Annotated in this window: 52 protein-coding genes (1 of these 52 running past the window's edge); 27 read left to right on the top strand and 25 right to left on the bottom strand. The window is 54.5% G+C overall.

Annotation, left to right across the window (positions count from 1 at the left end; all coding sequences use genetic code 11):
• From B2T33_RS12485 to B2T33_RS12465, 5 genes are all read right to left on the bottom strand, one after another.
• A protein-coding gene (locus B2T33_RS12485) for an SLC13 family permease (protein ID WP_008890832.1) crosses the window boundary here: on the bottom strand, positions 1-1,034 show its 5' portion. 838 nt of this gene lie to the left of the window's left edge; the window shows 1,034 of its 1,872 coding nt (coding positions 1-1,034); it begins with the start codon at positions 1,032-1,034; the stop codon falls past the left edge of the window.
• A gap of 266 nt (positions 1,035-1,300) precedes the next feature.
• On the bottom strand, positions 1,301-2,125 hold the full coding sequence (locus tag B2T33_RS12480; RefSeq protein WP_197145050.1) for a PhzF family phenazine biosynthesis protein: 825 nt from the start codon (positions 2,123-2,125) through the stop codon (positions 1,301-1,303).
• Between the two features lie 78 nt (positions 2,126-2,203).
• Positions 2,204-3,634 carry a pyridoxal phosphate-dependent decarboxylase family protein gene (locus tag B2T33_RS12475; protein ID WP_286792166.1) on the bottom strand — a complete coding sequence of 477 codons (1,431 nt, stop codon included), beginning with the start codon at positions 3,632-3,634 and terminating at the stop codon, positions 2,204-2,206.
• Positions 3,631-4,593: a threonine dehydratase gene (locus B2T33_RS12470; RefSeq protein ID WP_197145052.1), complete on the bottom strand. Its 963-nt coding sequence runs from the start codon at positions 4,591-4,593 to the stop codon at positions 3,631-3,633. The genes B2T33_RS12475 and B2T33_RS12470 overlap by 4 nt, the downstream gene beginning before the upstream one ends.
• 130 nt (positions 4,594-4,723) lie before the next feature.
• The gene (locus B2T33_RS12465) at positions 4,724-4,987 is read right to left on the bottom strand and encodes a DUF1127 domain-containing protein (RefSeq protein WP_197145053.1); all 264 of its coding nucleotides are present in this window, start codon (positions 4,985-4,987) and stop codon (positions 4,724-4,726) included.
• Positions 4,988-5,066: 79 nt separating this feature from the next.
• On the opposite strand from B2T33_RS12465, the gene B2T33_RS12460 reads away from it, so the two are divergent.
• The 3 genes from B2T33_RS12460 (at position 5,067) to B2T33_RS12450 (ending at position 9,888) form a co-directional block, all read left to right on the top strand.
• Positions 5,067-6,533, top strand: coding sequence for a PLP-dependent aminotransferase family protein (locus tag B2T33_RS12460; RefSeq protein ID WP_197145054.1), 1,467 nt, complete (start codon positions 5,067-5,069; stop codon positions 6,531-6,533).
• Between the two features lie 182 nt (positions 6,534-6,715).
• Complete coding sequence (locus B2T33_RS12455; RefSeq protein WP_286792162.1) at positions 6,716-9,100, top strand: ATP-binding protein; 2,385 nt, start codon at positions 6,716-6,718, stop codon at positions 9,098-9,100.
• Positions 9,101-9,171: 71 nt separating this feature from the next.
• A complete protein-coding gene (locus tag B2T33_RS12450; RefSeq protein ID WP_286792160.1) occupies positions 9,172-9,888 on the top strand; it encodes an SPOR domain-containing protein in 717 nt (238 codons plus the stop codon).
• An 8-nt stretch (positions 9,889-9,896) separates the two neighbouring features.
• On the opposite strand, the gene B2T33_RS12445 is transcribed toward B2T33_RS12450, so the two are convergent.
• Entirely contained in the window at positions 9,897-10,205 is a 309-nt protein-coding gene (locus B2T33_RS12445; protein WP_008890840.1) for a DUF5818 domain-containing protein, read from the bottom strand.
• Between the two features lie 146 nt (positions 10,206-10,351).
• Here B2T33_RS12445 and B2T33_RS12440 point away from each other — a divergent pair, with 146 nt between their 5' ends.
• Positions 10,352-11,056, top strand: coding sequence for a GGDEF domain-containing protein (locus tag B2T33_RS12440; RefSeq protein ID WP_008890841.1), 705 nt, complete (start codon positions 10,352-10,354; stop codon positions 11,054-11,056).
• A 38-nt stretch (positions 11,057-11,094) separates the two neighbouring features.
• Here B2T33_RS12440 and B2T33_RS12435 read toward each other — a convergent pair whose 3' ends face one another.
• Entirely contained in the window at positions 11,095-12,426 is a 1,332-nt protein-coding gene (locus B2T33_RS12435) for a flavin monoamine oxidase family protein (RefSeq protein WP_286792156.1), read from the bottom strand.
• Between the two features lie 386 nt (positions 12,427-12,812).
• Between B2T33_RS12435 and B2T33_RS12430 the strand changes: the two genes are divergently transcribed.
• From B2T33_RS12430 to B2T33_RS12420, 3 genes are read left to right on the top strand one after another with little or no spacing between them, the layout of a single operon-like run.
• A complete protein-coding gene (locus tag B2T33_RS12430; protein ID WP_286792154.1) occupies positions 12,813-14,681 on the top strand; it encodes an EAL domain-containing protein in 1,869 nt (622 codons plus the stop codon).
• Positions 14,678-16,414 (top strand): sensor domain-containing diguanylate cyclase, encoded by a 1,737-nt coding sequence (locus B2T33_RS12425; protein ID WP_120224871.1) that lies wholly within the window; start codon positions 14,678-14,680, stop codon positions 16,412-16,414. Before B2T33_RS12430 ends, B2T33_RS12425 begins: the two co-directional genes overlap by 4 nt.
• Positions 16,415-16,426: 12 nt before the next feature.
• Positions 16,427-17,821: a DUF2336 domain-containing protein gene (locus tag B2T33_RS12420; protein WP_063089931.1), complete on the top strand. Its 1,395-nt coding sequence runs from the start codon at positions 16,427-16,429 to the stop codon at positions 17,819-17,821.
• A gap of 34 nt (positions 17,822-17,855) precedes the next feature.
• Here the strand turns inward: B2T33_RS12420 and B2T33_RS12415 are convergent, their stop codons facing one another.
• Together B2T33_RS12415 and B2T33_RS12410 are read right to left on the bottom strand one after the other, a co-directional pair.
• Positions 17,856-18,347, bottom strand: a complete 492-nt coding sequence (locus tag B2T33_RS12415; protein WP_286792151.1) for a GNAT family N-acetyltransferase — start codon at positions 18,345-18,347, stop codon at positions 17,856-17,858.
• Positions 18,348-18,388: 41 nt separating this feature from the next.
• On the bottom strand, positions 18,389-18,640 hold the full coding sequence (locus B2T33_RS12410) for a sulfurtransferase TusA family protein (protein WP_063089936.1): 252 nt from the start codon (positions 18,638-18,640) through the stop codon (positions 18,389-18,391).
• A gap of 120 nt (positions 18,641-18,760) precedes the next feature.
• Here B2T33_RS12410 and B2T33_RS12405 point away from each other — a divergent pair, with 120 nt between their 5' ends.
• The 3 genes from B2T33_RS12405 (at position 18,761) to B2T33_RS12395 (ending at position 21,184) form a co-directional block, all read left to right on the top strand.
• Positions 18,761-19,684, top strand: a complete 924-nt coding sequence (locus B2T33_RS12405; protein WP_008890848.1) for a sulfite exporter TauE/SafE family protein — start codon at positions 18,761-18,763, stop codon at positions 19,682-19,684.
• Entirely contained in the window at positions 19,684-20,451 is a 768-nt protein-coding gene (locus B2T33_RS12400; protein ID WP_197145060.1) for a TIGR02186 family protein, read from the top strand. Before B2T33_RS12405 ends, B2T33_RS12400 begins: the two co-directional genes overlap by 1 nt.
• Before the next feature lie 229 nt (positions 20,452-20,680).
• Positions 20,681-21,184 carry a universal stress protein gene (locus B2T33_RS12395; protein WP_008890850.1) on the top strand — a complete coding sequence of 168 codons (504 nt, stop codon included), beginning with the start codon at positions 20,681-20,683 and terminating at the stop codon, positions 21,182-21,184.
• A gap of 21 nt (positions 21,185-21,205) precedes the next feature.
• Here the strand turns inward: B2T33_RS12395 and B2T33_RS12390 are convergent, their stop codons facing one another.
• The 4 genes from B2T33_RS12390 to B2T33_RS12375 all read right to left on the bottom strand — a co-directional run bounded on the left by B2T33_RS12390 (position 21,206) and on the right by B2T33_RS12375 (position 28,333).
• A complete protein-coding gene (locus B2T33_RS12390; RefSeq protein WP_286792145.1) occupies positions 21,206-23,200 on the bottom strand; it encodes a glycosyltransferase in 1,995 nt (664 codons plus the stop codon).
• Positions 23,201-23,208: 8 nt separating this feature from the next.
• Entirely contained in the window at positions 23,209-24,432 is a 1,224-nt protein-coding gene (locus B2T33_RS12385) for an HlyD family secretion protein (RefSeq protein ID WP_197145062.1), read from the bottom strand.
• A 97-nt stretch (positions 24,433-24,529) separates the two neighbouring features.
• The gene (locus B2T33_RS12380; protein WP_286792236.1) at positions 24,530-26,935 is read right to left on the bottom strand and encodes a tetratricopeptide repeat protein; all 2,406 of its coding nucleotides are present in this window, start codon (positions 26,933-26,935) and stop codon (positions 24,530-24,532) included.
• A 291-nt stretch (positions 26,936-27,226) separates the two neighbouring features.
• The gene (locus B2T33_RS12375; RefSeq protein ID WP_286792235.1) at positions 27,227-28,333 is read right to left on the bottom strand and encodes a saccharopine dehydrogenase family protein; all 1,107 of its coding nucleotides are present in this window, start codon (positions 28,331-28,333) and stop codon (positions 27,227-27,229) included.
• A 142-nt stretch (positions 28,334-28,475) separates the two neighbouring features.
• Here B2T33_RS12375 and B2T33_RS12370 point away from each other — a divergent pair, with 142 nt between their 5' ends.
• Both B2T33_RS12370 and B2T33_RS12365 read left to right on the top strand, forming a co-directional pair.
• Complete coding sequence (locus B2T33_RS12370; protein ID WP_120224880.1) at positions 28,476-28,913, top strand: Lrp/AsnC family transcriptional regulator; 438 nt, start codon at positions 28,476-28,478, stop codon at positions 28,911-28,913.
• A gap of 46 nt (positions 28,914-28,959) precedes the next feature.
• Positions 28,960-30,804, top strand: a complete 1,845-nt coding sequence (locus B2T33_RS12365) for an adenylate/guanylate cyclase domain-containing protein (RefSeq protein WP_286792141.1) — start codon at positions 28,960-28,962, stop codon at positions 30,802-30,804.
• A gap of 113 nt (positions 30,805-30,917) precedes the next feature.
• On the opposite strand, the gene ykgO is transcribed toward B2T33_RS12365, so the two are convergent.
• Positions 30,918-31,043 (bottom strand): type B 50S ribosomal protein L36, encoded by a 126-nt coding sequence (gene ykgO / locus B2T33_RS12360; protein ID WP_007090004.1) that lies wholly within the window; start codon positions 31,041-31,043, stop codon positions 30,918-30,920.
• Between the two features lie 161 nt (positions 31,044-31,204).
• Complete coding sequence (locus tag B2T33_RS12355) at positions 31,205-32,263, bottom strand: methyltransferase domain-containing protein (RefSeq protein ID WP_286792133.1); 1,059 nt, start codon at positions 32,261-32,263, stop codon at positions 31,205-31,207.
• 182 nt (positions 32,264-32,445) lie between these two features.
• Between B2T33_RS12355 and B2T33_RS12350 the strand changes: the two genes are divergently transcribed.
• The gene (locus B2T33_RS12350) at positions 32,446-33,801 is read left to right on the top strand and encodes a DnaJ domain-containing protein (protein WP_286792131.1); all 1,356 of its coding nucleotides are present in this window, start codon (positions 32,446-32,448) and stop codon (positions 33,799-33,801) included.
• 48 nt (positions 33,802-33,849) lie between these two features.
• Here the strand turns inward: B2T33_RS12350 and B2T33_RS12345 are convergent, their stop codons facing one another.
• The 3 genes from B2T33_RS12345 to B2T33_RS12335 all read right to left on the bottom strand — a co-directional run bounded on the left by B2T33_RS12345 (position 33,850) and on the right by B2T33_RS12335 (position 37,740).
• Positions 33,850-35,310, bottom strand: a complete 1,461-nt coding sequence (locus tag B2T33_RS12345; RefSeq protein ID WP_286792129.1) for an aminoacyl-histidine dipeptidase — start codon at positions 35,308-35,310, stop codon at positions 33,850-33,852.
• A gap of 188 nt (positions 35,311-35,498) precedes the next feature.
• Positions 35,499-36,008: a GNAT family N-acetyltransferase gene (locus tag B2T33_RS12340; RefSeq protein WP_286792127.1), complete on the bottom strand. Its 510-nt coding sequence runs from the start codon at positions 36,006-36,008 to the stop codon at positions 35,499-35,501.
• Between the two features lie 100 nt (positions 36,009-36,108).
• Positions 36,109-37,740, bottom strand: a complete 1,632-nt coding sequence (locus B2T33_RS12335; protein WP_210517260.1) for a sensor domain-containing diguanylate cyclase — start codon at positions 37,738-37,740, stop codon at positions 36,109-36,111.
• Between the two features lie 287 nt (positions 37,741-38,027).
• Here B2T33_RS12335 and B2T33_RS12330 point away from each other — a divergent pair, with 287 nt between their 5' ends.
• Complete coding sequence (locus B2T33_RS12330; protein WP_120224887.1) at positions 38,028-38,639, top strand: NUDIX domain-containing protein; 612 nt, start codon at positions 38,028-38,030, stop codon at positions 38,637-38,639.
• A 140-nt stretch (positions 38,640-38,779) separates the two neighbouring features.
• Complete coding sequence (locus B2T33_RS12325) at positions 38,780-39,778, top strand: cysteine synthase A (protein ID WP_286792123.1); 999 nt, start codon at positions 38,780-38,782, stop codon at positions 39,776-39,778.
• A 60-nt stretch (positions 39,779-39,838) separates the two neighbouring features.
• Here B2T33_RS12325 and B2T33_RS12320 read toward each other — a convergent pair whose 3' ends face one another.
• The gene (locus tag B2T33_RS12320) at positions 39,839-41,197 is read right to left on the bottom strand and encodes an MFS transporter (RefSeq protein ID WP_286792121.1); all 1,359 of its coding nucleotides are present in this window, start codon (positions 41,195-41,197) and stop codon (positions 39,839-39,841) included.
• 111 nt (positions 41,198-41,308) lie between these two features.
• On the opposite strand from B2T33_RS12320, the gene B2T33_RS12315 reads away from it, so the two are divergent.
• Complete coding sequence (locus tag B2T33_RS12315) at positions 41,309-42,214, top strand: LysR family transcriptional regulator (RefSeq protein WP_286792120.1); 906 nt, start codon at positions 41,309-41,311, stop codon at positions 42,212-42,214.
• 20 nt (positions 42,215-42,234) lie between these two features.
• Here B2T33_RS12315 and B2T33_RS12310 read toward each other — a convergent pair whose 3' ends face one another.
• Positions 42,235-42,822 (bottom strand): AAA family ATPase, encoded by a 588-nt coding sequence (locus B2T33_RS12310; RefSeq protein WP_252723917.1) that lies wholly within the window; start codon positions 42,820-42,822, stop codon positions 42,235-42,237.
• A gap of 82 nt (positions 42,823-42,904) precedes the next feature.
• Here B2T33_RS12310 and B2T33_RS12305 point away from each other — a divergent pair, with 82 nt between their 5' ends.
• From B2T33_RS12305 to B2T33_RS12295, 3 genes are all read left to right on the top strand, one after another.
• Positions 42,905-43,924, top strand: coding sequence for an LLM class flavin-dependent oxidoreductase (locus B2T33_RS12305; protein WP_197145073.1), 1,020 nt, complete (start codon positions 42,905-42,907; stop codon positions 43,922-43,924).
• A gap of 181 nt (positions 43,925-44,105) precedes the next feature.
• Positions 44,106-45,680, top strand: coding sequence for an L-lactate permease (locus B2T33_RS12300; RefSeq protein WP_197145074.1), 1,575 nt, complete (start codon positions 44,106-44,108; stop codon positions 45,678-45,680).
• Position 45,681: 1 nt separating this feature from the next.
• A complete protein-coding gene (locus B2T33_RS12295) occupies positions 45,682-45,840 on the top strand; it encodes a hypothetical protein (RefSeq protein WP_156518947.1) in 159 nt (52 codons plus the stop codon).
• Between the two features lie 54 nt (positions 45,841-45,894).
• On the opposite strand, the gene B2T33_RS12290 is transcribed toward B2T33_RS12295, so the two are convergent.
• Positions 45,895-46,527, bottom strand: a complete 633-nt coding sequence (locus tag B2T33_RS12290) for a LysE family translocator (RefSeq protein WP_197145075.1) — start codon at positions 46,525-46,527, stop codon at positions 45,895-45,897.
• 372 nt (positions 46,528-46,899) lie between these two features.
• Between B2T33_RS12290 and B2T33_RS12285 the strand changes: the two genes are divergently transcribed.
• Together B2T33_RS12285 and B2T33_RS12280 are read left to right on the top strand one after the other, a co-directional pair.
• A complete protein-coding gene (locus B2T33_RS12285) occupies positions 46,900-48,576 on the top strand; it encodes an inverse autotransporter beta domain-containing protein (RefSeq protein ID WP_197145076.1) in 1,677 nt (558 codons plus the stop codon).
• Positions 48,577-48,649: 73 nt separating this feature from the next.
• Positions 48,650-49,813, top strand: a complete 1,164-nt coding sequence (locus tag B2T33_RS12280; protein ID WP_197145077.1) for a PA0069 family radical SAM protein — start codon at positions 48,650-48,652, stop codon at positions 49,811-49,813.
• 48 nt (positions 49,814-49,861) lie between these two features.
• On the opposite strand, the gene B2T33_RS12275 is transcribed toward B2T33_RS12280, so the two are convergent.
• From B2T33_RS12275 to B2T33_RS12265, 3 genes are all read right to left on the bottom strand, one after another.
• Positions 49,862-50,140: a tyrosyl-tRNA synthetase gene (locus tag B2T33_RS12275; protein ID WP_197145078.1), complete on the bottom strand. Its 279-nt coding sequence runs from the start codon at positions 50,138-50,140 to the stop codon at positions 49,862-49,864.
• Between the two features lie 299 nt (positions 50,141-50,439).
• Complete coding sequence (locus B2T33_RS12270) at positions 50,440-50,967, bottom strand: hypothetical protein (protein ID WP_040823776.1); 528 nt, start codon at positions 50,965-50,967, stop codon at positions 50,440-50,442.
• An 87-nt stretch (positions 50,968-51,054) separates the two neighbouring features.
• The gene (locus tag B2T33_RS12265) at positions 51,055-51,714 is read right to left on the bottom strand and encodes a hypothetical protein (RefSeq protein ID WP_197145079.1); all 660 of its coding nucleotides are present in this window, start codon (positions 51,712-51,714) and stop codon (positions 51,055-51,057) included.
• A 271-nt stretch (positions 51,715-51,985) separates the two neighbouring features.
• Here B2T33_RS12265 and B2T33_RS12260 point away from each other — a divergent pair, with 271 nt between their 5' ends.
• From B2T33_RS12260 to rpmF, 5 genes are all read left to right on the top strand, one after another.
• Positions 51,986-52,696, top strand: a complete 711-nt coding sequence (locus B2T33_RS12260) for an alanyl-tRNA editing protein (protein ID WP_197145080.1) — start codon at positions 51,986-51,988, stop codon at positions 52,694-52,696.
• Positions 52,697-52,864: 168 nt separating this feature from the next.
• A complete protein-coding gene (gene sseA / locus B2T33_RS12255) occupies positions 52,865-53,722 on the top strand; it encodes a 3-mercaptopyruvate sulfurtransferase (protein ID WP_197145081.1) in 858 nt (285 codons plus the stop codon).
• A gap of 44 nt (positions 53,723-53,766) precedes the next feature.
• On the top strand, positions 53,767-54,285 hold the full coding sequence (locus B2T33_RS12250; protein ID WP_197145082.1) for a GNAT family N-acetyltransferase: 519 nt from the start codon (positions 53,767-53,769) through the stop codon (positions 54,283-54,285).
• Positions 54,282-54,968, top strand: coding sequence for a GNAT family N-acetyltransferase (locus tag B2T33_RS12245; protein ID WP_197145083.1), 687 nt, complete (start codon positions 54,282-54,284; stop codon positions 54,966-54,968). Before B2T33_RS12250 ends, B2T33_RS12245 begins: the two co-directional genes overlap by 4 nt.
• 41 nt (positions 54,969-55,009) lie before the next feature.
• On the top strand, positions 55,010-55,189 hold the full coding sequence (gene rpmF / locus B2T33_RS12240) for a 50S ribosomal protein L32 (RefSeq protein WP_007090029.1): 180 nt from the start codon (positions 55,010-55,012) through the stop codon (positions 55,187-55,189).
• A gap of 129 nt (positions 55,190-55,318) precedes the next feature.
• Here the strand turns inward: rpmF and B2T33_RS12235 are convergent, their stop codons facing one another.
• Complete coding sequence (locus B2T33_RS12235; protein ID WP_286792117.1) at positions 55,319-56,275, bottom strand: threonine ammonia-lyase; 957 nt, start codon at positions 56,273-56,275, stop codon at positions 55,319-55,321.
• Positions 56,276-56,443: 168 nt separating this feature from the next.
• Here B2T33_RS12235 and metC point away from each other — a divergent pair, with 168 nt between their 5' ends.
• Entirely contained in the window at positions 56,444-57,628 is a 1,185-nt protein-coding gene (gene metC / locus B2T33_RS12230; RefSeq protein ID WP_197145085.1) for a cystathionine beta-lyase, read from the top strand.
• Positions 57,629-57,671: the final 43 nt, after the last annotated feature.

Raw genomic sequence — 57,671 nt, 5'->3', positions numbered from 1 at the left:
ATGACTTCGGCCAGCAACTGCGTGGATTTCTGCGGGGTTTCGTCACCGTCTGCACCAACGGCGGCGGCGTCTGAATGCAACAATCCCGGATCCTTTTGCAGGGCTTCGGTCAGTGCCTTGCGGGTGGCGGCAACCACCAGAACGTCGCCCGCCTGGATTTCCATATCATCTTCAAACGGCGGCAGTTCAGCATGTTCGCGCCGAACAATCATCTGAACGGTGATATTTGGCAGGTTCTTGAAGAACCCGGCCACCGGCTTTGTGCCGATCATGTTGGCCGCTGGCCCAACAGTGATCTGTGCAATGAACTGCTTGCCGCTGCTATCGGGATTCGCAAGCTTGCTGCGCATGGATGCCAACGCCGGAAGCAGGCGCGGCGCAATCAACAGGACATAGACGAAGCCGGTCAGGGCAAGCACGCTGCCAATCGTTGTGAACTCAAAGAATTCAAGCCCCGGCATGCCGAGTTCGATCAGGGAACTTGATACCAGAAGGTTGGTAGATGAACCGATCAGGGTCGTCATGCCGCCAAGGATCGCCGCATAGGAAAGCGGGATCATCAATGCCGATGGGGAACGTTCAATACGCTCGGCAAGTGCCTGAATAATCGGGATAAAGATAACAACAACCGGCGTATTATTCAGGAAGGCCGACAATACCATCACAACGAACAACCCGACGAAAATCGCAATCGAGGCATTCTTACCGCCATGTTCGGTAATCAGACCGGCGATGTAACTGACACCCCCGGTCAGAACCATTCCCTGCCCGACAACCAGCAAGGACAACACCGTCAGCAAGGCCGGGTTGGCAAAGCCCGACATGACCGTGGCAGGCCCCATCAGGTTTTCACCATCCGCATCAAGCAGCGGGAAAAAATCAAAGAAAAGCAAAAGCGTTGCGATAAGCGCAATACTGGTCAGTTCGAGCGAGATGCGCTCCAACCCATACAGAACAAGCGATCCGGCAACGAGTGCTAGGACCACCCACATCTGCATCGGCGTTGCAGAACTGGCAACAACACTTTCGAGCACGATAAACTTTCCCCTGTAAAGCCTGCATTCTTGCGGTTATCGCGCACCTTTGCACCGGCGAGATCTGTCCACAATCGTTTCATTTTGCCTTTTACTTAGACGAAAGCCCTATAGCGCGGTCAATAAAAAAACAAAGCAAATCAGTTCGAATGCGGATTAGTCGGTAGAATACCCCAGACAGAATACAGGCCCCTTGAACAAGGAAAGGCGGGCAAATACCAGATTGCCCGCCCTTTTGAATTCATTGCCCGACACCGCCAGGCCAATCATGCCGGAACCGTGATTTCCCCTTTGAGGTACTGAACAGCTTCGCCCTTGAGATGCACACGGTCACCGTCGATTTTGCAGGCAACCACACCACCGCGCGCGGACGCCTGATATCCGACAACATCGACCTGCCCCAGTTTTTCTGCCCAATAAGGCCCAACGACACAGTGCATATAACCGGTGACCGGATCTTCATTGATGCCTAGTGCTGGCAGGAAATAACGTGAAATCATATCAAGTCCGGTTTTATCGCTGGGTGCCGTAACAATCACACCGCGCCCCGCCAATTTGCCCAACGCCGACATATCCGGGCGCATATTTCGCACAATGGCAGCGTCATCATAGACAATCACAATGTCGGTATCACGGCTTACCACGCCAAATGTCTCGGCGGGCTTAACTCCGCCAAGCGCCTCAACCACCTCCTCAGAGACAGTTTCACGCTTGATCGGTTGTTTCGGGAAGTTCAGGACAATCGCATCACCTTCGCGCCGGGCGGTCAAAACGCCGCTTTGGCTTTGCAACTTGATCAGATCGCCCTCAAAACCAAGCCGATTGAAAATCACAAATGCACTTGCAAGCGTCGCGTGGCCACACAGCGGCACCTCGACGGTCGGCGTAAACCAACGAATATGAAAATCGGCCTCGTCACCGGCATTTGGTACGAAAAAGGCCGTTTCCGAGAGATTGTTTTCCATCGCGATTTTTTGCAGCACGTCATCAGGCAACCAGTCCGATAACGGCACAACCGCCGCCGGATTGCCGGCAAACAAAACATCGGTGAAGGCATCTATCTGATAGATCGGCAGGGTTTGGGTCGTCATCGTCTTATCCTGAACTCGGCATATGTTTGATGTACAAGTCGATACATCGCATGGGTTATCGATGATTTGGGTTCGCCTTTACAAGGCCGTTTGAATGGCCTGCTTGACGACCACAAGATCTTCGTCGCGGGTCCGCCAGTTGCTGAATGCCGCGCGGAATCCGAAACGACCGCCATAAACCGTCGGTGTCAGGAAAACCTTGCCGGTTTCTTTGATACGCTGGAGCAATGCCCGATTCTCGTCATCAGTTCCACGCGATGCGAACATTGTCACATTGAGTTTGGGTTCACGCAGTAGTTCGAGCTTCTCATGAATGCGAATCCACGCGGCCAAGTTTGCCGCCTGATCGCAGTTTGCCCGGATGATGGATGCAATTCCGTCGCGACCATAAGCCGTCATCGCCATCCAAAGCGGCAACGCGCGGAAGCGTCTGGAATTTTCGACCCCGCGATTGATATAGCTATTCCCGTCCGCCTTGGTATCGAGATACGGCGCGAAGGCGCGACAGCATGTCTCCAGCACCGAAATATGACGGGTCAGGAAAATCCCGCAATCATACGGGACATTGAGCCACTTATGCCCGTCTGATGTGATGGAGTCCGCGCGCGCTATTCCCCTAGTAAGGTGGGCACGACGATCATCCAGGGCAGCGAAAAAGCCAAACGCGGCATCGATATGAAGCCATGCGCCGAATTCACGACACAAATCGGCAATCGCATCAAGGTTATCGAAATCGGTCGCGTTCACCGTCCCGGCCGACGCAATAACGATCTTGGCGCGCGCGTCACTGGCCACAAGCTTGGCCTTGAGGTCGGCAATATCGGTTTCTTCCGATCCCGGCGTGGTTGCGACCTTGGTAAAGCTGTTACGACCAATGCCGGCAACCGACAAATCCTTGATCATGCTGGCGTGCGGACTCGCGGCAAAAATCTCAAGATCTGGCAGAACGCTTGCACCATCGGCATCGACATTCACACCAATCTGTTCACCACACCACTGGCGGGCCGCAACCAGCCCCAAAAGGTTTGATACCGTTGCACCGGTCGTCAAAACACCATCAAACGTATCTGACGGCACACCACCCAGTTCACACAACCAGTTGATGACCTGTTCTTCAACCGCGGCATTGACCGATCCTTCCGGTCCGGTGGCATTCTGATCAATTGCACTGACAAGCCAATCGCCGACAAGGGCGGCTGGCGTCGTGCCGCCGGTAACAAATCCAAGATAACGAGGACCAATTGATGCGGCGAGCAGCGGCAGAATTTCTTCCTTCGCTGCCCGCAACGCATCAAGCGCACCGCGTCCCTGCCCCGGCATGGGGCGCGAGGGGTCAAAGGCAGAGAAATCGCGGCAGGTTACATCCATGTTATCCGCACCCTGAATAAAGCTGTGCGCGACATCACCTGTTTCCACAAGAATGCGGCCAAGTTTTTCAAGGTCATCAAACATGAGATGACGTTCATCAACAGTGGGGCTGTCATCTGAACGATTTGAAATGCTGTTCATTTGTTTTCTCCTGAAAGGATGCGCGCAAAGTCGGCGCGATCAATGTTCGCCCCGGTCAACACAACGGCGACCTTCTTGCCGATATTGCTTTCGCGCTGTGCAATTGCAGCCGCCAGCGGCACGGCACCTGCCCCCTCGGCAATGGTGTGGCACGAACTGAAATAAAGGCGCATGGCATCCGCGATCTGTTCATCATCGACAGCAACAATGTCCGCAGCACCGCTTTTAATGATCTCAAACGCGCTGGGGTCCGGGCTACGACAGGCAACCCCGTCGGCGAATGTATTGGCCGTTGGTGTCTGGATGATTTCACCGGCCATGAATGACTGACGTATGGCATCCGCACCCGTTGCAACCACACCAATAATTTCGGTCTTAAGGCCCAGCGCATCACGCACCGTGATCATCGAACAAATCCCGGATCCCATGCCAACCGGCACATAGATACGATCCAGACCGGAAATAGCGTCAAAAAGCTCCAACCCATAGGACGCGACACCACGCACAAGTTCCCGATGGAACGGCGGGACCATTACAAGGTCTTCCTTGGTGGCAAGTGCCTTGGCGTATTCCGCTGCCTCCTGGAAGTCATGACCATGTTCAATCACCTCTGCCCCCCAGGCCCGCATGGCGGCGTTCTTTTCAACGGAATTGCCATGCGGGACAATAATGGTCGCAGGCATACCAAAACGGCTGGCCGCATGGGCAAGGCTTTGACCATGGTTGCCCCGTGTCGCCGAGATAATCCCGCGGTTCACATCAACCGACTTTCCGAGATAACGACAAAAGGTCAGTCCACCCCGGATTTTGAACGCACCAAGTCGGGTATGATTTTCGTGTTTCACATACAGGGACAATCCGGTCGCGCGATCAAGCAGCGGCCACTGAATTGTCGGCGTCGGCGCAACATATTGATGCACAAAATCCGCGGCCTCGCGCAACTCACCTGTATTAAACATTGTATTGTATCCCTGATAGATCAAAATCGTGACAATTTGCGTTTACAGCCGCTTCCCGCCGAACGGAGGCACAATGGGAGCAAAGTGCCTCCGTCAAACGCGGCGGTGGCGAGCCGCGCCGGGGGAAACCTTACAGGAACGGCTTTGACAGTTCCTGTTCGATATCTGATCGGGTCAGCCCGACATCCTTAAGCATATGATCATCAAGCCTTTGCAAAGCGTGACGATCGCGCGAATGCGCCTGCAGACGGGCAAGATATTCAGCCGCAGAGATCATCACACCAATGATCGCGGCACGCCAGGTCACAGGCTGCTTGGCCTGTTTAGAGGTGCTTACTGTGCGCTCAGTGACATTGATGCCAGGAATCTGGATTGTATCGTTACAATTTACCATTTCCATCTCCTTTCGGTGAATTGTCTCGATATTGTTTTGTCATTGACATTATTATTGTGTCAATTTAAACATTGTCACCATGACAATATGGTTCCCGAAACTTGATGAGGCTGGCGGTCCTGTTTATCGACAGATCGCGCAAGCCATCCGCAAAGCAGTCAAAGACGGCTCTCTGAAACCCGGAGACCGACTGCCCACCCACCGCGACCTCGCCTATCAACTTGGCGTCACGGTTGGCACAATTACCCGCTCCTACCGCGAGGCGGAAAGATTGGGGCTGGTGGCCGGTGAAGTTGGCCGTGGAACCTATGTGCTCGACAATATCCAGTCGGAACTTGATATGGCGGCCACCGCCCCGATTCCGATGGCATTTACCAACAACCTCACCCAGCTCGCACGATCTACCGGTACTGCGCCATCGACGAATTCCCAGTCAAACGAGACCGAAGATACCGGACCGATCAATTTCAGGATGAACTGCCCTCTCCCGCCAAGGGAAGGGCGCATTCGCGAGACCCTGATTGAGGTTGCGACCACCATGTCGACGGACGATATGGTGTCGTACAAATCGGAATATGGCGTTGCCCATCAGCGTGAAGCATTGGCTTTTTCCGCCGGAAGACTGGGGCTGGATGACAATCCGGAACGCGTTTTACCAACGGCTGGTGTTCAACATGGCATGACAGTCTCGCTGCTGGCGACAGTGCGCCCCGGCGATCTTGTCCTGTGCGAGGAACTCACCTATCCCAACCTGCGCAGCCTTGCCAATTTGTTGCAGTTCCGTCTGCGCGGTGTGGCCATGGACGACGACGGCATCATGCCTGACGCACTGGAAAACATGTGCCGCACACAAAGCCCGCGTGCGATTTATCTGATGCCGACGCTGCACAACCCGCTATGCAGCACCATGAGCCAGAAACGCCGCATCGAAATTGCGGAAATCCTGCGTAAATATGATCTGACATTGATCGAAGACGGCATTTACCACTTCCTTGATCCGGATGCCCCACCCCCGCTGTCTTGCTTTGCACCGGAACGCAGCATTTATCTTGATGGCGTATCAAAAAGCATCGGTGGTGGTTTGCGTGTCGGTTATATCCATGCACCGGGCGAAATGATCGGCAAACTTGCCAGTGCAATCCGGTCCACCTGCTGGATGGTTTCAACCATCAACCTTGAACTTGTCACACGCATGATCATGGATGGCAGCCTTGCCCAGTTCGAGGCATGGCACCGCGAAGAAGCGGCCAAACGTCTGGCGATCGTGCTTGGCACGCTCAAGGGTTATGATATCCGTTTCCACCCGACCAACTATCACATCTGGCTGGAACTTCCCGAACATATCGACACCAGTGAACTGGTGATGGATGCGGCCAACAATGGCGTTCTTCTGACCGCAGCACAGCAATTCGCTGTTGGCCACGTGCCAAGGGGTATGCGCCTGTGCTTCGGCGCAGAACGATCCCCCGAAAGATTGCGCCGCGGCGTGCAAATCGTCGACCGCCTGCTTCAGAGCAGTGATTTTGGCAATTCCGTCGTCATGTAACGCAAGGTTTTTCTTGTACATGATGACCGTGGAATTTTGAGGCGAAGTCACGGTTCTTACTGGCATTTCAATTATTTCCGCACGCAACGCTTGACCGCGTGATTGCGTTGCTTCCAAGATATGCTGCGGGGGCAAGAAGCCCCTGCTTGATACCTTGATCTTGGGCAGCAGAAAGTCAGCAGATGCCAGTTTCCCGCCTTGACGCAGATGATTGCGGTTTCCCGCATTTCCGTATTCGCAGCCCACACAAAGACCAACAGCCGAAAATATTCGATTTTTCATCGCATTACCGCGCGGCAGAGGCTCTTAAATTCGGACTTTCGATGTCCGAACCCGGTTTCAACATTTTTGTTCTTGGTCTTGATCGCGCTGGCCGCATGACGGCGACACTTGATTACCTCAACAAGGCCATGGAAGAACGCGAAGCCCCCGATGACTGGGTCTATCTGAACAATTTTTCGCGCACCAATCGGCCGCGCCCCTATGCCCTTCCGGCCGGTCAGGGCCAAAAACTTTTGGCGGCGATGGAAACACTGATCACGCATCTGCGCGAAGCTTTCGCCTCGGCCTTCAACGCCCCGGCCCACCTGACTGAAACCCAGACCCAGACTGAAGAAGCACGCGCGCAGCTTCGCGAAAAGTTCGATGCGCTGCGTGAATATGCTCGTGAACGCGGTCTGGATGTTCAGGAAAACGAAAAGGGCGTGATGATTGTCGCGCTGAATGAGGAAGGCGAACCGGTTTCCCTTGATGAAATTCCCAAGGATCGCCGCAATGAGGCCGAAGACGCGTTTGAGGAAGTCGCCGAAGAAGCCCGCAAAACGCTGCTTTCCACCCGCGACCTCGAAGAACAGATCGCCGACACCCTTGATAGTCTGCGTCGCGGGGCGGCAAAGGTTGTTCTGAAACCGCGCATCAAGAAACTGCGCGACAAATTCACAAGCCCCGGCCTCAAGGCATGGTTCGACGCGCTTGAAAAAGACATTCTCGACAATATCGACGCGTTCGAGGAAGCCAGCGACCAACCCGCCATCGAAAGCGGTGATGGCAAGATCCCCGAAACCGTCGATGATCGCTATGCCGTCAACCTGCTGATCGATCATTCGCGTGATAACCACCCCGATGTCGTGCTTGAACCGAGTCCAAGCTACGACAACCTGTTTGGGCAAATTCAGTACCGCCCGATGGGTGGCGGCATGCATCCGCATTTCAGCCTGATCAAGCCGGGCGCCCTTCATCGCGCCAATGGCGGCGTTCTTGTTTTGCGTGCGGAAAGCCTTCTGGAACACGAAGAATGCTGGGGCTTTTTGAAAGCAGCCCTGCGTGACCGTGAAATTCGTATCGAGGAAACCCACAAGGGCGGCCCACCGACCGCAGGTGCACCGGAACCGCGCCCGATCCCACTTGACCTCAAGGTGGTTATCGTCGGCGCGCCGAAGTTTTATTATACCTTCTTCTCGCTGGATGTGGATTTCAGAAACCATTTCCGCGTGAAGGCCGATATTGATGCCGACATGCCAGCGGCTGGTCGCAACATTTCGATCTATACCGGGCTTCTGCGGGCATCCGCCCTGTCACGCTCCGGCATCCCGGTCGATAATGGTGCAATCCGTCAATTGCTTGGTCAGGCGGCGCGTTGGGCAGGTGAACGCGACAAGCTGACAGCCCAGATTGAACGGGTCGAAGATGTCGCGATTGAGGCCGGCGCGCTCAGCAAGGCAGAAGGCCGCGAAACCATTCGTGCCGCAGATGTCCGACGCGCGATCGAGGAACGCCGCCATCGCAATTCACGCCTTGAAGACCGATCCCATGAACGGGTCCAAAGGCGCGAAATCCTGATCGACAGTTTTGGCAGCGTGGTTGGTCAGGTCAACGCACTGACGGTTCTCGATTATGGAGATCATGCCTTTGGCCTGCCAGCACGCGTATCGGCACGGTCCTATGTCGGTAGCCTCGGCGTTCTAAACATCGAACGCATGGTCGATATGTCCGGCCCATTGCAGCAAAAGTCTGTGATGATCATCGAAGGCTTCCTGAAATCGCGCTTTGCGCAGGATTTTCCGCTCTCATTCGCCTGTAACGTTACGTTCGAACAGAACTATGGCGGGATCGAAGGCGATTCTGCCTCGATGGCGGAACTTTGCGCCATCATTTCCGCTGTTTCAAACATCCCAATGCGCCAGAATGTCGGCATTACGGGGTCGATGAACCAGTTTGGTCAGGCGCAGCCGGTCGGCGGTATTTCCCACAAGATCGAAGGGTTCTATCGCATTTGCGCTGATCAGGGCTTTACCGGTGATCAGGGCGTGATTATTCCCTCGGCCAATGCGGAAAACGTAGTTCTGCGCGAAGAAGTCGTTCAGGCCATTCGCCAGGGCAAATTCAACATCTGGACCGTGGAACACATCAATGATGCGATTGAGCTTCTGACCGGGATGGCAACAGGTGACCGGACAGATGGTCAATATGCGCCAGACACAGTCTATGGCAAAGCCATGGAACGCCTGCGCAACAATGATCATATTTTGCGCGAACGCCATGCATATGGCCCGCGCACGGAGATGTAGGAATGGCGAAACCACCCCACGCATATCCAACCCCTGCGACACAGTTTTCGCAGGCGATTGGCTTTGCCGGAATGTGGGGTGGTTTTTCTTTGTCGGGCACCTTTGCTGCGGCACTGATGGTCGCCATGATCTTTAATATCGGTGCAGTGGCACAATCGCTTGCGCCTGAAACAGGACCAACCGGGATCGATATCATCCCGACGGATTTGCCTGCCCGCGCATCAAGTGTGCGATCAGGCAATCAGCCTCTCAGCCTCCTGCCCGGAACAATTCCAACTGAAACCCGGCTTGAGGAAGAAATCGAAATCCCCTCTTTGGCAGATCAGTATCAACGGACGATCAACGGAAAACCATTAGTCCGCTCGGTCCAACCCGTCCGTCAAAGGACACCAAAGCCCACGGAAACTCGGATTACGCCGGCGGCTTCAACAACTTCGCCTGCGAACCAGACCACACAGCCCGCCGTGACCGTGCAACGCACGACGACGACGGCATCTGATCTTGTTGAAACAGCAACGCCTGTACCGGCAGTCAGCGGTGGTGGTTTCCGAATTCAGCTTGGCGCCTTTCGCGATACATTTACTGCTGAAACATATTGGGCGAGCTTTAGCATCCGCTATCCGGAACTGGCTAAATCGCACGACAAAAAAATCGTATCCGCCGATCTCGGCAGTCAGGGCATCTACCACCGGCTGCAGCTTGCCGGGTTTGAAGACTCGGAGTCTGCACAAAAACAATGCCGCCAGCTCAAGGCTGACGGCACCGATTGTTTTGCAACTGCGCGCTAGACAAAGGCTCAGTCAGCAGGGGCAAGCAGGACAATCTTGTCAACGATCAGGGTTGTTGCCTCGGTACAGGTTGTCATGAGTGCCAGATGGCCGGTGATGCGCACCTTGTCGCCCGGGCGCAGCCTGCTTGCCTTGTTGGCGAGTGCATAAAGCGTCCCGTCTTCGGCACGGAACGTAACGCATTCCTGCCCCTGATCGGTGATTTCACCACCAACCGTAAAGTTTTCTTTTTGCAGGAACGAACATCCTGCCAACGCCAGAGCCACGCCCGCAACAGCGATTTTTCGCGCCAATCCGGCCCCAAAAAGGTACTTCATCCGTCGTGCTCCTTTGCGTGATCGACAGTGCTGCGTCACAAATACGCTTCATGTGCGTTAATGTTCTTGTAACGCCATGAAAGATAGAATGGTTCCACCCCTTTTAAGGGTTTCGGTATCCAATGTCATTGAGAACAAGACGCCCAATGGAAAAGTCGCAGATAGATTTGTTGATAGAGCTTGCTGCTGATTTTCAGCATCAGACGGCAATCAACAATCGCGCGACCGAAGAAACGGACGAAAGCGAACAACGAAGTGCGCTTTCGACATTGGTTGATCTTGCCCGTGACATGCAAACCCGCCTTGATCAGCAGCAAAACCGGATCAGACAGCTCGAACTCATGGTCGAAACCGATGAGTTGACCGGGCTTTATAACCGTCGCGGCTTTATGAAGCGCACCCGGGAGGCAATTTCGCGCGCGTCACGAACCGACGAACGCGGCATTCTGGTCATTGCCGATCTTGATGGTTTCAAACAAATCAATGACATGCACGGGCATGCTGCGGGGGACGCCGTCCTTCGACACTTTGGCCAGAACCTGCGCACGCACACCCGGTCTGATGATTTCGTCGCCCGATTTGGCGGCGACGAATTTGCCATCCTGATGACCGGCAGCGATCCTGCCGCAGCGGCAAAACGGATTGTGCAGCTTCAGAATGCGACCGAGCGATTCCCGCTGATATGGCAGGGCAAGGCATTGTCGATCAGGGCAAGCTTCGGTCACGCATCATTTGGCGCAAAATGCGATATTGCCGATTTGATCCGCGAAGCAGATGAAGCCATGTATGATCAGAAGCACAGCCGCCGCGAGGCAACCGAGCCCCGCAAAGCCGATCATAACGCAGCCTGATATCCGATGAGACAGGATAGGCTGTCGACTTTCCTCCCCTAACCTTCCTCGTCGATTATATACTCTGCTGCGCGCAGACCGGTCATGAACGCCCCATGGGTTGTACCGGCATAGTCAAAGATCGTGTGTTCACCAGCCAAGATCAATCGATCTGAAATCGGCTCTCCGAGATCGTCAAAATCAGATTTTCGGTTACCCGGACGCGGAAAAGCATATGCGCCAAGTGTGAATGGATCGGTGGCCCAGTGGGTTGCCAGAACCTCAATCGGTTCTGTCACGTCATCTTCCCAGACTGTCCGCAGCACATCGAGTGCATCTTCAACCATTTCCGCATCCGTCATACGATCAGCGGTCAGTGCATAATCCCCGACACTTAACCCCAGCAGGATATTCTCATCTGAAAACGTTCGGTAACTCAGCCAATAGTTCCACCGCCCTTTCGGCTCGGTTGTGATGCCGAAATACTGGGTTTCGATATCCCAGAACGGTTCCTCGAACTTCAGCGCGAGTTTGGTCACACTGCCAAAGCCGAGATTTTCGATGGAATCGCGATAGCTGCTGGGAAGTTCGGGCGTAAACTGGATATTGTTGGCTTTCAGAACACCCAATGGAACCGAACAAATGCAATAGTCGGCTTCGAAAGTTCCCTGATCGGTGGTGATCACCACTCCCTCATCGGCGCTGTAATCAATTGCCGAGACCACATGAGAAAGCTTGATATCAAGCCCCTCTTTCAGAGGTTTTAAAATCCCGTCATAACCGGATGTGACGACGACATCCGCACCGTCAAATGCCTCATCCCAGTTAAATAGGGGCGCTGACAATTTTTCGATCGCCCCACCCTTTGAAAATTCGGTAAAGGCAGAAAACGCCCACATGATCCCCAGATCATCAAGATACGCCGGACGATAGTCCTTGATCGCCTGCAAAAGACTGCGAGGGTCATTTACCTCATAGGTACCGTCGATGTGTTCAAGAACCCCTTCCCAGGCATCGACAATTCTCTCGACCTCATCCTCATCATATTCATAGCCGTTGATGTCAAAGAACACTGCGTTCTCATCTTCGGTGACGGCATATTGGGCGTTAACCGCATCTGCGAGTTGCTTGGTCGGGTTGTCCGACGACGGACCGTGGATCCATCCGGCACCGACTTCAAACGGTGCGCCCATAGACCAGTCTGTCAGAAGACGACCACCGGTATGGTCCTTTGCCTCAAGCACGGTCACTGTGGCCCCGTGTTTACGCAACAAATTCGCCGCACCGAGCCCGGCAATACCTGCACCGACCACAACCACAGAAACATTTTCCAACGCATGCGCGCTTTTGACGGCAAATTTTGATGCAAACGCGACAGCCCAGCTTGCCATCAGGACAGACTTCATAAACCGGCGGCGGTTGATGTTTCGGCTTAACACAGCGACCTCACTAAGCTGATGATGCAGTTTCCCGGACAGAAGGTGGAAGGCGCAGAGAACTGTCCAATTCAGAGTTGATAGAACAATCGAAAAAACATCAAGTCTCAATGTCTGCGATGTCATTGAGGTAAAAGTCAGCGTCCCTAAACTTTCGCTTAGAATTGATCGACACTCAGCCCCTTGCGACGTGTCAGAAATCGATCTTTTGAAGCCGGAATGTTTTTTTTGCCATATCAAGTGCAAATCCTTCATATCCTTTGTAAGATCGCTATTTATGAGAGACAGGCAAAGCTGCGGCTTAGAAAAACAAACAGGCGGCTTACGATGACGGGTCGAAAATGACAGACAGCACCGGCCACTCGGCGGAAACGAATGACCAAGACCTTCTGGCAGCCATGGCATTCTGCTGGGCTGACATGCTTCTTGAGGTCGATGAGAACGGCTATATTCTGTTTGTCGCAGGCGCGACCGAAAGCCTTCTGGGATGCACGCCAGACCGTCTGATCGGCGAAGCCTTCGAGAAAATTGTTGTTAAGTCCGAACGTCCTTTGCTGCGCGCCTATCTTCACGGCGGCACTGGGCTGAAACGCCTTGAAGAGCTTGATCTTGATTTCCAGCTTTGCGAGTCCGACGGCAAACCGGTTCAGGAAGCTGTGCCGCTGTCACTCAGCGGCTATATGATCGCCGATCCTTCAAGCCGCTATTACATCGCAGCCCGCCATCGCGCCATTCGTCCTCGCGCCAGATCGGGCATTGACCGTATCATTTTGCAAAATGCCGTCATTCGCCAGAACATGAATGCTGAAACCAGCCAGACCGGTTCAGTTGGTGATCTTTCAAGCATGAACTACCACAACGAAGCTTTGGTGGTGCTCGAAAACCTGGCGGCTTCGCGCTCACAGGCGGAAACGGCTGCAACCAATGAATTGGCCCGTCTGATCGGAATTGGCGCAAAGCAGTTCAATGCCAGTGTGGTTAAGGATCAGGAACAGTCACGACGACCACATAAAATTCACCCGGTTGACGAACCGATGATCGAACTCGAACGCCGTATCGTGGCCTATGCCAGTGCGCTGCGCGCCGACCTTGAGGAAATTGATAAAACCAGCTCGGCCGAGAATATCAGCGGGTTGATGTCGTTGACCAACACCTCGGGCGTTAACGGCAAAAACACCAAAAAGTCCAAAACAGCAGACCTGTTTGGCAATGACTATGAAAGTGCTCGGAACATTCATCATTTCGATACCGAGAATGCCGAAAGTGACCGTGATACCAACCTGACACGGGCAGTTGCCTATGCGCTCAACCGGATGCAGCGCAAGGCACAGAATGACGTTACCGCCGCCCGCCTTTCGGCAAGCCTGCCGCATCTGATCAACGAAACATTGAAGTCCGTGCGTGCCTTCCGCGAAATCGTGGAAAATGGTTCATTCGCTGTGGCATTGCAGCCGATTGTCCATCTTGGCAATCGGGAAATGCATCATTTCGAAGCGTTGGCGCGCTTTAACATCGGCGACAGCACGTTGGCCGTTGACCAGATCATTCATTTCGCCGAGGGAACCGGTCTGATTACCGAGTTTGATCTGGCAATGTGCAGCAAGGTTCTTGATCACCTGCGCGACAATCCTGACAGCATCCCCTACCCGGTTGCCGTCAATCTTTCCGGCCATTCGCTTGAACAGGCCGGTTTCATGCCGGCCCTGATAGAATTGCTTGGCGAATATGACATCGCCTCGGAACAAGTCCTTTTCGAAGTTACCGAAACATCGCGTATTCGTGGATTGACCGATGTGAATAACGGGTTGCAAATGCTGCGCGCCCGCGGACATGCTATCTGTCTTGATGACTTTGGTGCCGGGGCTGCCAACTTCGAATATCTGAGCGCGCTTGATGTAGACATTATCAAGTTTGATGGCGGGGCGATGAGAACTGCGCTTGCCAATCCCAAAGGGCGCGCATTTCTTAAGGCAACCGCCCTGCTTTGTCGCGATCTTGGTATTCGTACAATCGCCGAAATGATCCACGATCAGGCCAGTTACGAACTGGTATGTGATCTGGGTATCGACTATGGTCAAGGCTATCATCTGGGGCCGCCAATCACGATTGGCAGCGAAGACGATTATCACAAGACCAATCTAGCCAGCTCAAATAGCAGTGCCGACACCGACGATCAGAACGCGTCGACCACAACAGGAGGACGCGCATGACTTCCCGTCATCCGGTGGATCCGCAAAACCAGAACGCAAACTTTGCAGACGATCTGACAAACTACGACGCCGATGTGTTTACCCTTGACCCAAAAGTCATGGCCGAGGCCGAGGCCCCCGTCATCGTGATGGACGCAAAGGGTGTGCCGCTATTTGCCAACAAAAATGCTGTTGGCTTTGCCAATGGCATTCGTGACGGCCTGTTTCCTGAAATTTATCAACTGATCCGACGCGCCCTGACCACACCGGGCGGTGTGGTTGAACTGATGACCTTTGAAGTCCAGCGCGGCACCGCAACACTGGAGCTGACCGCCCTTCCGACCACAAAGAACGAGGTCATGATCCTGCCGCGTGATGTCAGCATGGATCGGAACTTGCGTGAAGCCCTGATCGACTCACGGCAGCGCTATCGCGATATTGTCGAAGTCTCGTCCGCCTTCGCGTGGGAAACGGATGAAACAGGCAAATTCATCTTCGTCTCGCCGCGCGGGGCACTTGGATACCGTGCCGACGACATCGTTGGACGTTTCCCGGGGAAATTCCTGCTTGATACTGCCGATCAGGACAGCGAACACGTATTTCGCAGCCAGAAGGCCGTGCGTGATGTCCCGGTTTGGTTCCGGCGTTCGAACGGACGCGATGCGTGTCTTTCGGTTTCATCGACGCCCGTCTATTCGCGCGAAGGGGTCTGGATCGGCACACGTGGTCTTGCCCACGACATTACCGAACAGCGCCGCCGCGAAAGCGAAGTCGCAACCGCCCGAAATCGTGACCGCCTGATGACCTATATCGTGCGCACCATGCGTGATGAAATTGATCCGCTTTTGGTCCTTAAGGGCGCATCCGAAGCCAGCACGCGTGCATTGGCCTGTTCCCATTGCGTTATTTTCAAACGCAATGATGAAACCGGCGACCTTGAACTGGCGGCCGGCGATGCAGACAAGACGGCCAACGAGATCGCCCACCAGGCGCTTCATCAGATGCAGAAAACGAATGAAACGTTTGATGCCCATGTCGGGAATTACCGGCTCATTGGTCTTAGCTGCCATTATCATCAGCGCAATAATGGCGCTGTGATCTTTATGTTTGATGCTGATCACCCGGAACCAACCGACGGCGAACGTGCCATCATGACCGAGGTTGCCGATCAGGTCGGTATCGCCATTGAACAGGCCATCCAGCATGAACGCATTCTGACGCTTTCGCGTACCGATGGCATGACCGGTCTTCTGAACCGTCGCGCGTTCTTTGAGGAACTTAAACGTCGTCACAGTCGCCTGCGCCGTGAAAATGCGCCTGCGGCATTGATGTATGTCGATATGGACAACTTCAAACTGGTCAATGATATCCATGGCCATCAGGCTGGCGACGACGCCATTCTTACGCTAACGCAAGTGTTACTTGATAATGTACGCCCATCTGATCTTGTAGCCCGCCTTGGCGGCGATGAATTTGTTCTGTGGTTGGAAGGAGCCGATATTCCAGCCGCGTCGGCACGCGCCAAGACCTTGATGAAGGAAAGTGCCGTTCTTGGAAAATATTCCGGGGATGCCGAACATCCGCTGGGCATTTCCGTAGGTATTGCGGTTCATGAACCTGATTCAAAAGAAACGCTTGAACAACTTGTGCAACGCGCAGATCAGACCATGTATCAGGTCAAGAAACTTGGCAAAGGCCGTTTTGGTATCGCTGCCGCGCCGGGGTCAAAAGACCCGGCAAAAATCGAAGTTTAGGAGGAATGCCCGATGAAGGGATTTTTGCAGCGGGTATTTACCAAGCGAAGCGAAACGCCAATCACCTATGACGAAGCCAAGGAAATGGCGGCAAGCCCGGATGCAGATGTTCGCGGCAAACTGGCACAACGCCATGATACACGGCCCGAAATCCTGTATTTCCTCGCCACTGACCACGATTCTTCCGTACGTCGTCACATTGCAGCCAACCAGGCAACGCCGGTTCAGGCCGATGTCCTTCTGACCGATGACAGCGATGACAGTGTCCGTGGCAGTCTTGCCGAGAAGATCGCGCATCTCTCTGCCGGCCTGACCGCCCATGAAACTGATAAACTGCGCCGCATGACCTACGAGGCGCTCGACAAGCTTGTACGTGACCAGGCTGTTCACGTCCGCCAAGTGATCTCTGAAACCCTCAAAGACATTGCCGACGCCCCACAGCCAATCATTCAGCAGCTTGCACGCGACGCCGAAAGCGTCGTTTCTGGCCCGGTCTTGCAATATTCGCCGGTCCTGACCGAAGAAGATCTGCTTGAAATCATTGAAGGCAGCTCTGGTCGTGGTGCGCTCAGCTTTGTGTCACGTCGTAGAAACGTTGGTGAAAAGCTTGCCGATGCCATTGCTGCAAGCAGCGACAAGGATGCGATTTCCCATCTGCTTGGCAACAAGTCTGCACAGATCCGCGAAGAGACGCTTGATCAACTGATTGATCGCGCGCCGGACTACCCAGAATGGCACGAACCCCTTGTCAAACGCCCAACCCTGACACCGACTGCGGCTGGAAAACTGGCGCGCTTTGTCGCCGAAAACCTGATCAGTGTTCTGGAACGCCGCAAAGACCTGAAAAAGGACCAGCTTGATGCGGTCCGCGAAGTCGTTCAGCGCCGTATCGCATCTGGCGAATTCGAAAAGCGCGACGACGTTGCGACCGATGCGAAAAAGATCAAGGCTGACAAGGAAAAAGCCAAACCGTCAGACAAGGCAGAACCAAAGTCTGACAAAAAAGGCGTGGTCGCAGAAGACGGTGACGAAGAAGAAGGCGAACCTGCCTTTGAAAAGGCACTGGCCATGCATGCCAAGAAAAAGCTGACCGATCAGGAAGTAGCAAAGGCATTGGCAGCAAACGATGTCAAATTCGCCCGCGCATCGCTGGCAGTTCTGGCCGGAATTTCGCCCGACGCCGTATCAAAGGTGCTGAACACCCATTCGGCAAAGGGTGTTGTGTCGCTTGCATGGAAGGCCGGTCTTCCGGCCGATCTTGCTGTGAAAATTCAGGTCAAGCTTGGTCACGTCCCGCCGAGCCAGACACTTAATCCCCGCAGCGGAAATCAATATCCGCTGAGCGAGGATGACATGAATTGGCAGCTTGAATTCTTTACCGGCATGGCGACCAGCGGCGCACGCTAGGGTCCGCCGCTATCGGTCATTCCTCCTGCTTGACCTATTTCAGGTTCGCCGCGCGTTCCATGCTGATATGGGCGATACCATCTTCGTCATATTCGTCGCCAAATTGCACGAAGCCGAGGCTTTCGTAGAAACCTCGAAGATATAGCTGCCCGTTAAGGTAGATCGGTTTGCCTGCAAACTTCTTTTCACAAACCTCAATTGCACGGCGCATCACTTCGCGGCCGATGCCCTGCCCGCGCAAACGATCGCTGGTAACAACGCGGCCAATTGCGGGACGTTCACCTTGTTCTGCATGGTCGGGATCAATACCCGGTGCCACAATCCGTGCCGCAGCCAGAACATCGTCCCCCTCATAGGCAACGATGTGCCTGCATCGCGGGTCAAGCCCGTCTATGTCGGGAAATATGCAGGTCTGCTCGATAATAAAAATCTGCTGGCGAAGCTTTAAAAGACTGTGCACGTGGCGCGCGGACAGATCATCAAAATCACAATCCAGCCAAGTCAGATTAGGTGGGGTTGGCGACATTCAGGGAACTTTCATCGTGTGGGGCGCTTTAAAACCCGGTCTCAGGTACCGGATTTTTCAATGTGATAGATAAAAACATCTTCGTCCTGTTCAGACGATATCAGTCGATTACCGGTCATCTCGCAAAAGGCTTTCATATCGGCGACAGAACCGGGATCGGTCGCAAGGACTTGCAGAATTCCGCCATCCTTGACGTCACGCAGTGCTTTTTTTGCCTTCAGAACGGGCATCGGGCACATCAGCCCGCGCGCGTCGAGAATTGCATCATGGGGACCACTTGAAGATGTCGACATAAGAAACCTTATAAAAAATACGAAACCGGTCCGATATAGCGGCAATTGGCGATTGTTGCATTTGCACAATATGTTAGACTGAACCACAACAATCAATCAAACGCTGTTAGCCCGCCCGCGATGCAAATCTATCTCCCGATTGCCGAGATATCGGTAAATATATTTCTGATCTTGGGACTGGGCGGCGGGGTCGGCTTCTTGTCGGGTCTTTTTGGCGTTGGCGGCGGCTTCCTTATTACGCCGCTTTTGATTTTCTATGGTATTCCCCCGGCCGTATCCGTGGCAACTGCTGCAAACCAAATCGTCGCATCTTCTGTATCGGGTGTGTTCGCCCACTGGAAGCGCGGCAATGTCGACCTTAAAATGGGTCTGGTTCTTCTGGCAGGCGGTATTGTCGGGTCGACCGTCGGTGTCTGGGTGTTTGCCTGGTTGCGGTCACTTGGTCAGATCGATCTGGTCATTTCGCTCTGTTACGTGATCTTCCTTGGTATCATTGGCGGCATGATGCTGTTTGAAGCCACGCGCGCCATTTTCCGTACCCGGCGTCGCGGCGGCCAAATCCGCCGATCCAAAAAACATCAACACAGCTTTATCCACGGCCTGCCCTTGAAGATGCGGTTTTATCGCTCCGGGCTTTATATCAGCGCCCTGTTGCCGCTTGCCGTTGGTTTCTTTGTCGGCATGCTGACCGCATTGATGGGTGTTGGTGGTGGCTTTGTGATGGTGCCGGCCATGATCTATCTGTTGGGCATGCCGACCGGCGTTGTCATTGGCACATCGCTGTTTCAGATCATCTTTGTCACGGCCAACGTCACCTTCCTGCAATCAGTGCAAACCCAGACGGTTGATGTCGCCCTTGCCATCCTGTTGCTGATTGGCGGCGTAATCGGCGCACAGTTTGGTGCGCAGTTTGGCTCCCGCCTCAAGGCCGAGCATCTTCGTGCCCTGCTGGGCCTTTTGGTTTTGTCGGTCTGCCTAAAGCTTCTGTTTGATCTGGTGATTACGCCAAGCGACCTTTATTCCGTCATGCCGGGGGATCTGTGATGCCAGTACCCTTAGCCATTCGGGTCGCATTTATGATTACCTTGGCGCTGCCGCTTTTGACCATCGGGGCTGGCCCCAAAAAGGCATCGGCTGATCCGCTGGTTGTCGATTTATCCAACCATCTTGTCGCCATCACCACCGGCTTTACCGGCACCAATGTACTGTTGTTTGGCGCGGTCGAGGAAGAAGGTGACGTCGTTGTTACCGTTCGCGGCCCGGACCAAGACATGGTGGTCCGAAAAAAAGAGCGTAAAGTCGGCATTTGGGTCAACAGCGAAAGCGCGCGCTATAAGAACGTGCCAGCCTATTATGCCAGCGCATCAAACCGCCCGATGGACATCATCGCATCCCCGGAAGTCTTGCTCGATTACCGCATTGGACTTCAAAATCAGCGCTTTATAGGCGAAAGCAAGCTGAGCGATGATGATCAGAAAGTCTATCGCGAGGCGCTGGTGCGCAATATGCAAGGTGCGGGTCTGTTTGGGGAACGTCCGGCCAAAATCAGTTTTCTGTCCAATCAGCTGTTTCGAACTGATATCCATTTTCCGGCCAATACCCCGACGGGAACCTATACCATCAACGTGTATCTGATCCGGGATGGCCGTGTTGCCAGCGTCAAAACCACACCACTGGTTGTTTCAAAAACCGGCATCAGTGCCGAGGTTTATGAGTTCGCCCATCGTTACTCGGCACTTTATGGCATTATTGCCGTGATCATCGCCGTGGTTGCGGGCTGGATTGCCAGTGTCGTATTCCGCAAACGCTAACAGCGTGCGGGCCTGCTCACCATCAAAACGCGCATTAGCAGTCCTTGCGACTTCGCAGTCGCAGCATTACCTCAATCAATAACGCAACGCATAAATCTTTGTCGCTATTACCAAAAATCACTTGGAAACCGGCATTGAGTTGCGGCACAATTTGACTGTCCGCTCGTAACAACAGTCCCACATCTGTTCAGTGCCGCAGCGGTTGAGTGCAACTGTTCAGAGAACCCATATGCCTTCTTTTGATGCCGATCAGGAACTTCGTGCGACTTCGAACAGGACATTTCTTGTTGTCGTTGATGACAGCGATGAAATGACCAAGGCATTGCGTTATGCCTGCCGTCGCGCACAACATACCGGCGGTCGTGTCGCCCTTCTGAGCGTCATTGAACCGGCCGAGTTCCAGCACTGGATGGCGGTTGGCGATCTGATGAAGGAAGAAGCCCGTGACGAGGCAGAATCGCGTGTGAACGAGCTTGCGGCCTATGTGCATGAACAAACCGGCAGCATGCCGCTTTTGTTCATCCGCGAAGGACGTCTCAAGGACGAATTGCTGAACCTTCTTGACGAAGAGGAACAGATTTCCATTCTGGTCCTTGCCGCAGGCACAACAAGTGAAGGCCCCGGCCCGCTGATCACGGCATTGACCAAAAGCGATACCGTCGGTCAGTTGCGCCTGCCATTGACCATTGTGCCAGCGGCCCTTTCCGAAGCCGACATTGACGCGTTGAGCTAACCTCACCCCGTCGTCGACGTCCTAGCTTTTGACAGGACCACGTCCGAAAATCCGGCGCAACAACGCGCCCCAAAGCGCAAAACTGCCTGCCGGTTTTGATGCGTTATCGATCCCGGTTGTGTAAAGCACACGGATCAGCGCATCGCGTACTTCACCGGCGGGTTCCGGCGTGAAGTCGAGTGTCAGAACAAGCTGTTTCTGATCATTCACAAAGACGCGCGCCAGTTTGGCGTCCAGCGGCGGTAGTTCTTCGACATCGAGCTTGATCAATCCCCCCTTCTGGAACCTGTCGCGATCAATGCCCGTTGCGGGGCACATCGCACGCGCGCCGCCCAATGACATATCGGTGATCGTCATATCAAGCGGGTCATCGTCACTGTTGGCCGTAATCTTTGCCCGCAAGCTGGTCGGGAACCGTTCCTGTTGGCGCTGCACCGGACTTTCAAAGCAAATCAGTATCGCAACAAGCAATGTCAGCGAATTGATCGCAGCCCATAATCCCCCAACAAGCAGAAAGTCGGCGTTATCGATGATCCTGATGTCTGTGTTGATGTTGTAAAAGAACCCGCCAATCGTCAAAACGAACAGCACGCCCAGAATGATTGCCTCGGTCCTGGAGTTCCCCACCCCGGACTGGGATCCCTTGGGTGTCACCTTGAACGGGCGCCCGAATGGCCGGATCAAAGATGACACAACAATTGGAAACAGCCTGAGGGATACCAGCACCGCCGGCCCTTCATTGACGATGGGATAGGCTTGCCTGCCATTGTGCCACATCGCCGTTGCCCAGCCGCCGATCAAAACCGGCAATTGCCAATAGAAAATTTCCCAACTTCGCGCATTTTCAAGCGGTTGCAGGCCAAACCAGAAATAAAAAATCGGGATCATGATCACCAGCAAGCGCGCCGGGATATGAAACACCCAATAGATCGGAAACAGCAAAATCCGCTGCCAAAGCGAAAGCCCCGGCCCCAACGGCCCCGCCTTTAAAAACAATGTCTGGATACCGCCTTGACACCAGCGTTCGCGCTGGGTGTGAAACGCAAGAAGGCTTTCAGCCGCAAGACCGATGGACAGTTTTTCATTGAGGTAACGGGTGCGATAGCCTTCGCGCAGCATCTCAAGCGAGGTCAGAATATCTTCAGTAATGGACGCGGTTGGCACACCGCCGATGGCATCCAGCGCCTTGCGCCGCATGACCATGCAGGATCCGCAACAAAACATTGAGTCCCATGCATCGACGGATGGCGCAATATGATCAAAGAACAGCCGTTGCTCATCCGGCCACCGATCGGCAATCCAAAGATTGCGCTGCATCGGGTCCTTGTTGAAGAAGTGCTGTGGCGTCTGGACGATACCAATTGTCGGGTCTTCGAAAAATCCGACCACGCGTTTCAGGAAGTGGCGATAGGCCACGAAATCTGCATCAAAAATACAAACCAGGTCACCACTGGAATGTGCCAGCCCGTTATTAACATTACCGGCCTTGGCATGGGTTCCGTCCTTCCGCGTAAGGTACTTGGCCCCCTTTTCCTCACAGAATTCACGCAACCAGTCCCGCTTACCATCATCAAGCACCCAGACAGTCTTGTTCGGGTAATCAATCGCCAACGCGCCGACAATGCTGCGTTCAAGCACATCAAGCGGTTCGTTGTAACTCGGAATGAAGACATCGACACTTGGCCAACTTTCGACCGGTCGGGCGGACAATCTGGCATAGGCCTGATCGGCTTCGGCACTGCGATTGACAATTTTGCAGTGAATAAGCGACTGACGCAGCATGTCACACAGAAACACGATTTCGATCGCGAACAGGAAAACAATCCACCAGCCCTGAAACGTGGTGAGGTCGGCTGGCAAAACTGTTTCGGTGATCCGCCACGGCAAATACCGCGCAATCAGCGCGCTCAGGAAAAACACAACCAGCCAACGCGCCCATAACCGGTCACGACGCAGAAACGGTGACGCCAGCATCATGATACCGACAACAAGTGCCAGCGGTGCGAATTGCGCCATCGCGTTCATTATGACGGGTCGCTCTCGCCAAACCAGCTATGAAGTCGGCTTGGAATGCTGACTTCGGCGCGACGACCGACATTACAGAAGGTCTCCGGGCGATCTTCAAAGCCGGAATCGGGAATATTGACGACCAGAAGAACTTCATCCTTCTTAAGCAACGGCGGTAAGGCTGCATATTCAAGTTCCGGCGATACCGCACGGGTCCCGATCACGCCGCTGATGACCCCTTCAAACGTTTCGGGTGATCCTTGCAGGCGAACCGAAACAACCGCCCCAATTTCCATCCGATCAGACAAGCTTTCATCGACCGGCACCTCGATGCGAATGTCTGAACAATCCAGAATTTTTGCCAAGTCATTGTTTTTGGTAACCGTCGCAAGTTCGGTTGCCATGCGCCGCCATATCAACCCGTCAATCGGGCTGCGCACCAGCATGGATTCGCGACGCCCCGCGCGCGCGCTTTCATCACGCAACTGCTTTTCAAGTGATGCCATGCGCCCGTTGGTTTCGGTCAGTTGCACATTCAAATCGGCAATCGCAAGAACGACTTCGTCCAGGCGCTGCTGGGAATATGGCACATCATTTTGCCCGTCCCCGACAAAGACACCTTTTTCAAGTGCCCCGGATTCCTTGCGATAACGTTCTTCATCGGCGCGTGCGCGCTCTACCTCTTGCTGAGCCTGTTCAAGCAGGCTTTCGGCTTCTTCCACGCGCGCCTTGGCGACATGGCCATCAGCAAACAGGGTTTTCTGCCGTGCAAGGCTCAGATCACGCTCCTTGACGACCGACATCCAGCCTTTCTGGCGGGCCGCTGCCTCAAGCATTTTGTAATGCAGGCTTTCCATTGAGCCGGTCACCATTTCACGGACGCGCTCGCCCAGTTCGCGGCGCAGGCCATTCAGGGTCGACAGCTTTTCGACCAACGCCGTTTTTCGCGACCGCAGCAGTTGATATTCACCATCAAGCTGGGCAAGCAGCGCCTGGGGTTCGGTGTCATCGGTTATTCTTGTCACAACCGACCCGGCAGAAACGGGCTCTCCGACATCGGGGATTGCGCGAACAAGCTGACCACTGATCGGGGCCTGAATGGTCACCAATTTGGCATTCACAACGCCGTTCGGGCGAATATCAGAAACGGTAAGTGGTGCGAGTTGCCAGATCGCAATAACGACAATAGCCAAGGCGACAGTCAGACGGACAATCTGCCCCTTGGAAAAACGCAAGGCCATAGAACTACCTCAACCGGGTCTGGCATCACTGCCATATACAAACATCACCTTAGAATTTGTGAGTCGATTGGGTAGTTTCAAGGTTATCTATCGGAAATTAAATCACTTTATCGGCTGGCAGTGCGATTGATCGGTCAAGAAACTGCATATAGGCATCAAAGGATGATTTCTGGCCAAACAGAATGTGTGACCGGCTCTTGATGGCGTGCGAAACGACTGAACGACGGCGTTTATCGGTCGCGAGCGTCAGGGCCGTATCAACGAAATCGGCCGAATGATAGGCAACGCAATCAAAGACCGATATCTGACGATAACAGGTATGGCTGCGACGGGATCGCGCCGCATTCCCCGGCAAGGTAACAAGCGGCACACCAAGCCCAAGACAATCAAAGGCCAGCATCGCATCATTCCACGCCGGACTTTCAAGCACGACATCTACAGCACACAGAAGCGACAACAAATCGGACCGGTTGCGCACATTCACAAACCGCATCCGCCCCGCAACATCCGCGTGATTAATGGCAAACCGTCGTCCCCATGCTGCATCCCAGCTATCGCGTTCTGGCGCAATCAACAGAAGTTCTGCGGTTTCATCCAGCCTCAAGATTTCGGCAATCAACGGATCAAACTCGGCCGTCAGAACATCAAGCGGCTGCGGGCACAAATAGGTGTTGCGGTCCTGCGCCAAGCGCCAGCGCCGCTGCAACTCCGTTGTCGACATCTCGACAGGTTCTGGCGGGGTCGCATTCACAAACAAGCCCGGAAGGCGCACCAGCTTCTCGCTGAACCGCTTTTCACCGCCGGCTGTTTCCCAATCCTCGGCGATCAGATGGTAATCAATGTTGGAAAGACCACTGGTCGCGGCAATCCCGCCACCTGAAATCTGAAGCGGTGCCAAGCGCCAGCTTGCCAGCAACATCGTATAGGCATCGGCCTGCGGGTCGACATAATGCAGAACATCAAGACCAAGCCCTGCAATCACCCGTGCCGAATGCAACGGATCAAGCGGCAATGGCACGACAAGATCGGCATGTTCGTCAATACGGGCGGTAATGTCGTCCTCTCCCGTCGGCGGACGGATGATTGTCACATCAAACCGGTCGCGATCAATCGCCTCGGCAAGGCCTTCGATCCAACGTCCGACGCCATTATCACACATATTGGCCGAAACGATGCCGATCCGGATTTTCCCACCGAGCCGTGTGGCAGACGCACTGACCTCCGGCACGTCATAACCTGACACCAGACGTTCCCAGTAATGGCCAACCGCGCGTAACTGTTTGTCACCTTCCGGGCGCAATGCGGCGCGCCAGACCGGTGGAAAGCGGGTCAGAACAATGGGGTCGATCCGGTCAGAACCAACAAATTCAAGATCCGGCTCAAGTGCGTCTTCATCAAGCGTATCATCAAGAAGATCACGCACAACTTCATCATTCTGGGCGGCAAGATCGGTCGGCACAGGGGCAAACAACAAACGGCGTGCTGTGCGGAACAGCGCGGTATTCTCGCCCGCGGCAATTTTGCGATCTATCCCGCTTTGCAGGACCGATTGCGCAGAGCCTGTGTCGCCTTCTTCGGCCAGTTCGACGGCAAGACGGAAAACCGCGTCATCACCGCCACCGGCCCCGATGGCCGCGCCAAACTGTTCAACGGCCTCGCCATGACGGCCAACAAGGCTAAGCGCCTCGCCCATCATCAACAGTAATTGAGGATCTTCCGGACTGTGGGCCAATAGCGGCTCAAGCGCACCAATCGCCTCAAGCCCCTGCCCGACACGCAAATTAAGCAAAGCAAGCGTCCTGCGCGCCTTGGCGTCATCCGGATCAAGAGCCAGAACCTGCCGAAGGCAATGTTGCGCACCGGCAAACTGACCCAGTTGGAAAAGCGCATCGCCATAGGCGGTCAATGCGCGCGGGTGTCCGGGTTCAAGCGATAGAGCACGGCGCAACGGTTCGCTTGCAGAAACTGTGCGGCCCTGATCCAATCGGATTTGGCCGATCAGAACCAATGCATTGACGATGTCGTCGCGCATCTTAAGCGCGGTCAAACAGGACTTTTCAGCGCCTTCGATATCGCCCATTGCATATTGGCAGGCGGCATAATTGGCATGAATTTCGGCGACATCCGGGGCCAGTTCCAGCGCACGTTCATAATTTTCCCGCGCATCTTCAAGTTCATCAAGCTGGCGATAGGTATTGGCGATATTGCAATAAAGTGCCGGAGCATCCGGGCACAAACGAATGGCCCGCTTGAACGCGCCAACGGCGTCACGCAATTTGCCGATGGCCTTAAGGGCCTGCGCATGGTCATGCTGAATTTCTGCACTATTGGCATCGGCAATGGCGGCACGGCCCATACGCTCTGCGGCCAGTGATTGATTACCATGGCGCATTGCAACGAGACCGGCCAGATGCATTGCCTCTGCGGCCTGTGGGAATGATCGGATCATTCGCTGACAGGATTCTTCTGCCTCTGCGTATCGGCCTGCCTCATACAGGTTCAATGCAGAACGGTAGATGTCGGCAAAATCAGACAAGGAATACCTATTACCCAAGAGAAAGCAGATTTCGTCCCACCATAAGGTCCAACCGTTAACAAACCACGTCCTTGATGGAATTTTTCAAAACAATTCATGACGGCGAAGTCATCGCTGCTCTAACTGATTGTAAGAACAGATTTTTCTGAGAAATCAGGAAAACTTCCCCAGATACGGCATTGAAAAACAAAGAAACCCTCCGGAATTAACTCCGGAGGGCTTCGGTACAAAATATCGAATGCAGGTCGTTGGGCGTACTCAACCAGCGTGGCTGTAGTATCGACCAAACCGGTTTGCCAGAAAATCTTCCAGCCTGACTTCTTCTTGTCGCACATAACCGGTTGTCGGCAATTTACCGGTCAGAACCATATCCATCACGGCACACAATCCGGCCGATGTCGTAATCTGGATCGCAGACCAGTCCATATCGCCAACGCGCGTGCCATGGACCTTGCGAATAAAGCTCTCTTCACAAAGCTCTCCGCGCCGCGTGCCGACGGCATCGGCAAAGATCACGATCACGTCCTGCTTGGTGACTGGCAGGGCATTTTCGAAGATTTCCTTCATCATCCCGGGACGTTCGCCAAGTCTGAGGTCCTCGATCAGGATTTTAAGAATTTCCTGATGCCCCGGATATCGCACCGTCTTGTAGTCAAGGTTATCAACCTTGCCTTCAAGCATGTCACACAGCGCGCCCACGCCACCCGATGTATTGAAGGCCTCATACTCCGTACCGTCAATAGTAAAGCGCTCATAACCTTCGAGGGGCAGCACTTCGACCCGCTTGCCATTCAGGATCGCTTCACACGGGTTCAGATACTCGTTGATCAGCCCGTCGGTCGACCAGGTCAGGTTATATTTCAAACGGTTGGTCGGGTTTTGCGGCAAAGCCCCGACGCGCAAACGAAGCTTGTTTACGTGATCGAACCGCTTGAACAAGTCATGAGCCGCGATGGAAATAAATCCGGGCGCCAGACCACATTGCGGGACAAAGGCGCATTGCGCACCCTTGGAAATTTCGCGAATGGCGCGGGTGGTTTCGACATCTTCGGTAACGTCAAAATAAGATGCCCCAACCGCGCGTGCGACACGGGCAATCGCCACATTCAAGAAGAACGGGCATGTCGACAGGATCGCATCATGCCCTTTGGCAACATCGGTGAGTGCAGCCTCATCTGTGACATCTACTTTTACCAACGTCGCTGCGTTGTCTTCGGCACAAATTTCCAGCATTTCGCCACTGGCATCGGCCAGCGTCACCGCATAATCGCCACTTTCATTGAGCATCACCGCAGCAATTCGACCAATTTTCCCGGCGCCGAGGATCAAAATCTTTTTCATTTTCTCTAACTCCCGAACAAGCAGACACCTTCACCGTCGATGTCGCACCTGCCCTGATCATGTTTTTGTTTTTACCGTCATAATGTTCCGCCGCTGGACGAACGCTTTCAACCCGGCAATACTGTTAAAACACAATAAAACCCCGTCATTTTAATGGGTAAAACCGATGAAACGTCAGATTGATGAAGTTGACCGCCAACTGATCGCACGCCTGCAGGAAAATGCCCGCATTCCCACCGCTGCCTTGGCGCGTGAAGTCGGCCTGTCACGCAGTGCCGTTCAAGAAAGGTTGGAGCGCCTTGAAAAGGCTGAAGTTATCAAAGGTTACACCGTTCAGCTTGGTGATGTGGCAAAGCCCGTCTTGCTGGCAGAAGTCATGATACAGCTTGAACAAAAACAGTCGGCAGGCGTCGTTGGCGCGCTTCAGAAAGTCCCGCACTGCATTCGGTGCCTTGCGGTTTCCGGCGAATATGACCTGATTGCCGAGGTTGCCGCAAACACGCCCGAGGAACTTGACGGCGTGCTTGACCGGATCGGGGAAATGTCAGGGATAAAACGCACATCAAGCTCAATCATCCTTTCAACAAAGTTCGATCGCCGCTAAGATCGGCGCGGGGTTGGGGAAAACCTCTTTTCTGGAAGAAAACCGATTGAAATCAAAACGCAGATATTCAGTCCTTTCTGTACTACTTGCCGGTTTTATCGCCACCAGTGTCTTTGGCGTCGGACTATCCCTTTATGTCGGTCTTGGAACGGCCTATGAAAACACCCGCAATCTGTGGGTGATGCTGGCTGATATTGACCTGACATCGGTGCAGCGCACCATGCATGAACGCATGGAGGAGGTCGAACAACGTTCTGACTGGGTCGCAGAACAGGTTGCCAGTGGCGCACTTGATCCAAGTTTTCAGTATGGCTGGACCAGCACGATGCGCGCCCTTGCAGCCGCAGACATGGGTGTTATGGCCTATGGGCTTGTGACCGGCGAACGTGAATTTATCGGCTTTAATCCCGAAGACATGAGCGAAATCCGAAGAACCCTGCCCGAAGACGACATGCTGTTTTCCGAGCTTGCGCATATCCGCGGTCCTATCAGCAACCGCACGGGCTATCCCCGTTGGGATCCCTATTTTGACCGCACTGTTCTGACAAGCTGGGTACCGCTGTTTTATGACGGGCAGTATCAGGGAACGTTTATTCAGTATCTTTCGCTGTCCAATCTGTCTGAAAGCCTCATCCGCGGGCGCGAAGATTTGCCCGGTACGCCCTTTGTCCTGATTGGCGGCAATCGGGTCATGGCCCATCCGGGATTGCGCAACTGGGGGGAAAAAACAACAACCGAGCTGGTTAATGGCGACAACATCGCGCGCAGCCCGATTCCCCTGCCCACCATTCATGACATTGGCGACCCTGTTCTTGCCAATATCGGAAAATCCGAAAGCATCCGGCTTGATCCCGATGACGAACGCCACAACAGCGGTATTCGCCTTTCGGGGCTTGAGTACAATGACCGCTATCACCTAATCGTCACGCGCCAGGTTCAAACCGCGCCAATTTCACCGGTCGTAATCGGCATGTATTTTGACCAGGAATTGTTTGACGATGAGTGGGATCGACTGGTTCTGGCCTCTGTTCTTGGCGGTGCCGTCTTTATCCTGTCTGTGATCGTTGCCATTGTCCTGTCGCGACACTTCACCAAGCCGATCCGCCGGTTTGCCAGTGCTGCGCGCGCCTTTGAAGACGAAGACATCGCATCCATCGATGTTCCGCAACTCAAGGGCAGCCGCATTCGTGAATATGACGATGCCGCGCGATCATTCAATCATATGATGATGGCGGTACATGATCGTGAACGCATTACAAGCCTGTTTGGTAAGTTCGTGCCGCAATCGATTGCCAAAAAGCTGTTGGCATCGGGCAATGATTCCGGCGTTCTGCCGCCGCAAACCTCCGAAGCCACCGTGCTCTTTGTCGATATCGTCGGCTTTACATCGATGTGCGAAAGCCTTGATCCGAAACAGATCATTGCGATGCTTAATGACTATTTCGACTGTGCGACGCAGATCATCGAACGCCATGGCGGCATAATCACCCAGTTTCAGGGCGATGCGATCCTTGCGGTCTATAACGTGTTTGATGACTTAAAGAACCACGCAGATGCCGCTGTCGATAGCGCGATTGCGCTGCAAAGCGAAGTTGAAAAGCGCAAGTTCGAGGGCCTTGAGTTAAAGGTTCGCTGTGGTGTGAATACCGGCCCGATGGTTGCCGGGAATGTCGGTGCCAAAGCCCGTCTGTCATTCACCGTCCACGGGGATGCCGTCAATACGGCGTCTCGCCTTGAACAGGAAAACAAGGTTCTGGGAACACAAATCCTGATCTCGGAGACAACCCGTAACCTGCTGGCCGATCCTGATCGCGTCGCCAAGGCAGGTGACGTGCTTTTGCGCGGACGTCATACCACAACAGAGCTGTTTACAACCCGGCCCGACAAATAAAGAAAGGGGGCATTTGCTGCCCCCTTCATCATTCCAGGAATACAAACAACAAAACGCCGCATTGGATAAACCGATGCGGCGTTTTGTAAAACCTTAGAACAAGGTACCGGGAATTAACCCTGGCGCGCCTTGAAACGCGGGTTCTTTTTATTGATCACGTATACGCGGCCACGGCGGCGCACGATACGGCAGCCTTTTTCCCGCAGCTTCGCGGATTTCAATGAGTTCCGGATCTTCATAATCTTAAACCTTAGAAACTTGGCCCCTTCGAGGAAGCCGGAAAATAGAAGTACGACATGCCCCTGTCAACACCTAAAACAGGTTGCGGCGACAGAAAGTGGAACAAATCCCCTCTGCGTCGCCAGCAGCAGTCTCGGCTCAGGATCTTAAACCTGAGCACTCAGTTGATCGTTGCGTAGAACCGATAAAAGGCCAGGCTGCCATTTTCAAGCATTTTTACGCGATTCATCCACATTTCCATCTCTGGCTCCAGATAATCCATGATATCGGGATCCAGACCGGCTTTCTGGATGTCTGAAAGCATCGTCATCCAGGCCAGTTTGATATGCTTCAGATGCGTTTCCGACTCATCCTTGGCAATACGGATATCGAATTTCAACTGACCAAGACGGGATTTGTACTCCTGTGCTGTCCACGGAAACAGCTCTTCGCCTTCAAGCCTGGCCCAGTTCGCCAACTCATCCTCATTCAGATCACGCGTCAAAACATAATCCGTGACCAGAAGCTGCCCGTGATCGCGCAGCGTTTCGGCCAAAGCTTTGAGAAAGGTTTCCTTTTCCGGGATCTTATAAAGCTCGCCATAGGAATAAACGACGTTGAAATAGCCCTTGCGAAGCTCTGGCTGAAGCGGGTCAAGCGTTTGAACCGGGACTCTCTTTTGAACACCGGCCTGAACAGATCGTTCCATGCCCAAAAGTGCAAGCTCGCCGTCCGGCTCAAGTGCGGTCACCCAAACGCCAAGACGATCCGCCAGCAAGCGGGCCACCCCGCCAAGCTTTGCACCAATCTCAAGACAACTGAGTGTTTCATCAAGTGCCAGCGGTTTGGCAAGCTCAAGGGCGTATTCATGGCCGCCCGGCATCATGATCCCATGATCAAACAGCTTGTCATAAAGCCGGATACGATCCGGCGGCCAGCGACCGATTTCGTCATCAAGCGCAAGTTCACTTAGCTCCGGCTCGACCGGACGGGCAAGCCAGACACGCATCTTGCGCAACCAGTCGGCATAGGCATCGATTTCAAGCTGCAGAAGGTAGTATTCAACAGGGTCGTCGTACCCTTCCCATTTCGCGCGCATCCGCGTGCCAAAATCAAGGTGATGTCCCGGCGGCATTTCAAATTCGGGTGCCTCGCCCTGGGCGACGCCAACGGAACCTCCGCCCTTTTCGGGCGCATCACCATCCGCATCAGACTTGCGTTGCCAAAATTTCAGTTTCAAGGCGTTTACCTGTTTGTTCGCATCGCGTGCACTTGCGATTCCTGAAAATATGGCAATTAGCCAAAAGTGACAACGTGTTAAGATTTCCAGCATATGATTGCACCGCGAAATACAATCGATAAAATTGTCGTTTGCTGGATTACTGCGCTGACAAGCATGCCTGACAGGAATTTTCATTCATCATGAACACCGATAACCTCGGCATTTATTATCGCATGCTGAACATTGCGCCGGGGGCGAGCGCAAAGGAAATCAAACTGGCCTATCGTAAGCTGGCCTTTGAATTTCATCCGGACCGCAACACAGACCCGGACTCCGAGGACAGGTTCAAGGACATTACCGAAGCCTATGAAATCCTGATTGGCGAACGTAAACCGCCCAAGCAATCAGGCAATGCGCCATCGGGAGCCCAAAAGTCCGGTACCGCCAGCAACGGGACATCAACTGCTTATGGCCCGAACGCAGCGGGTCCGCAAAATGCGAACCGCCAGAAACAGGGATTTGCCGGCGCCGGGCGCAAACAGGAAAAAGCCAAAGAAACTGCCGAGGAAAAGTTTGCCCGCGCCAATCAGGCCTACCGTGAACAGCAGGCCAAGGCCAATGCGCGCAAAAGCAACATTCATCCCGGTGCGCGTCGCCACAAAGGAAAAAAGACCGAACCCAACGCACAAGGCTTTATTCAGTGCGCGGTCACCGGCGTGGTGTCGGCCCAACCGCGTCAGGTCGAATTCAAGGTCGTGCGCGGTTTTCTGAATTCCTGCAATATCGAAACCATCACCGCCAACCTCGCCCCCAAAGGCGCAAAGCGCATGGCGCTTAAGGCCAGTTTCAAGACCTGGCTTCGGGGCTTCTGGGGCTGGAAGAGCTTCTTACCGGCCTGGAAGGCAATTATTGGCAACATGCGCGGCGGCACTTTCCCGCCGGAAGGCAACGCCAAAATGCTGTTTACCCAGGCCAATGCCTTTGAACGGTCTGGCAACAAGCCGCTTGCACGCGCAGTTCTGATGCAGGCGCTTGATTTCATCGGGTCAAACCGCTCTGCCCTTGCTGAACAGGTGCGCGCAACCCAGCGCCGCCTGGATGACGGGCAACCGGCACGGCGTGTTCGCGACGAATGGAAGCGTGCGGGCATGTTCGATGCCCTGCTCCATCTTAGTCCTCTGTTTCTGCTAATCTTTGCCGCTCTGATTGCCTTTGGCCCCGGCCAGGGATTTGTCACCCGTGACATCCCTGAACTGGTTGCCCGCCAAGGCACGGAAATCACCCGTCAGGTCAAGGACCTGATTGGCGAAGAACGCGAACCCTATTATGTCGATCGCGAACTTCTGAACCTCCGCGATGGTCCAAGTGTCAATGACACCATAATTCGCCGACTTACCCGCTTTGAAACTGTCTATGTCGCAGGCGACAGTCAGGGATTCTGGATCGAAATTGAAACCAGCATTGGTGAAAACGGCTTTGTGAACCTTGACGCACTGGTCCCAGGAAATGGTTCTGATGCCCGCGATGCGTGGTGTGCTGAAAACAAATGCGACTGACCGGTTCCCCGATCAGTCGCATCAACGTCATCAAATCCGATAAAGGCCTCATCCCTTGGCCGGGATCGCCTTCAGCGCAGCCAAAAGATAATCCCAGAAGCGCGCAACGCTTGGCACATGGACGCATTCATCCGGGCTGTGCGCGCGTTTGATGGTCGGACCGAACGAAACCATGTCCCAGTGCGGGTATTTCGATCCCAACACGCCGCATTCAAGACCGGCGTGAATGACACGAATTTCCGGTTCCTTGCCAAACATGTCCTTGTGAACCGCCTTCATCAGGCTGACCACTTCGCTGTTGGCATCAGGCTTCCAGCCCGGATAAGCATCGCCCCAGGCAACAGATGCGCCGATATTCTCAAATACCGCTGTTGCGACCTCACGCATGGCATCGCGCGCAGAATTGATCGAGCTACGCGCGGACAGCGTCACCTTGGCCTTACCTTCGCCAAGCTTGACGATGGCAAGATTGATCGAGGTTTCGACAACGCCTTCGACTGAGGTGCTCATTGCCTGAACACCGTTCGGCGCACCAACACAGGCATTGTTGAACGCCTTGGAGTCTTTTGCGCTCATTGCCTTTGCAGGGAGATCTGCATTGGTTGCGGCAACGGCAAATTTCGGCTCAATCGCGCCAATTTCATCCTTGATGTCGCTGGCAAAAGCATTCAATGCCGCATCGAAATCAGAAACCTTGCCTTCCGGCAGAACGATGGTTGCAAACGACTCACGCGGGATGGCGTTGCGGGCGGTCCCGGCATTGATTTTAACAATACGCGCATCAAAATCACAGATCGCAGTGCGCAGGAAACGCGCCATCAGTTTGTTGGCATTGCCAAGACCAAGAATGATGTCGATGCCGGAATGGCCGCCTTTCAAACCGGTCAGCGCGATATCACGGGCCACCTGCCCTGCGCCAACGGCTTCTTCGGTGTAGTCATAGCTTGCGACCAGATCACCACCGCCAGCACAACCAACGCAAAGCTCGTACTCGTCTTCGGTATCAAGGTTGAGAAGGATCTCACCCTTAAGGCGGCCCGGTTCCAGGTTCATCGCACCGGTCAGGCCGCGTTCTTCATCAACCGTGAAAAGAAGTTCAAGCGGGCCGTGTTCAAGACCGTCTTCGGTCATGAAGCCCATCATTGCGGCCGCACCGATGCCGTTATCTGCACCAAGGGTGGTGTTATCGGCAGTAATCCATTCCCCATCCATCACCATGCGGATCGGGTCGGTGTCGAAATTGTGGGTCGACCCGGAATTGGCCTGGGTCACCATGTCGACATGGGACTGCAAGATCACCATTTTGCGGTCTTCAAAGCCGGCTTTTGCCGGAACGGATACAACAAGGTTGCCACCGCTGTCGCGGAAATGCGCAAGCCCCTTGTCATCGGCCATCTTTTCCAGAAGCTTTAAAACAGCTTCTTCTTTATTGGACGGACGCGGTGTATCGCAAAGTTTCTGGAAATTGTCCCAGATCGCGACAGGCGCAATTTTACGAATCTCGTTCACGGTGGCGCTCCTGGCAAATTTTCGTCTACGGGTTCTCACTTACCCAGAACAGTTGATTACCTTATTGCCGCGCGAATTTAAAGCGTGCCAAGGACGTTTTCGACCAAGCCACATACAAATTCGAAAAAACCGCATTCCGCGCGCAGTTTGCGCACGCAAAGCGGAAAAATGCGCAATATGATTTTAAGTTAGTCGACACCAACCACCTGACTGCGGCGCTGCAAAAGCATGACATCGCGCCATCGTCCGGCCAGCGGCCCATAGCCCATGCGCCCCAGCCCGCGCTTACGGCCGACGATGTCGAAGCCCAATGCCTGATGAATGACGAGGCTCGCTTCGTTTTCCGGAAAAATACCGGCCTCAAGCGACCAGATACCATTTTCCTCGCTGGCAGCAATCAAGGCTGCAAGCAGCGCTTTACCAATGCCCTTCCCGTGGTGATCGGGGTCAACATAGACCGATATCTCGGCAATCCCGCGATAGACACAGCGATTTGAAACGCCAGATAACCCGGCCCAGCCAATTACGATGTCATTGTCGTCGCAGGCAACCAGCCGGCATTCCGGCAAATGTCCCTGATCCCAATCTTCCCAGGTTCCTGGATTTTCCTGAAACGTGGCATGGCCCGATTTGATGGCCTGCCCATAGATTTCAACAACACGATTACCATCAGAAACGGTCATGGAACGAACACGCATTACGGCCTCGCACAGAAACTGCCACGCAACTACCAAATAGCTGCGGCATCGAATGTCAGGAAAGCATTATGGAAAGCGATGATAATCGATGATCTGGTAATCAGCTATCTTGTTCTTGCCCGGCGAAGCGAAAGACAAGTTGATCACGTCCGGCATCCTTGGCGGCGTACATTGCTTCGTCTGCGACCTTCATCGCTTCTGACAGTTCGATGAATTTTTGCCGGCCCTCGCCGCCGACCGTTGCGCCAAAGCTGGCCGTTACATTGACATACTCCGTACCGGACTTGTCAATTGGCACCCTGATTTCACGGATCATGTTCGACAAACGCTCGCCAATGCGCTTGGTGACCGCAGCAGTCGCAGATGGCAGCAATACCGCAAATTCCTCACCACCCAGCCGAACGACAAGATCGTCGTCACGCAACGCCTGACGCAAGGTATCGGCAACCCTCTCAAGAACCCGGTCGCCCACAGCATGCCCGTGGGTATCATTGACAATCTTGAAGTAATCAAGATCAAGAACGATCAACCCGAACAGCCAGCTTTTATCCTTGAGATGGCGAATTTCGCGCAATCTGCTGACCGCACTTTCAAAACCGCGACGGTTAAGCGCACGGGTCAACGCATCGGTTGACGCCAGGGTGTCTAGCATCTGCTCCTTGCGCTTGTGATCGGTAATATCCGTCGCCGACACCATGACGCCGCCATCATCCATCATGTTCATGCGGATGTCAGCCAGTCGGCCGGATGGTGTTTGCATTTCGTCGATATTGGCATGGCCATGCCCGTTTCGCATCATCTCGGCACAACATTCATGCAGTGCCGAAATATCAAAGACCGGTTCGGATCCATCCGTTGTTTCTCCGCCGAAAAGACGGGAAAACTCGTGATTGAAATGAATAACCTCAAGCTTGTCATCAAGCATCGCGACAGCCGACGGCACCATCCGGATGACTTCGGTAACCGCCTGTTCCAGGCTTGCTTTGGCCCGGACAAGTTGCTGATGCATTTCGACTTCGTCGCGAACATCATGGGCAGTCGTCAGGATCGCCGGCTTGCCGTCATACCAAAGAATGCGTTCATCGGTCAGGTCACGCCAGACCGAGCTGCCATCATCGAGAATATCACGCACACGGTGCCGGTCGCCGCGTCGTTCGCCGCTGAGAATTGCCGCGACATGGCGAATTGCGCGCGGACGATTTTCATCGGGGATAAAGCGAAGGATATTGGGGTTTTCCATAAAGGCACTGACGTCCTTTGCCCCCATCAGGCGGGCAAAGCTTTCATTAACGTACAATGCAGTCATGTTGCGATGGACCATCACACCAATGAAAGATCGACCCAGCATATGGTCGACCTGCATCGCAGTCGTACCATTGTCAATCATCTGTGCCGTGGTCAGGACCGCATTACCGCCTTCCCATTCGACGGTCTCGTCACTGATTTCCATCCAGACCGGCGTTCCATCCGTCCGGATGTTGTAAACTTTCTTCCAGCCGTGGAAACCGCTGCTTTTCTGGAAACTGTTGGAAAGCTTGTCCGCCTCGTGATGGAAACTTGGCGGAATATACTGGCGCATGTCAGGGTCGCTCATAAAGTCCGAGACATCGCGACGGCCCAGCATTTTCGCATAGGCATCGTTGACATACACAGCTTCGAGATCCTTGTGTACAACAACGCCTACGCGTGACCGCCCATACAGACGTGCGATTTCTGTTGGTTCGAACCGCATCAACGTCCTGTATCCCCCGACACATCTAAACCCTGAATGAAAGCACAGTTATCTAAGACTTGTTTCTCTGCGCACCATATTCGAAAGATTACATCAGTTTTGATGCAATTGAAACCGACGGATGCCACCCTCTCCCCGGCAAATATGGTCACGATGAGAAACATCATGCTATCAAATAACAGCAGATCAGCCCGAATATATAAGAACTACAAAATATTAAGAGCAACGATAAATCAACTGAATAGATCGACAATGTCACATTTTCCGGGAGAAACGCCGTGACAGAAATGAAATTTAAAATAATTGCCAAAAATCGAAGCTGGGACGGTTACTGCAAGATTGATGTCTATCAGTTGCAACATGACCGATTTGATGGTGGTCAAAGCCCTGTCTTGCAACGCGAAGTCCTTGAACGCGGCCACGCTGTTGCCGTCCTGCCCTATGATCCGGTCCGCGATGAAGTTGTGTTGATTGAACAATTCCGTCCAGGTGCCATTTCTGTCAACGACAGCGACCCAACAATGCCGATCTGGCTGACCGAAATCGTTGCAGGCATCATAGAAGACGGCGAGACGGCCGAAGATGTTGCACGCCGTGAAACGTTTGAAGAAGCCGGATGCGAACTTATCGGATCGCCCGAACTGATTTCGCATTATTACGTAACACCGGGATGCTCGACTGAAACGGTCCACCTGTTTTACGGTCAGGTCGATACCACCAATGTTGGCGGGCTGCATGGCGTCGCCGAGGAAGGTGAAGATATCCGGGTCTTCACAGTATCGGCCGAAGAATGCTTTGCCATGTTGCAGAATGGACAACTCTGCAATGCAATGACGACCATCGCCGTTCAGTGGCTGATGCTAAACCGCGACCGACTTCGGCAGAATTCAGAGGCTTGAGGAAGCCGAAGTGATTAATCAGAAAAAAACAGTAATCACACAAAATTTACGTTATATTTTTTAATCTGCCTTGACTTTTGTGTGCAAAAAGATCAATCAACTATCAAACACATTTGAAATCACCATGTTTGGAGTCTGTCATGGACATTCGCAATGGCACCATCGAAGCCATTGGCCGCAGCCCGCTTGTGAAGCTTAAAAAGGTTTCCGAGCTGACGGGCTGCACCATTCTTGGCAAGGCGGAATACGCAAACCCGGGCGGGTCGGTCAAGGACCGCGCAGCCCTTGCCATCATTCGCGACGCCGAGGCGCGCGGTCTTCTGCAACCGGGCGGCGTCATCGTCGAAGGTACGGCTGGCAACACCGGCATCGGTCTTGCCGTTGTCGGCAATGCGCTGGGCTATCGCACCGTGATCGTCATCCCGGAAACCCAAAGCCAGGAAAAGAAAGACCTGCTGCGGCTTCTCGGTGCGGATCTGCGCGAAGTTCCGGCTGTCCCCTATCGCGATCAGAACAACTATGTGCATGTATCGCGCCGTCTGGCCGAAGAACTTGCAAAGTCCGAACCCAATGGCGCGATCTGGGCCAACCAGTTTGACAACGTCGCCAACCGTCAGGGTCACATCGACACCACCGCCCCCGAAATCTGGGAACAGACTGACGGCAAGGTCGATGGCTTTATCTGTGCAGTTGGTACTGGCGGCACGCTGGCCGGTGTCTCGATGGCGCTTAAGGATCGTAACAAAAACATCCAGATTGGCCTTGCCGATCCGATGGGTGCCGCCCTTTACAGCCACTACAAGTTCGGTGAACTGAAATCCGAAGGCAGCTCGATCTCGGAAGGTATTGGTCAGGGTCGTATCACCGCCAACCTTGAAGGCGTTGAGATCGATCACCCGTTCCAGATCTCGGACGAGGAAATGTTGCCAATCGTGTTTGACCTGCTCAAGGAAGAAGGTCTGTGCATGGGGGGCTCCACAGGGATCAACATCGCTGGTGCGGTGCGCCTTGCACGTGAACTCGGCCCGGGCAAAACCATCGTCACCATTCTGTGTGACCTCGGCACCCGCTATCAGAGCAAGCTTTGGAACCCTGCGTTCCTTAAGGAAAAAGGCCTGCCGAGCCCCGATTGGCTCTAAGCCGAAGCCATCCTGAAAGATAAAACCCCCGTCCGGTTTCCGGCGGGGGTTTTGTTTTAATCAGGTCGCGCGAGCAACCTCGTTTCGGGATTGGCGGGTGTTCTGCGCTGCACACGCCCAAAGGTAAAGTCCGCAGAACAGCGCGCACAGCAACAGTGATCCGGCAAAGCCCGCCACCGCGTTCCATCCGCCCTGATCCCAGAACCAGCCACCAACCGACCCCATGATGCTGGATCCCAGATAATAGGCCAGCAGATACAGTGACGACGCATGCCCCTTGGCCGTTTCGGCAAGCCGCCCGACCCAGCCACTGGCAATCGAATGGGCAACGAAAAAGCCACTGGTCAGGACAACAATCCCGCCAATGATCACCGACAGGCTGTCAGATACGGTCAGTCCGACACCAAGGGCCGCTAACAACAGCCCCACCACCAGGACCGGTCCACGTCCGATTTTGTCTGATAGCGCACCGGCAATCGATGAGGTCACCGACCCGCACAGATAGACCACAAAGATCAAGCCAATCTGACTTTGCGACAGGCCATAGGGCGCATCCGAAAGACGGAAGCCGACATAGTTAAACACCGTCACAAAGCAGCCCATGGCAAAGGCACCGATCAGGAACACGAACGGCAAGCCCGCATGTTTGAGATGCCCGCCCCAGGCCCGCAGGTGATAACCCACCTGGAAGCCCGGACGACGGACAAAGTTCCGCGATGCCGGCAACAGAACAGCAAACCCAAGGGCCGCGATAAGGCCCAAGCCCCCCATCGCGCCAAGGGCAATGTGCCAGCCGAACAGATCAGTCAGAAAACCGATCACGACACGGCCGCTCAGGCCGCCGATCGCCGTCCCGCTGATATAGATGCCCATCGCCATACCAAGGCCCTTGGGATCTATTTCCTCGGCCAAATAAGCCATCGCAACGGCCGGAACCCCGCCCAGCATCAGGCCTTCCAGCGCGCGCACGACAAGAAAGGCATGCCAATCGGACAGAAACGGCGCGATCAGGTTCAAAACAGATGCCACGCAGATAGAAATCAGCATCAGCTGCTTGCGCCCGACGGCCTCTGACACAGCACCGGCCAGCAAAATAGCAAAGGCCAGAAACCCGGTGGTCAGTGAAAGTGCGAGCGAGCTTTCAGCCGGTCCAACCACAAAGTGGCTTGCAAGTTCCGGCAACAGTGGCTGCACACAGTAAATCAGCGAAAAGGTCGCGTATCCGGCCAAAAACAGTGCAATGCTGATACGGCGAAATGCGGGCGATCCCGGCTTTATCCAAACCGGATCGGCAGACGCATTTGCGTTGGTGGACGCGAGCGAGCTTTGCAAACGTATGGGGGGCGTTGCATCAGATGACGCCGTATCAGCAGCACTAACAGAATGTTGTTCTGGGTCAGTGTCCCGGGGAACAGCCATTTGCGACCTCTTTTGGAATGGTTCGTGGGGTGACGCTTATGATTGCACTATCGCGCCTATCCGTCCAATATATGGAAGTGTCTTCTGTGATATGTTTTAGGTATATCAGCGATGGAACTACGCCATATCCGCTACTTCCTTGCCGTCGCCCGCGAGGGAAATTTTACCCGTGCTGCGGCCCGCATCGGCATCGGGCAGCCACCGCTTAGTCAGCAAATCCGCGATCTGGAAAATGAAATCGGCACGGCCCTTTTTCATCGCGTCCCCCATGGCGCAGAACTGACGGAGGCAGGCATGGCGTTTCTTGAGGTCGCCGCCCAATTTCCTGATCTGGCAGAGCGCGCCATTCGTGCCGCCCAACGCGCCGGGCGCGGCGAAGTCGGATCAATCCGGGTTGGCTTCACGGCGTCCGCTGCATTCAGCCCGTCTGTTCCGCGCGTGTTCCGTGACTTCCGGCGCAGTTACCCCGGCGTTGAAATGACACTCGAAGAAGCCAACTCTGCCCAACTCGTCGCCGGCCTGCGCGATGAACGCCTTGATGCGGTGTTCCTGCGACAAGATACGATTGCGGGCGATGGCATTCGCCTGCATGTGATTTCAAGCGAACCGATGGTGCTTGTCCTTCCATCCGGTCACCCGGCTGCCCAACAAGAAAAGGTCGCCTTGTCTGAACTGCGTGACGAGGCCCTGATCCTGACCCCGCGCGCGGTCGGCCCAACCCACTATGACAAGGTTGTCACCGCCTGTCGTGACGCCGGGTTTGAGCCGCAAATGGGCCAGATCGCGCCACAGCTCGGATCCGTAATCAATTTCGTTGCGGCCGAGCTTGGCTTTTCACTGGTCCCCAAACCAATGACGCAGCTTCAGGCAAAGGGTGTCGCCTATCGCGAAATTGAAGGCGAAGTGCCCATTGCGCAGTTGTCGCTGGCCTATCGCAGCAATGATATCTCGATTGCTCTTCGCAATTTCGTCAGCCGTGCGCTCGCCGCCCATCGGCAACCAAGAATTGATGAATAGACGAATAGCTATGTTTTAATTCAGATACTGGCGATCTTCTTCCGAACAAAACTGACAAGTATGTCAGAAGAAGCACAAAGGGATTGGGCCGCGGTGTCAATCACCAGATCCACATCCGGCCAGGGGTGATATTCACGATCACATACCTTTTGCCAGTCGGGCAGTTTCAGGTTTTCTATGTCACCCTTTCGGGTTTCAACCCGGTAACGATGCTCATCAACATCAGAACAAATCAGTTCAATCTGCACAAAAGGCTTGTCTGCGATTATCGCGGCTTCTCGCCACGCGGCGCGGGATAATTCGATCGGATTTACCGCATCGCCGATCACAAGGTGGCCAAGGCGCAAATTATCTGTCGCGATCCGGTTTGCAGCGACATACCCAACCGGGCCCATTTCATCGGATGGTACGACACCGCAATCAATAACTGCCTGCTCGATTGTATCAATTCGCAGATGGATCGCGCCAAGTTCCTGAGCCACCAATCTGGCAATTGACGTTTTGCCGACACCGGGCAATCCACCAAGAATAATCAACATTTTCAACGTCCCTTGATTGTGCCTGTATATGAACATTCCAGTTAGGGACTGGCAAGATGGTTCATTCACGCTAGATTAATGCCAACTGTGAAATCAGGCGCGCCGCTGAAGTCTATTTCTGTGATGCCCGCGCCAAACCGAAAGTCTGGCTATGCTAAGATATTCCCTTCTTGATCTTTGCCCGGTAAATGCGGGTGAACATCCCTCCGATGCGTTGCGAAATACGCTGGCACTCGCCCAACATGCCGAAAAGCTTGGCTATCATCGTTATTGGCTGGCCGAACATCACAATATGCCCGGCATCGCCAGTGCCGCGACGTCTGTTGTCATGGCCCATGTCGCGGCGGGTACCAAAACCATCCGCGTTGGGTCAGGTGGCGTCATGCTACCCAACCATGCGCCGCTGGTAATTGCCGAACAGTTCGGCACCCTTGATGCACTTCATCCGGGCCGTATTGATCTGGGCATTGGCCGTGCGCCGGGCACGGATCAACGCACCGCAGCCGCCCTTCGCCGTGACATGCATGGGTCCGAGGAACGCTTCATTCAGGATGTCCTGCAGGTACAGGCATTCCTTGCCCCGCTTGAAGGCAATCCACCAATCCGGGCCGTGCCGGGCTATGGCTCGCAGGTCCCGATGTGGCTTTTGGGCAGCAGCCTGTTTTCAGCTGACCTCGCCGCCCGTCTTGGCCTGCCCTTTGCCTTTGCATCGCACTTTGCGCCCGACATGCTGATGGATGCGCTGACCCTTTATCGCAACCGGTTTGAGCCAAGCGAAGCACTTGATAAGCCCTATGCGGTTGCCGCGATGGGCTTCTTTGCCGCCGATACCGACGAGGAAGGCGAATATCTGGCCACCTCGATGCAGCAGCAGTTCCTGAACCTGCGCCGCGGGACGCCAGGCCAATTGCCAAAACCTGTCAAGGATATGAGCGAAATCTGGAACCGCGTCGAAAAGGCTGGCGTTGATCACGCCATGCGCTATGCCGCGATTGGCGGGCGCGATACGGTGCGCAAGAAACTGCGCGAATTTGCCTATATAACCAAGGCAGACGAAATCATGGTCACCGCCAACATCTATGATCAGACGGCACGCCTGAAATCCTTTGAAATCGCTGCCGAGCTGTTTGGCGAAATGAATGCAAAGTCCGAGAACAAAGACTGCGCCTAAGACCAAGCGACACCTTGTTTTTGCAAATGCCGGGTTCCCGAGTGAATCCGGCATTTTGCTTTCATCATACGAAATACCAGAACACACCACTTGCGCTTGCATCATTGGTCGGACAATATGCGCGTCCCGTTGAAGACTTCAACGATAGCCCCTTGTTTCAAAAGGTTATGGTGCGCCCTTCATGACCAACTTCCTGCTGGCAGCCCTGCCAATTGCGACCATTCTGTTTCTGATGATCAAGGTCAACTGGGGCGCTGCGCGTGCTGGTGCGGCTGCCTGGTTTGTTACCGTCATCCTAGCAGTGTTCTTCTTTGGCGCGCCGACCGACATGCTGATCATTGCCCAGGCCAAGGGCGTGATGCTGGCCCTTTACATCCTTTATATCGTCTGGGCCGCACTGATCCTGTATTTCGCGGCCGAAGAAGCCGGCGCGATCAAAACCATCGGGCGTGCCATTCGATCACTCACGGATGATCGGCCACTACAGCTTTTGATCTTGGGCTACGTGTTCGCAAGCTTCCTTCAGGGCGTTGCGGGCTTCGGCGTTCCGATTGCCGTTGTAGCACCGCTTTTGCTTGGCATGGGTTTCTCACCGGTTTTGGCGGTTGCTGCCCCGATGATCGGTCATAGCTGGTCAGTGCTGTTTGGCAATATGGCGACTTCGTTCGAGGCACTGATTGGTGTTACCGGCATTCCGGGTACCGAACTAACCCATTATTCGGCAATCCTTCTTGGCCTGTCGGGCTTTATGTGTGGGGCGGCTGTTTTGTGGCTTGATGGCGGGTTCAGCACCATTCGCCGTCGCATTGTGCCGCTGGTCCTGATTTCCGGCGTCATGGGCGTTGTGCAGTATTTCATGGCCAATTACGGCGTCTGGACATTGGGTGGCTTGACCGCCGGGATCTCCGGGCTTGTCGCCTCCATCATTGTGACCCGGTTCTGGAAACCGCATCCCGATGATGTCGCTGAGCAGGTTGCCGATGATCATCAGCACATGCCCTTGATCGAGGCACTGACCCCCTATCTGGTGTTTATCGTGCTGGTCACCATGGCGACCTTTGTTCCTGCAGTCGAGATGCTGCTTGGCAAGATCCGCTTCACGCTTGAGTTCCCGGAAACGGCCACTGCAACCGGTTGGGTGATCGAAGCCGAAAGTGCCAAGGCCATCGCGATCTTTGGCCATCCGGGCGCGCTTTTGCTTTATACCGCCGCCATCAGCTTCACGTTCTTTAAGCTGCGCGGTCATTACGATGACCGCATTGGTAAACGTATCTGGCAACGCACGCTGAAAAGCGGCCTTCCGACCAGCATCGGCATGGTGCCGGTGATCGGTCTTGCCATCATCATGGACCATGCCGGCATGACCTATGCCCTGGCCGAAGGCGGGGCTGCGGTCTTTTCCGGGGCGTTTGCCATTGCCTATCCGGTGATTGCACCGGCAATTGGCGCGCTGGGTGCCTTCATGACCGGCAGCACGAATAATTCCAACGTTGTCTTTGGCATGTTCCAGCGCCACACCGCCGAACTTTCCGGCCTTTCAACCGCCCTTGTTCTGGCCGCCCAAGCAACGGGCGCATCACTTGGCAGCATGCTGGCACCGTCAAAAATTCTGGTTGGCTGCTCGACTGTCGGGTTGTCGGGCAAGGAAGGACCAGTGCTGTCGGTCGTTCTTAAAACCGGTGTTATCCTGACCGCACTATGCGGCTTAATGGCACTGGGCATACTTCTGATCACGACGATGAACGGGGGCGCGTAACATGAAAAACAAACTGTTTAACCCGGTCTTTCTGGTCCTGACCTCAATCATCCTGCCTATTGCGGCGTTTGAGGCCCTGGTGACAGACAACGTCGCCGCAAGCGACATTCTGTTTGCCCTGTTCTGTGCTGTCATGGCCCTGATTGTCGTGCGCAAATAAAAAGCCCGCCGATCCACCTGACCGACGGGCTTACAAGAATATCTTGGCCAAACCTTAGGGGCGAAGGGCTGCCAGCTTGACGCCAAAGGCAATGAATACTGCCCCGGTGGTTGCCTTGAGCGCACGTTGGAAACGACCACTCCCGGCAAAGCGGGTCAGGCGTGCCAGCAACATGATCATGGCTGCAAACCAGATGGCGTTGATCGCCGCATGCAAGCACACCAGCATGAAGGCCGAGGTCATCGCCCCCTCACCCACCGGGATGAATTGCGGAAACGCTGCCAGATAGAATATCGAGACTTTCGGGTTCAGCGCATTGGTCAGAAATCCCTCGCCATAGGCCTTGATCAGGGTGCGTTTGCGCTTTGCCGGTGATACTTCGGCAACCGTTTTCACCCCGCGCCAGGCATCACGCAATGCCTTGAACCCGACCCAGCACAGATAAGCTGCCCCCAAAAATTTGACGATCATGAAGGCCTGTGCCGATTGCACAAGGATGACCGAAATACCAAGGATCGACAGAGTCCCATGCAGGTAAAAGGCCGTCACAAATCCGGCCACATTGGCCATCCCGGCCATACGTCCTGATGTCGGCACAGTCTTTGCGACCAGCACGCCATTGGGGCCTGGCGACATGACAAGCAGTGACGCAACCAGCGCAAAACTCAAAACCTGTGACCAATCCATGGGGCGATCCTTTGCAAATGATCAAACGGTGCGCATTGACTGATGACGTTTCGCACCTTGCCTTGACTATATCCCGCCTTGATCAACCAACAAGAAAATCATTGTGGCCATACATTTTCCCTGCCCGGTCCGGTCAGCCTGCCGGGATCAGGAAAATGATAACTTCTGGGAAAATGATAACTTCTGGGAAAATGATAAAGAATAGAAGTGGCCGCCAGCATCAGGCGGCACTACGGTCGGTGCAACAAAATCAATATGGCAAAAGCCATGCAACGGCGGGGCACGAAACTCCCCACGAGCAAAATCTTCTGATGTCTTGGCAATGTGCCTGCCCCCGCAGGCGCAATGTGAGCCCTGCTGACTAGGTTAAACATGCACGTTACACGATCCATCCTTTCTATCCTTCTTAGCGCCCCCTTCCTGCTAGCTGCACCAGTTGCCCAAGCCGCCGCAGAACCACCCGGCCCGAAATGGGGACCGCATATTGATCTCGAAGGCAAAGGCGGAACAGATCGTAACCTTGGCGAGACGGACCTGTTCATTCCGCTTTGGCAGGATGAGGACACACTGACCTTCACCAGCCTTCGCGCCCGGATGGATGACAATAACAGCCACGAAGGGAACTTCGGTCTTGGCATCCGGCAGATGCTTGATTCGGGATGGAACATTGGTGGCTATGGTTACTTTGACCGCCGCCACAGCCCCTATGGCAACAAATTCAACCAATTGACCTTCGGTGCAGAGGCCCTATCACTTGATTGGGACTTTCGCGCCAATGCCTATGTCCCGATCGGCACGACACAATACTTCGAGGACAGTCTAAGTACTGTTGATGTGAGTGGCACAACCTTGATGTACAATCAGGGTGAAGAACGTGCATTACGTGGCTTTGACGGGGAAATTGGCTGGCGCATTCCGTTATTTGCGGCTGATGCAGGACAGCAACTCCGTGCCTATGCCGGTGGTTATCGCTTTAAGGAAGACGGCGTTGATACGGTACAGGGTCCGCGTGGGCGACTGGACCTGACCTTTGATGAAGTTCCCTTTTTGTGGGAAGGGTCGCGCTTCTCTCTCGGGGCGGAAATTCAGCATGACAGCCCACGGGGCACGCAGGGCTTTGCCAGCTTCCGCCTTCGTATCCCGTTGCAGGGCTTTGGCGATACTCCGAAACCCCGCCTGAGCGCGATGGAACGGCGCATGACCGATCCCATCATTCGCGACATTGATGTGGTCAGTCAGGCCGGACAGTTTTCAGAAGCAACTGAAATCACCCAGACTGCCGACGGGGAAACGATCACAGTTCTGAACAGCAACTCGACATCGGCGGCGAACTTTGCCACTGACATTGCCAATGCAGGTGCCAATTCAACCGTGATCCTGAGCGGCAATTACACCGCAATCAATTCCGTCACAACGGTTCAGAGTGGACAAACAATTGTCGGGGGTGGCGCACTCGACATCAAAACCCCGACAGGACGGTCGGTTACGGTCACCATTCCGGATGCATCGATCTCGGGCACCGGCAGCAATGGCGGCGCCGGCGGTGGTGCACGTCTCTTTAACATGGCCGATAACAGCAGTCTGGTTGGTGTGACCGCGAACGTTAACACGACCGGGTCAGCATACATCGTCCACATCGAAGGAAAGCAAAATGTTACCATTCGGAACAACAACCTGACAACGCAGAACGGCACCTCAACCGCAGGCGCTATCATAATCAGAGACAGCCAGGATGTTACGATCAAGAATAATGTTTTATCCATTACCTCCGATGGAAATGGTGCCCGATTCCTGGCGATTATCGGCAACAATTCCAACATCAGCATCGATGACAACAAGCTTTCCGTGAGCGGAGCAGGCTTCGACAAGCGATTTGTATTCTTCGCCAATTCATCAACCATAAACAACCTGTCAGGGACAGGTAACACCACCAATAACCTCAACCCATGTGGTGACGGCGGCGGAACCCTTCCCACCGTTACTGGCTCAGTCACGGTAGACGGCACCGCGGTAGACAGCACCGCAGTAAACAACCTCGAATGTCGATAGCTTGATACTGTACAAAATCTGGACATATCGGCTTTGGCTTGAATGTTCTTTTTTTGTTCTTTATTGTGAGCATATGAAGAACAATATCAGCCAACCCCATGCCCACACCGGCGCTGTCATTTTTGATGATGGATGGTCAAACGCGAAATGTGATCTGAACATCTTGCCCGCCCGCGGACAAAAGGGACGCGGCGCGATGTCCAATATTGACGGGCGATTTGAACGTCATATCCATCAGGCGGTTGATGACGGATGGCTGGGCACATTGATGGAAGATCAGGACGCCCCACGCACCAAAACCACCCTTGGCATAGATGGTGCGCGTTCTGTGATCACCCGCAATCAAAGCCCGGATGTCCCGTTTGATCGCTCGATCAACCCCTATCGTGGCTGTGAGCATGGCTGTGTGTATTGCTTTGCGCGCCCGACCCATGCCTATCTGGGTCTGTCGCCCGGTCTTGATTTTGAAACCAGACTTTTCTGGAAACCGGAAGCCGCCGAGCTTTTGCGCAAGCAGCTGTCGTCAAAAGCCTATCAACCCGCCCCGATCGTGATTGGCACAAGTACCGATCCCTATCAGCCAGTTGACCGCGACAAGCGACTGACGCGGTCGATCATCGAAGTTCTGGCCGATTGCCAACATCCCTTTTCGCTGATCACCAAAAGCGCACTGGTCACCCGTGACATTGATCTGATTGCCCCGATGGCCGCCCGAAACCGGGCATCGGTGGCAGTATCCGTCACAAGCCTTGATCACCGGCTGTCAAACCTTCTGGAACCCCGTGCCTCTGCCCCACACCGCAGGCTTGAGGCCATCCGAAAACTGTCAGATGCCGGCATTCCCGTCACCGTCCTTTGTGCGCCGGTTATTCCGGGCCTGAATGATACGGAGATCGAAAAGATCGTTGCAGCCTGCAAGGACGCCGGTGCGCAATCGATTGGTCACATCGTCTTGCGCCTGCCGCTTGAAATCGCCGATCTGTTCGAAGAATGGCTAGAGGCCCATTACCCTGATCGCAAGGCAAAGGTGATGTCGCTGATCCGTCAGATGCGCGATGGCCAAACCTATCAGTCGGAATTTGGCACCCGCATGCGCGGCACCGGCCCGATTGCCGATCTGATCACCAAACGTTTTGAGGCTGCCCGCAAAAAGCATGGCCTGACCAACCGGTCTCTCAACCTTGATTGCGGCGGTTTCAAACGTCCCAGCGCGAACGGGCAAATGTCGCTGTTCTGACATCACCAGCAACATCGCCCATATCCCGCAACAGATACCCCATCCGGTTCAGTCCGCGCGCCGGATCAGCATCGTGCTGTTGCCCCCAACCGTAAGGCGCAGCACTTCGCCATCATCAAAGGCGTAGCTCAGGATATGATGGTCGGGATCAATGATCTGTTTGCCTTCGATGGTGACAGCACCACGTGCAACCAGTTCACTTGCCGCCGTGCTGGTCTCGGCAAAACCGGCCATCAGAATAAGCGGCACCACCCCGATCCCGTCTTTCAGGGCATTGGGCGTGAAATCAAGTGTCGGCATGCGATCAGCAAGAGAGATATGGGTCATTTTCCGGTTTCCTTGTTGGTGAAGCCACCTCGGGCAAACCGGTTTATGGAAAAAACAAAGGCCGCCCTGGGGCAGCCGGTCTTGGTTTAATTTACAAACACATCAACAGGCGCCGCGCTATGTGCACGACGTAAAATAGGCGTTCTGATGTGTAATAATGTTTTCCATGCTTTTATGCATATGGCGCTTTTTTCGTTTGGTCAAGCCGCTTGTTGCCCCCCCCCACGCCAAAGAAAACACCCGCCAGCAAAACCGGCGGGTGCAACGAAACATTGATGCCTGACCTAAAAGCGAAGATCCTAGCTGACAACCCGATAGCGGGCATGCACTGCCGGTTCGCTGATGATGGCGGGATCGATCATGGCATTCACCGCGTCCTGTGCTTCGCTGGCGGCAACACCTTCGCGGTCCTTGGCGTTTACATTTCCGTCTTCGCAAAGCGCCCTGGCACGTGCACTTTCAAAGAAGCGCAAACCACGTTTTTCCATGACATACAGGGTTTCACCACCCCACTGTCCGGTCCAGACAAGACCAGAAAGACCTTCCATTTCCCGTTCAATCCGGGTCGGCGAAATCGGCATTCCGAGGCAAGTGGTCAAAAGGAAGGAAAGTTCGGCCGCGGTCACCCCGTCTTCACAGCATTCCTCGGCCAGAACCGACATCACCGCCATGGTCACAACCCGAAGCGAAACCTTTTCCGCATCAAGCCCCGGGAACCGGTTTTGCTGAAGTTCGACAATGTCGTTGGCAATACGATCAACATCGCCACGAATGACATAACGGCCCCGCCATACCCGGCAGCTGCTTCTGACTTCCCACGCGCTCATGATTTGGTCCCACCCGTTTTTGTTTGTCCCTGCTAAAAAAGATACAACAAACATACATAACGTCAATATCTTTTTCGACTTTTTGTATTATTTTATACACTCGTCACGAAACCAGCGGAAGCCATCAGCAGCAACGGTGTAACCGTCCTCGCCCTCGACCTCTTCAAGGTAGCCTCTTGCCACGGCCACATGGAAATCCCGGCTAAAATTGCGCGGCATCCGCAGGTGATCCTGGCGGCGCAAAAGCCGGCGGACATCACCGCGCGTTACAAAACTCCTGCTGTCGCGATATTGCAGCCAGATTGCCGCCAGCAAGATTATCTCGGCAAAGCCACGCGGTTGCAGGCGTCCGACCAGATCGGCAAAACTGCCAACAAATCCCGTAATGAACATGCCGGGATCTATTGCGCCGGAAAATGCCGCATCGCCTGTATATCCAATGGCACCATATGTCTCGCCCGCCCCCGGCACGCTACTGGCTGCGGTCACGGCGCGATCATCCACCTTGCCCCCCGCACCTTCCTTGGCGAAGCCATCAACCGCGCCGTTATCGCGCGGGTGACCGCCACCCGAAACACCAGGTACAGAACCACGCACCGCGCCAACAGCCATACCCGGCACTGACGGCGCCTGCCCGAACAAAGCAGCCATAACCACCGGCAAACGCGCAGGCGGGATCGCACATTCGAGATCGACTGGCCCGAAGTCCCCTTCACCGGAAAGCTTGACATGGATAATGGCTGGCACGGCTATATCACTCCTGAAACACAACGCAGCGATACCATACATTACGTATAATTTTCAACATCAATATTACATTTATGTATACTAACTTACATACCAGCCGACGGATTGCCGTAACTTTGGCCTCGACAATTGCCGGTCCGCCACCGCACCATAATCCCGGCAATCAATCCTTTCGCACCAATCCTGTGCGACGAACGGACGCCCCGGCACCAAACGCCGGGCGGTAAAATCAAGAACGCCATCAACCGCCACCAACGGGAGACCAGAAAACATGACACGCCTGATGTTTCGCGAAGACGCCTATGCACAGAATTGCAATGCCACCGTCACCAGCATTTCAGATCGCGGCATTGAACTTGATCAAACGGTGTTTTACGCGACCGCTGGCGGCCAATCGGGTGATATCGGTACACTAACCCTTAGCGATGGCACGACCCTTCCCGTCGTTACCACGGTCAAGGATCGCGAAACCGGGCGTATCTTGCACATCATTGCTGATGATCATCCCCTGCCCGCGGTTGGCGATACGATCACAGCCGAACTTGATTGGGACAACCGCCACAAGCTGATGCGCTTTCACACCTGCCTGCATCTTCTGTGTGCTGTGATCGAAGGCGATGTCACGGGCGGCAATATCGCTGCCCACAAGGCGCGGCTGGACTTCAACCTGCCAGAGCTCACGCTCGATAAGGATGAAATCAGTGAGAAGCTTAACGAACTGATCGCACGCGATGCCGATGTCTATGACGGGGAAATCTCCGTGGCCGAGCTTAAAGCCAACCCGGAACTGGTGCGCACCATGTCGGTACAGCCGCCAATGGACGGACATTCCATCCGGACCGTCACCATCGAAGGGATCGATTTCCAACCCTGTGGCGGTACCCATGTGCGCAAAACCGGCGAGATCGGCAAGGTCATGGTTTCCAAGATCGAAAAGAAAGGCCGCCAGAACCGACGGATCAATATCGTATTTGACGACTGATGCCATTTGCAATTGGCAACCAGCAAACATACGGATCACCACCATCCGGTTTGACTGCCAGTTGCCAGCAAGCGGCAGGACCGTTACAAATTTAAATAGATTCAGGACCAAATTTAAAACAATCCCGGAACCAACCGGAAATCCACCACCGTCAATCGGAGCTTGTCCATGACCAACCCACTTTCCGACGCCCTTGTGTCCACCCAATGGCTTGCGGATCACCTTGATGCACCGGATGTGCGCGTCGTCGATGCCAGCTGGTACATGCCAGCCGAAAACAAGAATGCCCGCGACTTCTATGATGCCGAACACATTCCGGGCGCAGTTTTCTTTGATATCGATGATATTGCCGCCGATGACAGCGCCCCGCTGCCACACATGATGCCCGATGCAATCAAGTTTTCCGCCAAGGTTCGCAAACTTGGCCTCGGCGATGGTGTCCGTGTGGTTGTCTATAGCCAAAAGGGTTCCGCCCTTGCCGCCTGCCGTGCATGGTGGATGCTGCGTCATTTTGGCCACCACGATGTCGTCGTGCTCGATGGCGGCCGGCCAAAATGGATCGCCGAGGGACGCCCGGTCACTGATGCACCGACCCCGCCGCGCGAACGCCACTTTACCGCACGCGCCAACAGCTTTTTGCTGCGTGAATATGATCAGGTTCTATCGAACGTCAAAACCAAACGCGAACAGCTGGTGGATGCGCGCGCAGGCGAGCGGTTCCGTGGTGAAGTTGACGACCCGTGGGGCAAATCTGGCCACGTTCCCGGCTCCTACAACCTGCCCTTTACCGAACTTCTGAATGCTGATGGCACGTTCAAGTCGGCGGATGAAATCAAGGCCGCGTTCGACGCAGCAGGTGTCGATCTCAACAAACCGATTGTTGCAAGCTGTGGTTCGGGCGTTACCGCCTGTGTCCTTGCCATGGGGGCCTATATTTCCGGCCACAAACAGGTCGCGGTCTATGACGGATCCTGGGCGGAATGGGCCACCACGGAAGACAGCCCGGTTGATACCGGCCCGGCCTGACCATCCGGCCCCGTCCGTATCACACATTTAAAAAGAGAAACCCGATGCCCGCCCCATCCCCGTTCGGTCCGGATATGACCAACCATACCGCCGATGGCGCGGGCATCAGACTTGAACAGCTTAAAGCCCCTACTAACGACGATATTGCCGCCATCACCCGCCTTTGGATTGCGACCGGCCTGATCCCGGCGATTCGCGATGCACGGCAGGATATTGAAAACTGTATTGCGGCCGATAACGGCAGCCTGATTGTCGCGCGCATGCCAGATGATCAGCAAATCTTTGCCACCATGATGACCGGCCATGACACTGTCTTTGGCTGGATTCATTATCTGGCAATTGCTGAACACGCCCAAGGAGGCGGCATTGGCCGCGAACTGGTAACTTTGGCCGAGGATATCCTGCGTCTTTCGGGCTTAAGTGAAATCCGGATCACGATTGAAAATGCCGCAGCGGGTGATTTTTACGCCAAACTCGGCTATGACTTTATAGCAAGCGTCACCGATCAGGCTGATCCTGATCCGCACCAAAACAAAATAATGCGCAAGAGTTTAGCCCAATGACCCCATCCAATCCGCGCAAGCTGGAAGTTGTGATCAGCTTCCTTGAAATGCAAAGCCCGCCAGAACGCGCGCCAGCCATCGTCCCGCCCGGCAAGGTCGCGATCATCCGGGCCGAAAACCCGACCCTGTCATTTTATCGCTACCTATATAATACGGTCGGCGAACCATGGCTGTGGTGGTTACGCCGCCTGATGAGCGACGAAGAACTCTCCGCGATCCTCGCCAAGCCGGAAACGCATGTTTATGTGCTTTATGTTGCCGGTGTGCCCGCGGGCTTTGCCGAGCTTGATCTGACGGACTTTGAATCGGATAACGTCATTGATCTGCACTATATGGGCCTGATGCCGGAATTCATCGGCAAGGGCTTTGGCAAATACCTGCTGGATTGGGCGATTGATACCGCCTGGAGCTTCAAGCCCACCCGCATTACGGTCAATACCTGCACACTTGATCATCCAAGTGCACTTGGGGCTTACCAAAAGGCAGGATTTGCTATATATGATCGCCGAACCGATATTGTTGATGATCCGCGCGATACAGGACTGATCCCGCATATCGACCACCATGTCGATCATGATGGTCATCCAGCGAGCGATACACCTGATCGCGAAAGTGATCCGGAAAATGCAAATAATGCAGATTCCGACACTTTGATCGTTGACTTTCCCGACCGCGCACGGTAACAAGCGCGCCTGAGTTTACCCAAGCCAGAGGATGATGACCCATGGCAGTGCCAAAGAAAAAAGTGACCAAGTCCCGTCAGGGCATGCGTCGCTCGCATGACAAGCTCGCCAAGGGCTCGTACCGCGAAGACAAAGAGACCGGCGAACTGCATCGCCCGCACCACATTGACCCGAACACCGGTATGTACCGTGGTCGTCAGGTGGTCGAGCCGAAGATGTAATTCCGCACCGGAGAGCTTTTTGCTCTTTGGCGGTTTGCGACGCTATATATTTCCGCGCCAGTCCTATCGGACTGGCGTCTGGTTTAAAAAGGGATGAAACCGTTTGGTTTCATCCCTTTTTATTTATCCCTACTCAAAACCATCCACACCGGTTCCGCACACGATCACCCTGACCCGCCCCGGATTGGGATCACCCAGGCGATCATTCATGACGGCGGCAATACCGGCGGCGGCGGAAAGCTCGACCGAAATGCCAAACTCTTTCCAAAGCCACTTGGCAGATTTTTGCATTTCCTCGTCACTGACCAACGCGATGCGATCCACATTCCTGCCAATCAGATCGACATTAAGTGCGGATGACTGACGCGGCGCCAGACTGGTGGCGGCGGTGTTCACGCTGGGCAAAGTCACGACCTCGTTGGCCTTAAGGCTTTCGAACAGGGTTGCCGCCCCGGTCGGCTCCACACCGATCACCCGGATCGATGGGCGCAACAAGCGTGCGGCTGTCGCCACACCGGCAATCAGTCCACCACCACCAATTGCCACGACCAGTGTATCAAGGTCGGGTTGCTGTTCTAAAAGCTCAAGCGCGATGGTTCCCTGCCCGGCAATCACCTTGGGATCGGCGAATGGATGGATATAGGCCATACCGCTTTCATGTGCGTGTTCCATCGCGGCACGGTTGGCGTCGTCCCAAACCGCCCCGATCAAAGCCACATCAACCCCCTGCGCGCGCAGTTTTTTGACTTTGGGCTGTGGTGTATTGGTCGGCAGGAAGATTTTCACCGGTACACCCAGTGTGCGGGCCGCATTGATCACACCCATGCCATGGTTGCCACCCGATGCGGTGCACAGCCCGGCTGATCTTTGTTCGGGTTCAAGGGCCAGTGCAGCATTCATGGCCCCGCGTGCCTTGAAGGATCCGCTGACCTGCATGTTTTCAAGTTTCAGGAACATCTCGGGGATGCGATCACGTGCGACAAAGCCCGATATATCGCCAAAATTACTGGCCGCAAACACCGGGGTCAGGCGCATATGGTCTGATATCGCCTTGCGCGCAGTGCGAAAATCCTGAAGTTCAATCACGGGGCCCCCTTGCTGTATTCTGTGTCATTCGCTGCTGTTATTGCCTGTAAAAAATAGCCTGATATCAGGCATTAACAATGGCTTTGACACAAAAAGCCTTGAATGGCCGCCGCCAAGGTGGTTTGTCTTTGAAGCATAAGACGTCGCGCCCAAGGAGAACCGCCTGTTATGTCATCGCAAAGCCCCAAACATACCGCAACCAAACTGGTCCATGCCGGTCGCCGTTCCAGCCAGTATCACGGCGTGGTCAACCCGCCGGTTCTGCATGCCTCGACCATCCTGTTTGACAGCCTGGCAGAACTTGAAAAGGCTGGTGCCTCCGTCCCCGGAAAAACGACCTATGGCCGCCACGGCACCCCGACGCGCTTTCTGCTCGAAGAAGCCGTTGCCGAACTTGAAGGTGGCTATGGCACGCTGTGCGTTTCATCGGGCGTTTCGGCGATTACCAATGCCATCCTCGCCTTTGTAAAGCCCGGCGATCATATCCTGATCACCGACAGCGCTTATTTCCCGACTCGCAACCTGTGCAATACCTTTCTTAAGAAGTTCGGGGTCGAGACGGAATATTATGATCCGGCGATTGGCGGCGACATTGCGGGCCTTATTCGCGATAACACTGCCCTTGTCTGGTGCGAAAGCCCGGGGTCGCTGACCTTTGAAATGCAGGATATTCCAGCCATCGCCAAGGCCGCGCATGCGCGCAATGTAAAGGTAATGCTTGATAACACCTGGGCTTCCCCGATCCTGTGCCGCCCGTTTGAACTGGGTGTTGATGTGTCTGTTCAGGCCGGTACCAAATACATTGTCGGTCACTCGGATGTCATGCTGGGCACCATCACGACCGCGACCGAGGAAGACCTTCTGACCATCAAGAAGCAGGTCCTGATTTCCGGTGACGCGGTTGGTCCGGATGATTGTTACCTCGCCCAGCGTGGCCTTCGCACCCTTGCCGTGCGCCTGAAACAGCACCACGAAAGCGGCCTTAAGGTCGCGAACTGGTTGCAGACCCGCCCGGAAGTCAAACGCGTCCTCCACCCGGGTCTGCCCGATGATCCGGGCCATGCCATCTGGAAGCGCGATTTCTCGGGCGCGTGTGGCCTGTTTTCCTTTGTCATGCAGCCGGTTGAAAAGGCCCAGCTTGCCAATATGGTCGATAACATGGAGCTGTTTGGCATGGGCTTTAGCTGGGGCGGTTTTGAAAGCCTGATCCTGCCCTCAGACCCGGCCAAAATCCGCACCGCCACCAAATGGGACGACGATGGTCAGCTGGTCCGGCTCCATATCGGCCTTGAAGACCCCGATGATCTGATCGCCGATCTTGAAGCCGGGTTCGCGCGGCTCAAAACGGCCTGAACCCGAAAATGACAAAGGGCGCTGAACTTTCAGCGCCCTTTTG

It is taken from the genome of Thalassospira sp. UBA4513, assembly GCF_002388495.1.
GTDB lineage: Bacteria > Pseudomonadota > Alphaproteobacteria > Rhodospirillales > Thalassospiraceae > Thalassospira > Thalassospira tepidiphila.
This window is presented reverse-complemented; position numbering and strand designations above follow the sequence as displayed.

What these genes read in the sequence shown, in the direction of transcription:
- B2T33_RS12480 (WP_197145050.1), bottom strand. Translation starts at nt 2,125, where the DNA reads ATGACGACCCAAACCCTGCCGATCTATCAGATAGATGCCTTCACCGAT.
- B2T33_RS12475 (WP_286792166.1), bottom strand. Translation starts at nt 3,634, where the DNA reads ATGAACAGCATTTCAAATCGTTCAGATGACAGCCCCACTGTTGATGAA.
- B2T33_RS12470 (WP_197145052.1), bottom strand. Translation starts at nt 4,593, where the DNA reads ATGTTTAATACAGGTGAGTTGCGCGAGGCCGCGGATTTTGTGCATCAA.
- B2T33_RS12465 (WP_197145053.1), bottom strand. Translation starts at nt 4,987, where the DNA reads ATGGTAAATTGTAACGATACAATCCAGATTCCTGGCATCAATGTCACT.
- B2T33_RS12460 (WP_197145054.1), top strand. Translation starts at nt 5,067, where the DNA reads ATGACAATATGGTTCCCGAAACTTGATGAGGCTGGCGGTCCTGTTTAT.
- B2T33_RS12455 (WP_286792162.1), top strand. Translation starts at nt 6,716, where the DNA reads ATGCCAGTTTCCCGCCTTGACGCAGATGATTGCGGTTTCCCGCATTTC.
- B2T33_RS12450 (WP_286792160.1), top strand. Translation starts at nt 9,172, where the DNA reads ATGTGGGGTGGTTTTTCTTTGTCGGGCACCTTTGCTGCGGCACTGATG.
- B2T33_RS12445 (WP_008890840.1), bottom strand. Translation starts at nt 10,205, where the DNA reads ATGAAGTACCTTTTTGGGGCCGGATTGGCGCGAAAAATCGCTGTTGCG.
- B2T33_RS12440 (WP_008890841.1), top strand. Translation starts at nt 10,352, where the DNA reads ATGGAAAAGTCGCAGATAGATTTGTTGATAGAGCTTGCTGCTGATTTT.
- B2T33_RS12435 (WP_286792156.1), bottom strand. Translation starts at nt 12,426, where the DNA reads ATGGCAAGCTGGGCTGTCGCGTTTGCATCAAAATTTGCCGTCAAAAGC.
- B2T33_RS12430 (WP_286792154.1), top strand. Translation starts at nt 12,813, where the DNA reads ATGACAGACAGCACCGGCCACTCGGCGGAAACGAATGACCAAGACCTT.
- B2T33_RS12425 (WP_120224871.1), top strand. Translation starts at nt 14,678, where the DNA reads ATGACTTCCCGTCATCCGGTGGATCCGCAAAACCAGAACGCAAACTTT.
- B2T33_RS12420 (WP_063089931.1), top strand. Translation starts at nt 16,427, where the DNA reads ATGAAGGGATTTTTGCAGCGGGTATTTACCAAGCGAAGCGAAACGCCA.
- B2T33_RS12415 (WP_286792151.1), bottom strand. Translation starts at nt 18,347, where the DNA reads ATGTCGCCAACCCCACCTAATCTGACTTGGCTGGATTGTGATTTTGAT.
- B2T33_RS12410 (WP_063089936.1), bottom strand. Translation starts at nt 18,640, where the DNA reads ATGTCGACATCTTCAAGTGGTCCCCATGATGCAATTCTCGACGCGCGC.
- B2T33_RS12405 (WP_008890848.1), top strand. Translation starts at nt 18,761, where the DNA reads ATGCAAATCTATCTCCCGATTGCCGAGATATCGGTAAATATATTTCTG.
- B2T33_RS12400 (WP_197145060.1), top strand. Translation starts at nt 19,684, where the DNA reads ATGCCAGTACCCTTAGCCATTCGGGTCGCATTTATGATTACCTTGGCG.
- B2T33_RS12395 (WP_008890850.1), top strand. Translation starts at nt 20,681, where the DNA reads ATGCCTTCTTTTGATGCCGATCAGGAACTTCGTGCGACTTCGAACAGG.
- B2T33_RS12390 (WP_286792145.1), bottom strand. Translation starts at nt 23,200, where the DNA reads ATGGCGCAATTCGCACCGCTGGCACTTGTTGTCGGTATCATGATGCTG.
- B2T33_RS12385 (WP_197145062.1), bottom strand. Translation starts at nt 24,432, where the DNA reads ATGGCCTTGCGTTTTTCCAAGGGGCAGATTGTCCGTCTGACTGTCGCC.
- B2T33_RS12370 (WP_120224880.1), top strand. Translation starts at nt 28,476, where the DNA reads ATGAAACGTCAGATTGATGAAGTTGACCGCCAACTGATCGCACGCCTG.
- ykgO (WP_007090004.1), bottom strand. Translation starts at nt 31,043, where the DNA reads ATGAAGATCCGGAACTCATTGAAATCCGCGAAGCTGCGGGAAAAAGGC.
- B2T33_RS12350 (WP_286792131.1), top strand. Translation starts at nt 32,446, where the DNA reads ATGAACACCGATAACCTCGGCATTTATTATCGCATGCTGAACATTGCG.
- B2T33_RS12340 (WP_286792127.1), bottom strand. Translation starts at nt 36,008, where the DNA reads ATGCGTGTTCGTTCCATGACCGTTTCTGATGGTAATCGTGTTGTTGAA.
- B2T33_RS12335 (WP_210517260.1), bottom strand. Translation starts at nt 37,740, where the DNA reads ATGCGGTTCGAACCAACAGAAATCGCACGTCTGTATGGGCGGTCACGC.
- B2T33_RS12330 (WP_120224887.1), top strand. Translation starts at nt 38,028, where the DNA reads ATGAAATTTAAAATAATTGCCAAAAATCGAAGCTGGGACGGTTACTGC.
- B2T33_RS12325 (WP_286792123.1), top strand. Translation starts at nt 38,780, where the DNA reads ATGGACATTCGCAATGGCACCATCGAAGCCATTGGCCGCAGCCCGCTT.
- B2T33_RS12320 (WP_286792121.1), bottom strand. Translation starts at nt 41,197, where the DNA reads ATGGCTGTTCCCCGGGACACTGACCCAGAACAACATTCTGTTAGTGCT.
- B2T33_RS12315 (WP_286792120.1), top strand. Translation starts at nt 41,309, where the DNA reads ATGGAACTACGCCATATCCGCTACTTCCTTGCCGTCGCCCGCGAGGGA.
- B2T33_RS12305 (WP_197145073.1), top strand. Translation starts at nt 42,905, where the DNA reads ATGCTAAGATATTCCCTTCTTGATCTTTGCCCGGTAAATGCGGGTGAA.
- B2T33_RS12300 (WP_197145074.1), top strand. Translation starts at nt 44,106, where the DNA reads ATGACCAACTTCCTGCTGGCAGCCCTGCCAATTGCGACCATTCTGTTT.
- B2T33_RS12295 (WP_156518947.1), top strand. Translation starts at nt 45,682, where the DNA reads ATGAAAAACAAACTGTTTAACCCGGTCTTTCTGGTCCTGACCTCAATC.
- B2T33_RS12290 (WP_197145075.1), bottom strand. Translation starts at nt 46,527, where the DNA reads ATGGATTGGTCACAGGTTTTGAGTTTTGCGCTGGTTGCGTCACTGCTT.
- B2T33_RS12285 (WP_197145076.1), top strand. Translation starts at nt 46,900, where the DNA reads ATGCACGTTACACGATCCATCCTTTCTATCCTTCTTAGCGCCCCCTTC.
- B2T33_RS12280 (WP_197145077.1), top strand. Translation starts at nt 48,650, where the DNA reads ATGAAGAACAATATCAGCCAACCCCATGCCCACACCGGCGCTGTCATT.
- B2T33_RS12275 (WP_197145078.1), bottom strand. Translation starts at nt 50,140, where the DNA reads ATGACCCATATCTCTCTTGCTGATCGCATGCCGACACTTGATTTCACG.
- B2T33_RS12270 (WP_040823776.1), bottom strand. Translation starts at nt 50,967, where the DNA reads ATGAGCGCGTGGGAAGTCAGAAGCAGCTGCCGGGTATGGCGGGGCCGT.
- B2T33_RS12260 (WP_197145080.1), top strand. Translation starts at nt 51,986, where the DNA reads ATGACACGCCTGATGTTTCGCGAAGACGCCTATGCACAGAATTGCAAT.
- sseA (WP_197145081.1), top strand. Translation starts at nt 52,865, where the DNA reads ATGACCAACCCACTTTCCGACGCCCTTGTGTCCACCCAATGGCTTGCG.
- B2T33_RS12250 (WP_197145082.1), top strand. Translation starts at nt 53,767, where the DNA reads ATGCCCGCCCCATCCCCGTTCGGTCCGGATATGACCAACCATACCGCC.
- B2T33_RS12245 (WP_197145083.1), top strand. Translation starts at nt 54,282, where the DNA reads ATGACCCCATCCAATCCGCGCAAGCTGGAAGTTGTGATCAGCTTCCTT.
- rpmF (WP_007090029.1), top strand. Translation starts at nt 55,010, where the DNA reads ATGGCAGTGCCAAAGAAAAAAGTGACCAAGTCCCGTCAGGGCATGCGT.
- metC (WP_197145085.1), top strand. Translation starts at nt 56,444, where the DNA reads ATGTCATCGCAAAGCCCCAAACATACCGCAACCAAACTGGTCCATGCC.